General features: G+C 46.8%; 49 protein-coding genes and 2 pseudogenes. 32 read left to right on the top strand and 19 right to left on the bottom strand.

All coding sequences use genetic code 11. The features are described 5' to 3' along the window. The first annotated feature begins 506 nt into the window (after positions 1-506). On the top strand, positions 507-965 hold the full coding sequence (gene spoVAC, locus BM265_RS07380; protein WP_081358389.1) for a stage V sporulation protein AC: 459 nt from the start codon (positions 507-509) through the stop codon (positions 963-965). A gap of 110 nt (positions 966-1,075) precedes the next feature. Here the strand turns inward: spoVAC and BM265_RS07375 are convergent, their stop codons facing one another. The 5 genes from BM265_RS07375 to BM265_RS07355 all read right to left on the bottom strand — a co-directional run bounded on the left by BM265_RS07375 (position 1,076) and on the right by BM265_RS07355 (position 7,322). Further along, complete coding sequence (locus BM265_RS07375) at positions 1,076-1,756, bottom strand: JAB domain-containing protein (protein ID WP_074960946.1); 681 nt, start codon at positions 1,754-1,756, stop codon at positions 1,076-1,078. Positions 1,757-1,801: 45 nt separating this feature from the next. After that, positions 1,802-2,308 (bottom strand): kinase, encoded by a 507-nt coding sequence (locus tag BM265_RS07370; RefSeq protein WP_177219554.1) that lies wholly within the window; start codon positions 2,306-2,308, stop codon positions 1,802-1,804. Between the two features lie 73 nt (positions 2,309-2,381). After that, complete coding sequence (locus BM265_RS07365; RefSeq protein WP_074960944.1) at positions 2,382-3,581, bottom strand: trans-sulfuration enzyme family protein; 1,200 nt, start codon at positions 3,579-3,581, stop codon at positions 2,382-2,384. Positions 3,582-3,700: 119 nt separating this feature from the next. Then, positions 3,701-4,645 carry a LysR family transcriptional regulator gene (locus BM265_RS07360; RefSeq protein ID WP_074960943.1) on the bottom strand — a complete coding sequence of 315 codons (945 nt, stop codon included), beginning with the start codon at positions 4,643-4,645 and terminating at the stop codon, positions 3,701-3,703. Between the two features lie 16 nt (positions 4,646-4,661). After that, on the bottom strand, positions 4,662-7,322 hold the full coding sequence (locus tag BM265_RS07355) for a YfhO family protein (protein ID WP_074960942.1): 2,661 nt from the start codon (positions 7,320-7,322) through the stop codon (positions 4,662-4,664). A 242-nt stretch (positions 7,323-7,564) separates the two neighbouring features. Between BM265_RS07355 and BM265_RS07350 the strand changes: the two genes are divergently transcribed. From BM265_RS07350 to BM265_RS20985, 3 genes and pseudogenes are all read left to right on the top strand, one after another. Continuing rightward, the gene (locus BM265_RS07350) at positions 7,565-8,299 is read left to right on the top strand and encodes a peptidylprolyl isomerase (RefSeq protein WP_074960941.1); all 735 of its coding nucleotides are present in this window, start codon (positions 7,565-7,567) and stop codon (positions 8,297-8,299) included. A 379-nt stretch (positions 8,300-8,678) separates the two neighbouring features. Beyond that, positions 8,679-9,086 (top strand): annotated as a pseudogene (locus BM265_RS20990) (peptidylprolyl isomerase); the annotation flags it as partial. Positions 9,087-9,203: 117 nt separating this feature from the next. Beyond that, entirely contained in the window at positions 9,204-9,704 is a 501-nt protein-coding gene (locus BM265_RS20985; RefSeq protein ID WP_431767987.1) for a peptidylprolyl isomerase, read from the top strand. A gap of 92 nt (positions 9,705-9,796) precedes the next feature. Here the strand turns inward: BM265_RS20985 and BM265_RS07340 are convergent, their stop codons facing one another. After that, complete coding sequence (locus BM265_RS07340) at positions 9,797-11,746, bottom strand: dockerin type I repeat-containing protein (protein WP_074960938.1); 1,950 nt, start codon at positions 11,744-11,746, stop codon at positions 9,797-9,799. 378 nt (positions 11,747-12,124) lie between these two features. On the opposite strand from BM265_RS07340, the gene typA reads away from it, so the two are divergent. Continuing rightward, the gene (gene typA / locus BM265_RS07335) at positions 12,125-13,939 is read left to right on the top strand and encodes a translational GTPase TypA (protein ID WP_074829718.1); all 1,815 of its coding nucleotides are present in this window, start codon (positions 12,125-12,127) and stop codon (positions 13,937-13,939) included. 328 nt (positions 13,940-14,267) lie between these two features. Here the strand turns inward: typA and BM265_RS07330 are convergent, their stop codons facing one another. From BM265_RS07330 to dtd, 5 genes are read right to left on the bottom strand one after another with little or no spacing between them, the layout of a single operon-like run. Continuing rightward, entirely contained in the window at positions 14,268-14,957 is a 690-nt protein-coding gene (locus BM265_RS07330; protein ID WP_074960936.1) for a histidine phosphatase family protein, read from the bottom strand. A 2-nt stretch (positions 14,958-14,959) separates the two neighbouring features. Continuing rightward, positions 14,960-15,730 carry a CPBP family intramembrane glutamic endopeptidase gene (locus tag BM265_RS07325; RefSeq protein ID WP_074960934.1) on the bottom strand — a complete coding sequence of 257 codons (771 nt, stop codon included), beginning with the start codon at positions 15,728-15,730 and terminating at the stop codon, positions 14,960-14,962. Further along, entirely contained in the window at positions 15,718-16,191 is a 474-nt protein-coding gene (locus BM265_RS07320; RefSeq protein WP_074960930.1) for a GNAT family N-acetyltransferase, read from the bottom strand. The genes BM265_RS07325 and BM265_RS07320 overlap by 13 nt, the downstream gene beginning before the upstream one ends. Before the next feature lie 5 nt (positions 16,192-16,196). Then, entirely contained in the window at positions 16,197-16,535 is a 339-nt protein-coding gene (locus tag BM265_RS07315; RefSeq protein WP_074960928.1) for a hypothetical protein, read from the bottom strand. A 3-nt stretch (positions 16,536-16,538) separates the two neighbouring features. Then, positions 16,539-17,003, bottom strand: coding sequence for a D-aminoacyl-tRNA deacylase (gene dtd, locus BM265_RS07310; protein WP_074960926.1), 465 nt, complete (start codon positions 17,001-17,003; stop codon positions 16,539-16,541). A gap of 385 nt (positions 17,004-17,388) precedes the next feature. Between dtd and BM265_RS07305 the strand changes: the two genes are divergently transcribed. Together BM265_RS07305 and thrB are read left to right on the top strand one after the other, a co-directional pair. Then, positions 17,389-18,009 (top strand): TIGR04100 family radical SAM protein, encoded by a 621-nt coding sequence (locus BM265_RS07305; protein WP_074960922.1) that lies wholly within the window; start codon positions 17,389-17,391, stop codon positions 18,007-18,009. Positions 18,010-18,034: 25 nt separating this feature from the next. Beyond that, entirely contained in the window at positions 18,035-18,928 is an 894-nt protein-coding gene (gene thrB, locus BM265_RS07300; protein ID WP_074960919.1) for a homoserine kinase, read from the top strand. A gap of 154 nt (positions 18,929-19,082) precedes the next feature. Here thrB and BM265_RS07295 read toward each other — a convergent pair whose 3' ends face one another. The 3 genes from BM265_RS07295 to pta form a co-directional block, all read right to left on the bottom strand. Next, entirely contained in the window at positions 19,083-19,616 is a 534-nt protein-coding gene (locus BM265_RS07295; protein ID WP_074960917.1) for a nucleoside/nucleotide kinase family protein, read from the bottom strand. Between the two features lie 131 nt (positions 19,617-19,747). Next, a complete protein-coding gene (locus tag BM265_RS07290) occupies positions 19,748-20,692 on the bottom strand; it encodes a phosphotransferase family protein (RefSeq protein WP_074960915.1) in 945 nt (314 codons plus the stop codon). Positions 20,693-21,191: 499 nt separating this feature from the next. After that, on the bottom strand, positions 21,192-22,208 hold the full coding sequence (gene pta, locus BM265_RS07280) for a phosphate acetyltransferase (RefSeq protein ID WP_074829748.1): 1,017 nt from the start codon (positions 22,206-22,208) through the stop codon (positions 21,192-21,194). Positions 22,209-22,526: 318 nt separating this feature from the next. On the opposite strand from pta, the gene BM265_RS07275 reads away from it, so the two are divergent. The 6 genes from BM265_RS07275 to BM265_RS07250 are packed head-to-tail and all read left to right on the top strand — an operon-like array spanning position 22,527 to position 28,608. Then, positions 22,527-23,000 carry a PH domain-containing protein gene (locus BM265_RS07275; protein ID WP_074960912.1) on the top strand — a complete coding sequence of 158 codons (474 nt, stop codon included), beginning with the start codon at positions 22,527-22,529 and terminating at the stop codon, positions 22,998-23,000. Continuing rightward, positions 22,997-24,496 (top strand): PH domain-containing protein, encoded by a 1,500-nt coding sequence (locus tag BM265_RS07270; protein ID WP_074960911.1) that lies wholly within the window; start codon positions 22,997-22,999, stop codon positions 24,494-24,496. The genes BM265_RS07275 and BM265_RS07270 overlap by 4 nt, the downstream gene beginning before the upstream one ends. Before the next feature lie 14 nt (positions 24,497-24,510). After that, positions 24,511-25,326: a hypothetical protein gene (locus BM265_RS20590; protein WP_242940797.1), complete on the top strand. Its 816-nt coding sequence runs from the start codon at positions 24,511-24,513 to the stop codon at positions 25,324-25,326. Positions 25,327-25,335: 9 nt separating this feature from the next. After that, complete coding sequence (locus BM265_RS07260; protein WP_074960909.1) at positions 25,336-25,728, top strand: hypothetical protein; 393 nt, start codon at positions 25,336-25,338, stop codon at positions 25,726-25,728. 29 nt (positions 25,729-25,757) lie between these two features. Continuing rightward, positions 25,758-28,181, top strand: a complete 2,424-nt coding sequence (locus BM265_RS07255; RefSeq protein ID WP_074960907.1) for a chemotaxis protein CheA — start codon at positions 25,758-25,760, stop codon at positions 28,179-28,181. Next, positions 28,174-28,608, top strand: coding sequence for a chemotaxis protein CheW (locus tag BM265_RS07250; RefSeq protein WP_074960905.1), 435 nt, complete (start codon positions 28,174-28,176; stop codon positions 28,606-28,608). Before BM265_RS07255 ends, BM265_RS07250 begins: the two co-directional genes overlap by 8 nt. Positions 28,609-28,656: 48 nt before the next feature. On the opposite strand, the gene BM265_RS07245 is transcribed toward BM265_RS07250, so the two are convergent. Beyond that, positions 28,657-29,523: a D-alanyl-D-alanine carboxypeptidase family protein gene (locus BM265_RS07245; protein WP_074960903.1), complete on the bottom strand. Its 867-nt coding sequence runs from the start codon at positions 29,521-29,523 to the stop codon at positions 28,657-28,659. Positions 29,524-29,900: 377 nt separating this feature from the next. On the opposite strand from BM265_RS07245, the gene BM265_RS07240 reads away from it, so the two are divergent. From BM265_RS07240 to BM265_RS07230, 3 genes and pseudogenes are all read left to right on the top strand, one after another. Continuing rightward, a complete protein-coding gene (locus tag BM265_RS07240) occupies positions 29,901-31,013 on the top strand; it encodes a bifunctional chorismate mutase/prephenate dehydratase (protein ID WP_074960902.1) in 1,113 nt (370 codons plus the stop codon). A 3-nt stretch (positions 31,014-31,016) separates the two neighbouring features. Beyond that, positions 31,017-31,490 (top strand): 2-C-methyl-D-erythritol 2,4-cyclodiphosphate synthase, encoded by a 474-nt coding sequence (gene ispF / locus BM265_RS07235; RefSeq protein WP_074960900.1) that lies wholly within the window; start codon positions 31,017-31,019, stop codon positions 31,488-31,490. Further along, positions 31,487-31,909: pseudogene (locus BM265_RS07230) on the top strand (GNAT family N-acetyltransferase); the annotation flags it as partial. The gene ispF and the pseudogene BM265_RS07230, both read left to right, overlap by 4 nt. 145 nt (positions 31,910-32,054) lie before the next feature. Here BM265_RS07230 and BM265_RS07225 read toward each other — a convergent pair. From BM265_RS07225 to BM265_RS07215, 3 genes are read right to left on the bottom strand one after another with little or no spacing between them, the layout of a single operon-like run. Continuing rightward, the gene (locus tag BM265_RS07225) at positions 32,055-33,197 is read right to left on the bottom strand and encodes an ABC transporter permease (protein ID WP_074960896.1); all 1,143 of its coding nucleotides are present in this window, start codon (positions 33,195-33,197) and stop codon (positions 32,055-32,057) included. Beyond that, entirely contained in the window at positions 33,184-34,314 is a 1,131-nt protein-coding gene (locus BM265_RS07220; RefSeq protein ID WP_074960894.1) for an ABC transporter permease, read from the bottom strand. Before BM265_RS07220 ends, BM265_RS07225 begins: the two co-directional genes overlap by 14 nt. A 3-nt stretch (positions 34,315-34,317) precedes the next feature. Further along, positions 34,318-35,268, bottom strand: coding sequence for an ABC transporter ATP-binding protein (locus BM265_RS07215; protein WP_074960893.1), 951 nt, complete (start codon positions 35,266-35,268; stop codon positions 34,318-34,320). Between the two features lie 596 nt (positions 35,269-35,864). Between BM265_RS07215 and BM265_RS07210 the strand changes: the two genes are divergently transcribed. The 16 genes from BM265_RS07210 (at position 35,865) to BM265_RS07130 (ending at position 57,321) form a co-directional block, all read left to right on the top strand. Continuing rightward, positions 35,865-36,464, top strand: a complete 600-nt coding sequence (locus BM265_RS07210) for a hypothetical protein (protein WP_074960891.1) — start codon at positions 35,865-35,867, stop codon at positions 36,462-36,464. Between the two features lie 42 nt (positions 36,465-36,506). Then, a complete protein-coding gene (locus tag BM265_RS07205; protein ID WP_074960889.1) occupies positions 36,507-37,847 on the top strand; it encodes a hypothetical protein in 1,341 nt (446 codons plus the stop codon). A 22-nt stretch (positions 37,848-37,869) separates the two neighbouring features. Next, positions 37,870-39,450: a tetratricopeptide repeat protein gene (locus BM265_RS07200; RefSeq protein WP_074960887.1), complete on the top strand. Its 1,581-nt coding sequence runs from the start codon at positions 37,870-37,872 to the stop codon at positions 39,448-39,450. Positions 39,451-39,465: 15 nt separating this feature from the next. Continuing rightward, on the top strand, positions 39,466-39,780 hold the full coding sequence (locus BM265_RS07195; RefSeq protein ID WP_074960885.1) for a hypothetical protein: 315 nt from the start codon (positions 39,466-39,468) through the stop codon (positions 39,778-39,780). A gap of 48 nt (positions 39,781-39,828) precedes the next feature. Continuing rightward, a complete protein-coding gene (locus BM265_RS07190) occupies positions 39,829-40,149 on the top strand; it encodes a hypothetical protein (protein WP_074960883.1) in 321 nt (106 codons plus the stop codon). 57 nt (positions 40,150-40,206) lie between these two features. After that, entirely contained in the window at positions 40,207-40,509 is a 303-nt protein-coding gene (locus BM265_RS07185; protein WP_074960882.1) for a WXG100 family type VII secretion target, read from the top strand. A 29-nt stretch (positions 40,510-40,538) separates the two neighbouring features. Then, positions 40,539-41,435, top strand: coding sequence for a hypothetical protein (locus tag BM265_RS07180; protein WP_074960879.1), 897 nt, complete (start codon positions 40,539-40,541; stop codon positions 41,433-41,435). A gap of 85 nt (positions 41,436-41,520) precedes the next feature. Then, positions 41,521-44,646, top strand: coding sequence for an FtsK/SpoIIIE domain-containing protein (locus BM265_RS07175; protein WP_074960877.1), 3,126 nt, complete (start codon positions 41,521-41,523; stop codon positions 44,644-44,646). A 2-nt stretch (positions 44,647-44,648) separates the two neighbouring features. Continuing rightward, positions 44,649-46,214, top strand: a complete 1,566-nt coding sequence (locus tag BM265_RS07170; protein WP_074960876.1) for an FtsK/SpoIIIE domain-containing protein — start codon at positions 44,649-44,651, stop codon at positions 46,212-46,214. Positions 46,215-46,232: 18 nt separating this feature from the next. Further along, a complete protein-coding gene (locus BM265_RS07165; RefSeq protein ID WP_074960875.1) occupies positions 46,233-46,541 on the top strand; it encodes a WXG100 family type VII secretion target in 309 nt (102 codons plus the stop codon). A 20-nt stretch (positions 46,542-46,561) separates the two neighbouring features. Then, a complete protein-coding gene (locus BM265_RS07160; protein WP_074960874.1) occupies positions 46,562-47,299 on the top strand; it encodes a PP2C family protein-serine/threonine phosphatase in 738 nt (245 codons plus the stop codon). Between the two features lie 5 nt (positions 47,300-47,304). Further along, a complete protein-coding gene (locus BM265_RS07155; RefSeq protein ID WP_074960873.1) occupies positions 47,305-48,024 on the top strand; it encodes a PP2C family protein-serine/threonine phosphatase in 720 nt (239 codons plus the stop codon). Positions 48,025-48,038: 14 nt separating this feature from the next. Then, a complete protein-coding gene (locus BM265_RS19690; protein ID WP_143098689.1) occupies positions 48,039-49,112 on the top strand; it encodes an FHA domain-containing protein in 1,074 nt (357 codons plus the stop codon). Between the two features lie 21 nt (positions 49,113-49,133). Continuing rightward, the gene (locus tag BM265_RS07140; protein ID WP_074960867.1) at positions 49,134-51,119 is read left to right on the top strand and encodes a serine/threonine-protein kinase; all 1,986 of its coding nucleotides are present in this window, start codon (positions 49,134-49,136) and stop codon (positions 51,117-51,119) included. Between the two features lie 53 nt (positions 51,120-51,172). Further along, a complete protein-coding gene (locus tag BM265_RS07135) occupies positions 51,173-53,830 on the top strand; it encodes a PASTA domain-containing protein (RefSeq protein WP_074960865.1) in 2,658 nt (885 codons plus the stop codon). A gap of 47 nt (positions 53,831-53,877) precedes the next feature. Beyond that, positions 53,878-57,321, top strand: a complete 3,444-nt coding sequence (locus BM265_RS07130) for a Stk1 family PASTA domain-containing Ser/Thr kinase (protein WP_074960863.1) — start codon at positions 53,878-53,880, stop codon at positions 57,319-57,321. A 163-nt stretch (positions 57,322-57,484) separates the two neighbouring features. On the opposite strand, the gene BM265_RS07125 is transcribed toward BM265_RS07130, so the two are convergent. Beyond that, a partial coding sequence (locus tag BM265_RS07125) for a transposase (protein WP_177219553.1) occupies positions 57,485-57,671 on the bottom strand: 187 nt, incomplete at its 5' end.

Here is a 57,671-nt window from a genome sequence, read left to right as displayed (position 1 = left end):
CTAATGGAAATATATGGCATTAAGTTGCATTTTCTTAATAATTGCAAAAAATCAAGTACAAATTCTGCGGGCGCCGACATGGACTGTCGATAATGAAGACATTTTTTGTATATAAATTGATGCGCGGGCTTTTTCGCAAATCCGCTGAGCGAAAATTTTCGTGTGAACTTTTCGGCGATCATGATTCAAATATTGCGATTTCGGGTGTGTCAGATTGTGAAGTGGGTGGTATTCTATTTTTTAAACCATTTAACTCACGTTGTACAATACCACAATAAAAACGTTTTATAAAGAGGTGAATTAGCAACAACGCTTAAAATCCTCTGGATAAAATTTCCAGGTAGTAAAAATTCATTAATAACTGGGCGAAAAATTGTATAAATAAAAGCTGCCCGGCAACAATAATCAGGGCAGCAATATATTGTTTTTATATATTCATATTCAAGCGAAAATTACGGAGGACTATTTGCGCGGATTTTCGTTAATTGTTTTCGGGAGGTCATTTCATGCAGGATTTTACAGACAAAACGGGCATCACGAAGGAGCGTTACAAGGAAATGTGCGCCGCCGCAGAGCGTGGCAGCAAGTGGTACAAAAATGTGCCGAAAGCCTTTATTATAGGCGGCTTGATATGCGTCGCGGGGCAGTTGCTGTCGGCGGGATACGGTGCTTTGGGTCTGGAAGAAAAGGCAGGCGCAACGGCAGTTTCCATCACGCTGATATTAATTTCGGCTTTGCTGACGGGTCTGGGGCTTTACGAAAAGATCGCAAAACACGCGGGGGCGGGAACTCTTGTGCCGATAACGGGGTTTGCGAACTCGGTATGCGCTCCTGCTCTGGAGTTCCGCACTGAGGGCTATATCACTGGTGTAGGCGCGAAAATATTCATTATTTGCGGACCTGTGATACTTTACGGGACTTTGGCTAGTATTGCTTATGGGATCGTTTATTATCTTTTTAGGTGAGTGGGTGCTGATGTAGTTCGGGGTGTTGGGATAGCCGTTGGTTTTGTTTTGAACGATGGTTTGCGAGTTTTCGCCCTTTTTTTCTTGGCGTTCCCCGATTGTTTACCTACTCATTCAAACGCTCTGAACCCTCCCATCGACCGCATAGAGATCATTCCATCTGCAACAACTATAACATGGTCAAGAAGATAAACCTCATCTTCCAGCAGATTGCGGATCTTTCGGGTGAGGAGGATATCTTCCTCGGTAGGTCCAGCGGAGCCGTCAGGGCGGTTATGGGCTAGCAGGAGCATTTCTGCGCTGTTTTGTTTCAGGAACTTTTTCAGCTCTTCAATATCAAAGGTGACCCGATCTGTTATGCCGACAGAGAGGACGGTGCAGGCGGTTATTTTTCCCGATTTATTGATGCTGAAAGCGCACAGTCTTCCTGTGGTATCGCCTTTGAAGAAATTTGTGAGGTACCTGCTGAGAGAGTCAAAATCGTCTGCACGGACAGAAACAAGGCTCTCTTTTTCGGCGCGGCGGAAGGCCTGTCCCAGAAAGACAAGGTGTTCGGCGCATTTTATGCCCACACCTTTTACTTGGCAGAGGGAATCTATATCGGCGGTGAGGACAGTGTGCAGGTTGCCGAATTCGTTCAGCAGTTCATGTGCGGTCTCGCGGGTATCGGCGCGGGGAATGACATTGAACAGCAGCATTTCCAGAACTTCCTGCTCGGTGAAATTGCTGAGGTCGGTGTCATTTCTGAATCTTTGCCGCATACGTTCGCGGTACCCTGAGTTTTCAACCATAGCGATTCTCCTTTGTTGATAATTTCGGGTAGTTTCGGTGTATCATTATGATCGCTGTTCGTATCCGATATCCTGCAGTATCATGTTTACGATATCATCCGCGGACATATCCTCTGTGATGGTCTTTTCGGGGAGATATGGCAGATAGTCCTTATCGTTCCACCATTCCCGCATTTCTTTTTCGCCGAAATCTCCGCACTTATCCCGTGTGGCGTGGCGGCGGATGGTCTCCTCAAAGGGGATATCGAAATAGTAGGCGTACAGGTCATCTTTGTAAAGTTCTTTTGCTCGTTTGAAAAGGGGGCTGTACCAATCGGATTTTGTTATGCCTTCGATGATAGTGGTATCGAAATGCCCGAAACCGTACTCTAAAAGGGATATCATCAGGGAAATGGCGGGGCTATCCTCACCGTCTCGGGCATAGAGCATTTCGCGGCGGACGAAGTCCTGTGGTATCAGCATGGTATTTCTGCCGATGATATGCTGTAGCTTTTCTGCAACTGTGGTCTTTCCGCTGCCTGAATTTCCTCTTAGGATTATGAGCTTGGGCATGATATTCCTCCTTTAAAAACAGCGGCATTTCTTTAAAGGAAATGCCGCGTTGGATATTGTGTTATTGTTTGTATCAGTCTACAGTCTCAAGACCCTCAGCTTTGAATGCCTGTCTGAGGTCATTGATGAGATCGTTCTTGTCCTCGATACCGATAGCTACGCGGTAGAATCCGCCGTGGAACTCTTCGGGGTAGAGGTACATTCTCTCGTCGTCTTCACCGAGGAATACTATCAGGCTGCCTGTATTACCAAGGGATACAGCTGATGTGAATACATTCAGGTGAGTAACAACTCTGTTATAGAGGTCGTGCTCGCCCTTGAGACCGAAGCTGAGTACGCCGCCGAAGCCGTGCTTCATCTGCTTAACTGCCAGCTCGTGGTTCTTGAAGCTCTTCAGACCGGGATAAGCTACGAAGCTTACGCAGGGCTGTTTTTCAAGCCATTCTGCTACTGCCAGAGCGTTGTCGTTATGCACCTGCATTCTCAGGGGGAATGTAGCTGCGCCTCTCTGAATCAGCCATGCATTGAAGGGGCTGATGCATCCGCCGATGTTTACCTGAGCCTGATAGCGGATAGCTTCGCAGGTCTCGTGGTCGGTGATGATAGCGCCGCCCATGGAATCGCCGTGGCCGTTGATATACTTTGTAAGGCTCTCAACTACGAAATCAACGCCGTATTCCAGAGGTCTTGTATTGTAAGGCGAGGAGAATGTATTATCCACGGATACCTGGATATTGTTCTCGTGTGCCAGCTTAACGATAGCTTCGATATCGCAGATGCAGCAGGTAGGATTGCCGGGGGTCTCGAAGTGGATAAGCTTGGTGTTGGGCTTGATAGCAGCCTTTATCTTTTCTATATCGGTGCAGTCAACTATGCTGGTCTCGATGCCCCACTTTTCGCACCAGAGTTCGTTGAAGATACGGTAGGTAGCGATATAAGTAACGGTGGAGAATATTACGTGGTCACCCTTTTTGAGCTTTGTGAAGAACAGAGCGGAAAGTGCAGCAACACCGCTTGCGAGAACTACGCAGTCCTCACCGCCGTGGAGATTTGCGACTTTCTTTTCCAGCATACCCTGATTAACGCCGCCGTTTCTGGTATAGATATTAGCTTCGGAGGCTGACCAGTTCATTGTAGAGGGGTCATAGGGCAGCAGGAAGCTGTTTGCCATATAGATAGAGGGCTCGATAGCACCGCTTGCAGGGTCGGGCTCAGCGCCGACATGGATAGCGCGGGTGGTAAAACTCATTTCTTCAAGATTCTTGTCACTCATCATTTTACTTCCTTTCAGAATAATTGGCATTTATGCGCCTGATTCGCTTTATCATAATAAAATACTAAACACTATTATATCATATTGAATTTTGAATTTTGTAAATTATATGTGAATTTTTACTGCGGCGATTTTGCATCTTCGTCTATAAGGGTGAAACCGCAGCTGTCGATGACCTTTCTCAGGGTATCCACATACAGCCTTGCAGCGGCAGAAAGTCCGGTACGGCTGTTCTCTATCCAGCCCACCAGCATATCTTCATCGGTGGCAAGGGGAACGGCGGTGATCGTGCCGCTGTTGATATCACTGCCCAGCACGCCACTTGATATGGTATAGCCGTTAAGTCCGCCCAAGAGGTTGAACAGCGTTGCGCGGTCGCTTACGTGTATCTGCTTTTTGAAAGTTCGGGTACTGCATATCTCTTCGGAGAAATAGAAAGAATTCAGCTGACCCTGTTCAAAGCATACGAAGGGGTAATCTTCAAGCTGTTCATAGGTGACCTGCTTTTCCTTGGCAAGGGGATGTGCCTTGCTGATGAAAACATGGGGATCTGCACGGAACAGGGGGTGGAAGACCAGATTGTTCTCTTTCAGCAGTTTGAGTATCACCTTGCGGTTGAAGTCGTTTATATAAAGTATGCCTACCTCGCTGTTTAAGTCACGGACATCGTCGATGATCTCACCTGTGCGGGTCTCGCGGAGGGTATACTCATAGGATTCGTGGTCAAGCTCTGCGAGCATTATCACGAAAGCTTCAACAGCAAAGGCATAGTGCTGGGTGGATATGGAGCATATCCTTTTTATCTTTTTGCCCCCTGAATAGTGGGCTTCAAGGAGTTCAGCCTGCTCGACTACCTGTCTTGCATAGCTGAGAAACTCTGTGCCCTCGGAGGATAGGGTCATGCCGCGGGGAGTGCGGTGGAATATCTCGATGCCAAGCTCTTTTTCGAGCTCCTTAACGGCGTTTGAAAGGCTGGGCTGTGAGATATACAGCTGTTTTGCGGCTTCGCTGAGAGAGCCGCAGCTCACGATGGTTATTACATATTTCAGCTGCTGTAAGGTCATTGACTTTACGCCTCCTTTATTTTTCCTCGGCAGTGAGGTGAACTAACACGGGTACTATATATACTGCCATAAATACAGCCAGACTAGCCACCATGACAGTCCACATCAGCGCTTTTGAAGCCTTTTCGGGGACTTTCAGCTTTTTGCTGATAACGAAGTGCCACAGTATGCAGAGGACTGCGCCTGCTATGCTCATTATCAGTCCCGGGATGAAGCACTTGGGTATAGCGGTGACGGTGATATTATTCTCGCCGTCGGTGAGTTCAACTGCGGTGAGGTCACCAAGCACCCTTATGCATGGGGTGGACTTTCCGTTGATGCGTACTCTGAGTCCGTCGGTATAGGGAACATTTATCAGGCAGTATTCTCCCGAATTTGCGTTTATGCTGCCTGTGAGCTTTCCGCCCTTGCGGGTGAAGCCAACTGTCTTTGCGGCTTCTGCGGCGGAATAAAGTTTATCGGTATCGATGGCTGTAACACCAAGGGAGCGCAGGTCGGTATCCTTTTTGACTATTGCTGTGATGGTGACAGTCTCGTTTTCAAATTCACCGAGTTTCAGCAAGCCGTTGAATTCGCCGCTGGGATAGCCTGTCTTTATCATGCTGCCGTTCACCATGATATCGAAGCTGCCGTCGATTTCACTGCCGAGGGCTACCTTGGGACGGTCGAAAGCATCGAAGTAGATGGATTGTCTGCCGCTGATATCAAGGGTAAGATCGAGGGTATCGCCGTTTGTGACGGTATATCCGCTGCCGTTTTCGGTGTCATCAAAGGTATAGGCTTTTACTACGTCCTCGGCAAGTACGTTGTCGCAGATGAACTGCTGTATCTCGCTGCGGGACATATCGGGAAGTTCGCCCTCGATGGCAGAGATATCGTCAAGTATAACTCCCGAAGGGAGAAACGCGCTGTTTTCGGTTATGGAGTATTTGTCATTGGAATAAACCGCGTTTTCGGCTTCACCGCGGACTATCTTATACTTGATGCTCATGAGCATATCGGTGAGCTCGGTGCCACCGTAGCTGCCGACATCCATCCAGTTTGAGGACACGCCCATACGCTTCATCATGAACATATAATCCTGACTGTTAAGGGAAGTATAGTGGCTTATTGAACCGTAGCCGAGGGTGCCCATGAGGTTGACGTAAAACAGCTTGCTGTCGGTCTTTACACGGAACAGTTCGTCGTCATCTATCCTGTCGGCAAGGTCATAGACCTTGTTCTGATTTTCAGCGCGGTCGGGGTCGTTGAGTACGGAATTGGTGAGGTATATCCTTGTGTTTGCAAAGGATTCGCAGAGGATAAGTGCAGTACAGATTATGGAAAGTGTTCTTGTGCTGAGGAGACCCCTGCGGTACAGCAGGAGCATCAGGACTGACATAGCCGATATCAGCAGGAATATTGCAACGCATATCTGAAGGGAGTTTCTGTCACCCCAGAGGGAAGTTGTGTATCTGCCTGCGGTCTCGCGGTTTTTCTCAATGAAATCGGTGATTAGATCAATGAAAAGGTATGTGACCACCAGCGCGGGGATGATTATCGCGGCATGGTCGGTGAGCTTGTTTTCAATGGAAATGGTATCCCTTTCTTCAAGGTACATGGCAGTGCATACCGTCAGCATGAATACGGTGATGAAGCCGAAACGTGAGGGGAATGACATATAGCTGCCTGTGTGCCACATGAGGTTGATAGGCTCAACTATTATCGGTATAAGTGTGAGAAGTGACAAGGTGAGATAATTGCTGAGCTTACGGCTGCGGGGCTTGCCGTCGCAGGTGAAGAAAAGCACTGCCGTCAGCACGAATGCCGAGCATAGAACTGTGGGCAGTACGGTCTCGTATGCGGTGAGAAAGCCTTTGCTTTTTATGGAGCTGAAAAATTCATCCTTTACTCTGCCGCTCTGAGTGTACTGTAAAAGGCTGGGCAGCCATACAACGGCAGTCAGCAAAGCTGCCATAACGGAGCCCACTGCGAATCTTACTGCGGTCTCACCGCCTGATTTTTCGCGGCGGATATTGCAGAGGGCAAGTCCGATAAAGAGCATGATGAATATTACTACCATATAGCCGATATAGTAGTTTACCACCATCATTGCGGCGAGTACGAGGGTATAGGGAAGGACCCGCTTTTTCTCGCATAGCATCTCCAGAGTCAGCAGCATCAGCGGGAAAAGGTACATCATATCCAGCCATATAACGTTCTGATAGTAAAGCAGTCCGTAGCCGCAGAGACCGTAAAGCGTACCAAGAGCGGCTATCCATACGGGATAGAGCTTTTTGCGGGTCTTATAAAGGTAAAGCGAAGCTGTGCCACCGCATACCATCAGTTTCAGCATGATGAGGATATTTGCAAAGTACAGCATATCCGTCTTTTTTATGAAGACAACAAGGAACGAGAATGGGCTTGCCAGGAAAAAGAATACCACCGCCCACATATTCATGCCCGAGGCGTTGTTGAAGTTCAGGAATACGCCGTCCTTGCCTGCAAGTATATCTTTGAAATCGATAAGCAGTGGGACTACCTGCTGTATCATATCGCCCCATGCTACCGTGCCTTTGCCGAAAGGAAATGCGCCGTCCAGTTTATAGGCATATAATATAACTGCCATGATAAGCAGCGGTGCCGATAATACCGTCAGCAGCGCCGCGGGAAGTTCTTGCTTTTTTGTCTTTTCCATATTGACCCCTTATTAGCAATGGATTTGTATTGAAATTTCTGAGCACTTTTTGGCTTTAGCACTTTGCGCAGATACTATATATTATAATGCGGATGGTTTGAAAAGTCAACCGCAGTAAGTCAGAATGATGAAATTTCGGTGAAATATACAGGTTTTGGTTGTTTATTGGGGAGATAGGTGCTATAATTTAAAATGGTAATAATACACGGACTGTTCTTTGGGACGGTCTGAAATGAAAGGGAATGAAAAGTATGAAAAGAAACAGGATAACAAAGGCGCTGAAAGTCATGGCACTGACGGTGGTCCTGACACTGACCTGCGGGGTGTTTGCTTCGTGCGGTAACACACATGAAAACGAGGGTAGTCCGAAGACTTCCGATGACAGGAGTACTGCGGTGCAGGAAAGCGAGGATACTATCACCTCTGCCGATGAGGATATATCGGTGGGCAGTTTTGTGATAACACTGCGTGAGGATAAAGCGCCCATCACCTGCAAGAATTTTAAGAAGCTGGTAAACAGCGGGTTCTATGATGGCTTGACTTTCCATCGAGTAGTGGCAGACTTCATGGCGCAGGGCGGCGACCCCGAGGGCAATGGCACAGGGGGCTCGGGTGAGCGTATCAAGGGCGAATTCAGCAATAACGGCGTTGAGAATGACCTTAAACACGTAAGAGGTACGGTATCAATGGCTAGGTCACAGGACATGGACAGTGCTTCAAGCCAGTTCTTTATCTGCTACAAAGACTGTAATGATCTTGACGGAAATTATGCGGCTTTCGGCGAGGTATCTGAGGGCATGGAAGTTGTTGACAGATTCCTCAACTGCGAAAGGACACTGAACGAAATCAACGAGCTTGCTTCTCCCGTATACCCAATAACCATCACAAAGGCGGAGATGATATCTGCTGATGCTGAGGGTCATGAAAGAGCGATGTTTACTGTTGAATTTAAAGAGGGCGGGAATAATAAGGCGTAGCTTGGCAGCGGTCTCCGAAAAGTCAGCCGCAGTAAGTCAGAATGATGAAATTTCGGTGAAATATACAGCTTTCGGTTGATTTTTGAGAAGATAGGTGCTATAATTGAGAAGCGACAATAATATAGTGGCCGCTCACAGCGGCGGTAATCAATGAAAGGATTTGAAAAACTTGAAAAGAAACAGAATAACCAAAGCGCTGAAAGTTATGGCGCTGACAGTGGCTATGACACTGTCCTGCGGTGCGTTCGCTTCATGCGGAAACGTACACGAAAAGGAAGATAACTCAAAGGCTTCCGATGACCAGAATAACGCGGCACAGAACAATGGCGGAGATGCTGTTACTTCCGGTGACGAGGATCTCTCGGGCAACTGCTTCGTTATCACACTGCGTGAGGACAAGGCGCCCATCACCTGCGAGAATTTTGAAAAGCTGGTAAGCAGCGGATTCTATGACGGTGTGACATTCCACAGAGTTGTGGCAAACTTCATGGCACAGGGCGGCGACCCTGAGGGTACAGGCGCAGGCGGCTCGGGCGAGAACATCAAGGGCGAGTTCACCAACAACGGCGTTGATAATGACCTCAAGCACTTAAGAGGCACAGTATCCATGGCAAGATCACAGGAGAATGACAGTGCTTCCAGCCAGTTCTTCATCTGCTACAGAGACTGCGATTTCCTTGACGGCAACTATGCAGCATTCGGTGAGGTATCATACGGCATGGAAACTGTTGACAAGTTCCTCAACTGCGACAGAACAATGAACGCTAATAATGAGCTTGCATCTCCCGTAAATCCCATAACCATCACATCGGCTAAGATGATATCTGATGATGATCTCGGTCATAAAAGAGCAAAGTTCACCGTTGACTTCACAGAGAGAGAGTTCAAGGAAGGCACATTCACCATGACTCTCCACGCTGATAAGGCTCCTATCACTTGCGAGAACTTCAAAAAGCTGGTAAGCGAGGGCTTCTATGACGGTCTGACATTCCACCGCGTTGTTGATGACTTTATGGCACAGGGCGGCGACCCCGAGGGCACAGGAATGGGCGGTTCTTCAGAGACCATCAAGGGCGAGTTCAGCGAGAACGGCGTTGATAACGATCTGAAGCACGTTCGCGGCACAGTATCCATGGCAAGATCAAACGATCCTGACAGCGCTTCCAGCCAGTTCTTCATCTGCTATACAGATTGCAGCTACCTGGACGGCAGCTATGCGGCATTCGGTGAAGTTACCGAGGGTATGGAGGTTGTTGACGGTTTCACAACTGTATCCCGCGGCTACACCGACGGCGGCTATGCAGAGCTTTCTGTTCCCGGCACACCTATCACCATCGTAAAGGCTGAGATGATAGATGCTGATGAGAACGGCAATGACAGAGTACAGTTCACTGTAAAATACTAAGCAACACAGGCACTTCCGTTATTCGGGAGTGCCTTCTTCAATACCAAAAACCGGCAGACTGATCGTCCGCCGGTTTTTGAATTATGATATCATTATTTCTGTACTATGAGCTTTTTGCCCTTTACGTGAGCCGCTATTTTGGTGATATCGGTAACGGATATCTTGCCGTCGCGGTTAACGTCTGCGCGTGCCATCTGTTGGGAATTAAGGAGCTTTTTGCCTTTTACATGAGCAGCTGTCAGCGTGATATCGGTAACGTTTATGCTGCCGTCGCCGTTTACATCGCCCAGCATACCGTCGGGTTCAGCTGCCTTTTTCAGGTACTTGAGAGTGACATCGTTTGCGGGCATCTTGAAGCTTGTTTCCATGTCAAATTCGTTGCCGAATGTAACACCTGAGAGCATACCGTCCCATCTGTCAAAAGTATCTATGTTGCCCAGATAGCATACATATAGTTCATCGCCCTCAACTGCACTGAGTGAGTATGATTCTGCTGTCATATTATACAAGTAGATATTATCATCTATCGCGATATTGTATATGGGCTTGTCGGTGAGTTTGACAGAGAACTGGTTGCTGACTATGTATGCGCTTTCTTCGTCCATATAGTATGAATATATCTCGTAGCAGTGAACGCCTGCGCCGTCAAGCTCGGCGGAGGTAGCATCGGGCTTGAGTGTCTTATAGAAAGTGCCGTCTGCGTAAAGTTCCTGTTTTACGGGCTTGAAGTTGGTCTTCCATTCTATCTTCATCATTTCGCCTGTGGGGATATATCCGCCGACGGGCTGTGAGGTGAACTCAGGTGATGTGCTGGTGAATTTGGCACTGTCGATATAATCTTCTGAACCTGCGCCGTAGTAGCATCTTATCCTGTAAACGTCCGAATTAAAAGAAGCAAACCAGTCATCGGCGTCAATGGTGTTCCGCCTGGGGTCGGAAAGAGAGCTGTACAGGCTACCTTCCCATATGATCGCGGTCTCGAGAGGAGAAAAGTCAACTGCCCACGAGAGCTTGGTGATTCCGTCTTTTGTGATATCCATATCATTAGGCTGTTTGATGAAGTGGTGCTCGCTGCTTGCTTTGACTACGTGGAAAGGCTCGGAATCCACCACTACGTAAGGTTCATCCTTCTCGATCAGGATATAAGCCCTCATGAACAGCTCCTTGCCGATATATTCTTCCGATATGGGAGCCAGGATCTTCCAGTCAAATTCTGTATCTTCCGGAGAGGTATATATTACCTCATCGCCGCAGTATACCTCGAACTTATCGCAGCCGAAGTCCAGCTCGCCGCATACTGTAGTCTCGTGTTCGCCCTCGGGAATGACGGTGTTGAGGATATAGCTGTCAAACTCTGGGACAAACGGTTTTAAAACAGAAACATATGATGTTATGTAGTCGGTCGCATATGTGCCGTAGTAGATATGCACCTCTAACGACTGTTCTTCTTCGTTCTCTGTCAGGGGTACTGTTACTTTGTTGCCTTCTACAACGGCATCCCGTATGTATGCACCGCCGGAGAAATATACTTCTGCGAATTTGGGTTCAAAGTTCGTTTCAAATACAGCTGTGCCCTTGTGATCTGTATTAGAAAGAGTGACCTGAAGGGGATTATATGTGACGATGTAGGCGTTGACGGTGAATATATCCGTCTCGATATAGCCTGTTTCAGAGTAGAACACCCTTATTTTCAGTTCCTTGTCTGCCATGTTTGGGTAGACCGCAAAATTAACTATCCGTGGGTCTTCTCCGCTTTCGTATATCCTGCTGTACGTATTGCCGTCTGTGCTTATGAGCTCTGCTTTTACAAAATCAAATGATACAGCTGCGGTGGCAAGCCCACTCTCTGTTTCTTTGAGGTCTATATCTCCCGGCTGAGCGAAGAAATAGTACTGATCGTTTGTGCCGGTCGTTGCGGGGGCGTTTTCGGCAGGTGATGCGCCTGCAGTGAATACTGTTGATGGCAGCATGGTAAATGTCATGGCTGCTGACATTACAACGCTCAGGATACGTTTTTGGGTGGTTTTTGGTGTGGTTTGCATATTGACCTTACCTCCTTTGGATGTATATGATTTATAATAAGTATGTACAGACAGCAAATCGATCATGATCCTTTGCGGAACAGTCTTGGCACTGTCGTAACTTGAATTAATTATATCACATATTGTTCAAAAAGTCAATGAAAAATAATAATCCAACAATGCTTGACAAACTTATTATGATATGCTATAATATATTGTCTGAAAGTGACCTTGCGCTGAGCGCAGGGTTATTTTGCTGTTTGGGGCATTTCGTTAAATTGCACTTTACAGTGCCCTCAGAAAGGTCCCAAATTATTGAAGTTTGGGCTCAATTAAAAAAATGGGAATAAATAAGTAACAGGTAGGAAAAAACTTCTGCAGAAAATGGGAGGAAGAAAAATGGTAAGAGAAGATCTGCGTAATGTGGCTATAATCGCCCACGTTGACCACGGCAAGACCACACTGGTAGACCAGATGCTCAAACAGAGCGGTACGTTCAGAGAGAATCAGGCTGTTGAAGAGAGAGTCATGGACTCCAATGATATCGAGCGTGAGAGAGGAATCACTATCCTTGCGAAGAATACTTCTATAAAGTACAATGACGTTAAGATAAACGTCATCGATACTCCCGGCCACGCTGATTTCGGCGGTGAGGTTGAGCGTGTACTGAAGATGGTAAACGGCGTTCTTCTGCTGGTAGATGCTGCTGAAGGCCCTATGCCTCAGACCCGTTTCGTTCTGCAGAAGGCTCTGGAGCTCGGTCACAAGATCATAATCGTTGTAAACAAGATCGACCGTCCCGACGCTCGTCTTAAAGAGGTAGTTGAGGAAGTTCTCGAACTCCTTCTCGACCTTGACGCTACCGATGAGCAGCTGGACAGCCCTGTACTTTTCTGCTCGGGCAGAGACGGTACTGCTTCACTGACCATGGACGGCGGTACCGATATGATACCTCTGTTTGACATGATACTCAGCTATGTACCTGCTCCCGAGGTCGAGGAAGAGGGCGGTATGCAGTATCTGGTATCCGCTATCGACTACAACGAGTATGTTGGCCGTATCGCTATCGGTAGAATTGAGCGCGGTGTTATGAAGGTAAATCAGGACGTTTCCATCGGTGACTTCCACAACACCAAGCAGGAATACCGCGGCAAGATAGTTACCATGTATCAGATCGAGGGACTTAACAGAGTTCCCTGCACCGAGGCTAAGGCAGGCGATATCGTCTGCATCAGCGGTATCGAGAATATCACCATCGGTGATACCATCTGCGAATTCGGCAAGTTTGAGCCTCTGCCTTTCGTAAAGATAAGCGAGCCTACCGTTGAGATGACATTCTCCGTTAACAACTCGCCTTTCGCTGGTAAAGAGGGCAAGTTCGTTACTACCCGTCACATCAGAGACAGGCTTTTCAAGGAACTGCTGAAGGACGTATCCCTGAGAGTATCCGAGACCGACAATGCTGATACCTACCGTGTTGCGGGCAGAGGTGAGATGCATCTTTCGATACTCATCGAGAATATGCGCCGTGAGGGTTACGAGCTGGGTGTTTCCACTCCCCGTGTACTTTACCGTGAGATAGACGGCAAGCTCAATGAACCTATCGAGAGAGTTGTTATAGACGTTCCCGAGGACTGCGTTGGTTCTGTAATGGAGAAGCTGGGCAGCCGTAAGGGCGAGCTTCAGGCTATGAATCCTATCGGCAGCAGAATGAGACTTGAATTCCTTATCCCCGCAAGAGGACTTTTCGGCTACAAGAGCGAGTTCCTTACCGATACAAAGGGCGAGGGCATCATGAGCTCCGTATTTGAGGGTTACGAGCCTTACAAGGGCGATATCCCCAAGAGAGCACAGGGTTCTCTGGTTGCATTTGAGACAGGCGAGGCAGTTACCTACGGTCTGTACAATGCACAGGAGAGAGGCGAACTGTTCATCACAGCCGGCACTCAGGTATACGAGGGCATGGTAGTCGGTGCATCACCAAAGTCTGATGACCTGGTAGTAAATGTCTGCAAGAGAAAGCATCTGACCAACACCCGTGCAAGCGGTTCTGACGATGCACTGCGTCTTATCCCGCCCAGAAATATGTCGCTGGAAGATGCACTGGAATTCCTGGCTGATGACGAACTGCTGGAGGTAACACCCAAGAGCATACGTATCAGAAAGAGAACTCTGAGCAATCAGCAGAGAGCTAAAGACAGAGCGAAGATGTAATTTTTTAATTCAAAATTGTCGGCATGGGCGCGGGTTTTACAATTCCTCGGAGAATGCCAAGTAAAAGAGCTGAAATAGAACAGCGAAAAATCGACCATGTCAAATAAGGCGCGGCACGCGGTCGTCGCAGTCACAGCTAACAAAAAATCGAGCGTGGACAAAACAACTGTCCACGCTCTTTCTATATGCGTAAAAATATTGCCGCTCCCGTCATGGGCGACCCTGTCTACCATAGTGCTTAACATAATAGAAACATATACTGCTCGCATTATCTCCTCGGCATTAAGATACCCAAAACAGCCACCGTATACGGTGGCTGCCAGTCGTATCACTTCGCACTCAACTGACCTCTCTCGTGCTCTTTCAGATGATGCGTGTCATTGAATGTGCATATCCTGAAATTCGCCTTGCTGCCGTATCTGTCATCGGTGCAAAGCTCCGTCACCGCAGTGAAATCCGCATTGAAGCCCTGCCATACTATCATCGGCGATATATTCAGCAGATGCGCCGTGACCGCACACATCGCCCCGAAATGGCAGAACATCGCTATGGTGTCATCGCACTTCTGCTTTACTTCGTAATGCCTGCCGTTACGGATAAGTCCGTACTTCGCCAGCACTGCATCGACTCCTGCGTTTACGCCCTGTATACGCTCGCCCATGCCTGCCGCTTTCATGGCGGGGTGCTCGTACCAGCCGTCTTTTTTGTAAAATTCGGGTATCTCAGTCCAGTAGTCGGGGGGCACATCCCAGACCATTTCCTTTTTGCCGCTGTCGGGATTATCCCACATCAGGTCGAACTCGTGAAGCCATTCGCAGACCTCTGCCTGCTTGTCGGGATATTTTTCCAGTGTCGCCGCACAGGTCTCACGCGCCCTGCCCATAGGTGAAACATAAAAGTCACGTATATCCTCATCCGCAAGCCTTTCCGCCAGCAGCTTCGCCTGCGCGATACCTGTTTCTGTAAGGCAGTCCTTAGCATAATCGGGCTCACCGTGCCTGAGTATAAGTATCCTCATATTTACCTCCGTTTGATATGTTTTCCACTTTTTTCTTTTCTGAACAGAACTATCAGCGATAACACGAACATCACCGCATACGCCGCAGGTCTCAACGACAGCATTGTTGAAAATATCTCTGTTTCTTTCCATTCAGTATAGCTTCCCAGATTGATGATGATGTCATAAACAAAATGAAGTATCATCGGCAGTAGTATATTGCCTGTCTGCAAATAAACCACCGCAAATGCAAAGCCTATTATGCCTGTTTCTATGAATCTGGTAATGTCCCAGTTCGTCAGTATATGTATCAGTCCGAATATGACAGATGAAAATGTCGCAAACCCAAGTTTTACCGCCGTTCCGCCCTTGGTGTACCTGTATCCCTCGCACATCAGTTCGCGGTTCAGTACCTCTTCAAAAAAGCCTGTGGTCAGCTGCTGTAATATCACCCGCGATATCAGCGGACCCGCAGTAAGTCCCGTCACAGTCTTTGCGCCCACGCAGAAAGATACTGCGGTATATACAAAAAACAGCAGAAATCCCGCAGCTGCTGCAAATGCCGCTTTTGGGTGATGGAACCTGAAAACTTCCTTTGCGTCTTTGCCGTAAAGCTTTTTCAGCAGATAAAGTACCGCCAGCCCGAACACCAGTCTTAAAGCACTGCTGAATATGTACCACGATGTACCTTTGAGAAAGTTCAGTGCAACTATCAGCGATATCGATACAAAAACGATCTCCACCATTAACCCTGATGCTATACCGCAAAGGCGTTTATCTTTCAGCACTCCCATAACATTATATACTCCTCATCATTTTCTTCTACTATCTTAAACCCGACTTTTTTGTAAAGCTTAACAGCGTAATTTGCTTTTTGTACCGCCAGCGAAGCTCTTGCAAAGCCAGCATTTTTCAGGACTTTCAGCATCTCAGTCATAAGTGCCGTGCCTATGCCCAGACCGCGGTATTCTTTATACAGCGATATCGCAAATGATGGTGTATCATCGTCGATATGACCATAATCATCCATTATCCGTGTCCATACCGCCCCGACTATCCTGCCTTCACATTCAGCACAAAGGGCGTAGTCGCCTTTGCGTGTGCCGAAGTCCTCGGTATACACCTGCAATTCGAGCTTTTTGATGATATCCCTCGGCGGAAGCTCCATACCTTCTGGGATGAATATGGCTTCATAGAGAAAATCGTCCAGTACACCATATTCGCTCTCTTTCAGCGGTCTTACCGTATATTCCATACACTTCACCCTATACTTGTGATATTTCGTTCTTTCAGCTCCTGCTCATAGTCGCAGGCTGCCACCGCAGGCATACCGTTTTCACGCAGCAGGCGCAGTATACTGTCCGTCAGCGGGATATGCTCTCTGTAAAATTCTGTCTCCGCCATGACCTCATAATAAAGAAAGCCCTCAGAGGGCAGGCTCATTTTCTTACTGTCGGCTTCCTCATTCATTTTCAGCATTATTTCAAAGTCCTTGAAATAACAGTCCCGACGCTTTTTTTCGGCTTTGCCGAAGTGCTTTTCAAGCAGCTGCGCCACAGTTTCGGAGGATGGCGCATGGATATACAGCTTGCAGTACATACCTTAGTCCCTTAGTATCTCTCCGTCCACACACTCTATCATCACCGTGAAAGGTCCGTCATTTTCAAGGCTGACTTTCATATCTGCGCCGAAAATGCCTTTTTCCACCTTGCCGTTTATGCGCTCATTACAGCATTTGCAGAAATACTCGTACAGTTCATTCGACCTGTCGGGGGCACCAGCATTTACGAAAGAGGGGCGGTTTCCTTTGTGACAGTCAGCATACAGCGTAAACTGGCTGACGCAGAGTATATCACCGCCCACGTCGTTCAGTGCGAGATTGGTCTTGTCATTCTCGTCCGCAAATATCCTGAGCTTGCAGACCTTGTCCGCCAGCTTTTCGCAATCCTTTTCATCGTCCCCGTGACCTGCGCCCATCAGTATCAGGAAACCCTTGCCTATCTCACCGACGACCTTGCCGTCAACTGCCACCCGCGCATAATTCACGCGCTGAATAATTACCTTCATATTTTCACCTCAATGATATTTTGACCGCCTGCCGTATCTGAAGTGCGGTCATTTTTTTTGAATGTCAACACACCCTAGTTTAACATATTTTTAAAGAAATTGCAATACTCCCACACCTCTCAAAACGCTCAGAAATACGCGTGATCATGTTATTGCTTATCATAAGTTCGGGTAGGCGGTTATTTGCTTGTAGTCGGTAGTTTGCGAGTTTTCGCCCCTCAAACTCCCCGTAAGCCTGCTGGCGCGAAGCATATGCCGACGCAGTCGCATAAACCGCGCGCTTTGTTTCCTTGGCAGTTTACCTCTGGGGTGTGTTATGTCAGGTCTTTACTTTTATATCAGAATGTGCTATACTTAGATCATGAAATATTTCGGAGGGATAGTAATGAAAAAAACGGCTATGACCATATCCTACGAGCTATGGGGTAAGCTTTATCTGAATATCACAAACAAATGTCCTTGTGCCTGCACTTTCTGCCTGAGACAGAATGATGACGGCGCTTATGGCTCCGACCCGCTGTGGCTGGAACATCAGCCAAGCTATGATGAGGTCATCGAAAACCTTAAAACACGCGACCTTTCTTCTTACAAGGAGATAATATTCTGCGGTTACGGTGAGCCTACAAGCGAGCTGGATATCCTGCTGAAAACCGCTGAGTATATTCGCTCGGTATGCGATACGCCTATCAGGCTCAACACAAACGGTCTGGCGAACCTGATACACGGAAGAAAGACCGAGCAGGATTTCAAGGGACTTATTGATACTGTTTCCATCAGCCTTAACGCTTCGGACAGCGAGGCTTATATGGCGATAACCCGCCCGAAGTGGACTGACAAGGACTGCTTTGCGGAGATGCTCTCATTCGCTGAGACAATGAAAAAGTATGTGCCCAATGTTATACTCACTGTGGTCGATGTTATCGGTGAAGAGGAGATAGCTAAATCCCAGGCTGTTGCTGACAGCATAGGCGTGACGCTGAGAGTTCGTCCGCTGGAAACAAAATGATTCCCTTTGGAAATGAGGAAGTAAAATGATAAACATTAAGATACCCGCAACCTCGGCTAACCTTGGTGCGGGCTTTGATGCGCTGGGACTTGCGCTTAATTACTACAACTATGTTGAGATGGAGGAGAGCGATATTATCGATATCGCTTCATCTGATGATATCGCGGTTCCCTGTGATGAGAGAAATCTGATATATCTTTCCGCCAAGGACTTGTATGCCGTATGCGGTAAGAAGCTGGAGGGTCTGAAACTTCGTCAGACCAACAATATCCCCATGGCGAGGGGACTTGGTTCATCCTCAGCCTGCATAATCGCGGGACTTGTGGGGGCTAACAAGATGCTTGGCGACCCGCTGACAAAGGACGACCTTGTTGACCTTGCGGCGCAGATAGAGGGTCATCCCGACAACACGGCACCTGCACTGCTGGGCGGTATAGTTACGGCGGTGTTCGATGGCAGGAAAGTCCACTGGGTAAAGCAGGAGGTATACACAAAGCTGAAATTTGTGGCTATGATACCTGATTTTGAGCTGAAGACCGAGGAAGCCCGTGCTTGTCTGCCAAAGGAAGTTTCTCACAAGGATGCGGTATACAATCTTTCCAGAGCGGCGCTGTTTTCGGCTTCACTGCTGACAGGCAAGTTTGAGAATCTGAGGACGGCTGTGCATGACAAGCTTCATCAGCCTTACAGAATGGAGCTTATCCCCGGCTGCAGGGAAGTATTTGATATCGCCTACACTCACGGTGCGTATGCAAGCTACATAAGCGGCGCGGGTCCTACCGTGATGTCGATAGTTGATGTTGATAATCAGTACTTTGCGGGCAAGATGAAGTTCTCGCTGGACAATGCGGGACTTGGCGGCTGGCAGGTAAAGGAACTTGCCATCGATAACGACGGCACTGTTCTGATAGATTCATGATACGAAAATATGCGGTCGCATCCCATCGTATGCGACCGCATTATTTTGTATATTTGTTATTACGAAACTAAACAGCCATAAAGAAGTCTGATGACATCTTTAAAAAGATACCCATATAAAAGTATGTTTATTCGTTACTAAGCCGGATCAGTATCTAGCATTTTAAAATGATCTCCATTGCTTCATTGATGATCGTTTCAAGTTCTTTTGCACCGTCGATCACATAGTCAGAGTCAGGCAAAATTTCTGTCAGCATATCAACATAACAAGGTCTTGCAAATTTCAGATAGGTATGCATTTCATTGCGAATATCATCCGCAGAAGCATCTTTCATATCTCTGAGCACTCTTCGTGCCATTGCGATATCTAACGGCGTATCAATAAATATACAGCAATCTAGATAGTCTTTCATCATTTTATTCTGATATGCAAAGGGATAATCCAGCAACAGATAATCGTATTCTCCGCTGTTGATGATCTTTTCAACATCTGCTTTTAATGGTGATAAGTCCCATACATTATAAAATTCTTCACCTTTCGATACCCATTGAGTAAGATCATCGGGTTCTCCGTCGAACGTATAATCATCAAAGTGAAGTGATGCTGTTCTTGGAAGTCTGGCTTTTAATGCGTTTACAACAGTTGTTTTTCCGCCTGCTGTGACGGCTCCGATCGCTATTATTTTCATGTCTGTTCTCCTAAATCAGAATTTGCCCTCGGGCGGGCGGCTCGTATCCGCCTATTATTGGTAAGTGGAGCATTAAAGTTTTGTGTGACGGCGGGTCTGTAAGTAGTGAAATCAGAATTTATCACTATATTTCAATGACTGTGTTCCTCAAATTCTTTCCAAAGCAAGTCATAGATACTGTTAAGTCTGTCAATAATTTGTTCGTTTACCTCTATATACTTATCCGTAAACTGCATTCCGCGCTCGCCCATAAAATCAACACAGTACATAAGTGAATAAAACAAAAATGCTTTTTTCTGAATACTGCTCAAATTCATTTCTTTCAGAATGTATTTTACATAATCTGTATCATATCCCATGTTCAGGAGAGCAATGTTTGTTAGTGCAACATAAGTAAGCCTATCTCCGATGCCTATCCAATCTATATCAACTATCCCGGATATATGCCCGTCATGTATCAATAGATTTTTAGTGCTTACATCATCTAAATATGCTATTGGCTCTATTCTGTCAAAATACTTATCTAAAGCTATTGCTGATTTGCGAAGTCTATCTACTTTTTCAATATCAAAATATTCGTTTGCCGCAATACGCTCTTCAGCTCGGTCAAGCATATAATTAATTTCGGAGTGCCATGTCCATTCGGAAGGAATATCTTCTAATTCCAATGCTGCGACACGCTCCTGAATGCACACAATTTCACTTGCAATAGTCCTCTTATCCTTATCACTAAGAAGTGAATATACAAGTCCGATATCCTTTCCTTCAAAATATGTAAGGATAATATATTCGGTATCTTCAAATACGCCTTTGGCAACGATTTTAGGGATAGGAATTTCTATAAATGCCAATTTCTCCAACCAATATACTGTATCATTGTAAGCGTTCTTTTCGGGACTGCACCGAATGACATACGTTGTATCAGTTAATTGAACAATAAAGACATAGTTGCCTTGTCCTACCGAACATCGTTCAATTGATTGCGGAATTTCAGAAAAACACTTTTTGCATAATTTGGATATAATGTTATCGTCCAATCTAAGCACCTGCCTATAAACTCCGATTTTTATTTTCATGTCTGTTCTCCTAAATCAGAATTTAGAATGGAGAATCCCATCTTTTAAGATATAAAAGAATCGAAATAACGGCAGCAAGCAACAAAACCAAAAGAAAGATTCGAGTCAGTATCATCATTGCTTTTATATATTTGGGTACTGGCTTTTCCAAAGAGTATAGCTTTCTACCGATTATTGGTATGAGCATCAATACAAAAGTTATCGCTCCTAAGATGTGAAGTGGTTTACTAAAGCTAAGGACTCCGCACACCAAAGCATTGAAAAAACAAAGTGAAATATCTACATCTCGCCAATAAGATATTTGATTATGTCTTTTCATAATCTACACCTCTAAATTCCGGTTTATGTTAGTAACAATTATATCACAGCATCTCAGCACTGTCAATAAAAACGCCATAGTACTTCTGACCTGACATCGGAAATACTATGGCGAAAAACATCTAAATCAGCGCCGCTCTTTATGGCAGTGGCTGTTTTTGGTAATTATACTGCTTTACTATCAAGCCATGCCTGCGGTGATGATAGCCATCTTGTAAACTTCATCAGCGTTGCAGCCTCTGGAGAGGTCGTTGATAGGAGCGTTCAGACCCTGGAGTATAGGACCGTAAGCCTCATAGCCGCCAAGTCTCTGAGCGATCTTGTAGCCGATGTTGCCTGCCTCGATGAGGGGGAAGATGAATGTGTTAGCCTGACCTGCGACCTTGCTGTCGGGGCACTTTGTCTTAGCAACTTCTGCGGATACAGCAGCGTCGAACTGGAACTCGCCGTCGATAACCAGCTCGGGGTCGATGTTCTTAGCCTCGATAACTGCATCGTGGCTCAGCTGAACAGTGCCGCCCTTGCCTGAACCGTAGGTGGAGAAGCTCAGTACAGCTACCTTGGGGTCGATGCCGAAGTATGCAGCTGTTCTTGCAGTCTCAACTGCTACCTCACCCAGCTGTCTTGCAGCGGAGAGAACTACGTTGCCTTCCTTGTCGAGTCTGTCGGTGTAGCCCAGGTTGATAGCGCAGTCGCCCATAGCGATCTTCTCTTCCTTGCCGTCCTTCTCTCTGAAAAGGATGAAGGAGGAGCTTACCAGGTTGCTGCCCTTCTTGGTCTTGATGATCTGGAGAGCAGGTCTTACTGTATCAGCGGTAGAATAAGTAGCGCCGCCCAGCAGAGCGTCAGCCTTGCCAGCCTTTACCAGCATTGTGCCGAAGTAGTTGGACTTCTTCAGTGCTGCTCTTACTTCTTCCTCAGTCATCTTGCCCTTTCTCAGCTCAACCATCTGAGCAACGAGAGCGTCCATCTCGGGATAAGTCTCGGGATCGAGGATCTCAGCAGCATCGATATTGAAGCCGCCTGCCTTAGCAGCGGACTTTACATCGTCAACGTTGCCGCAGAGGATAACGCCCATCAGACCCTCTTTCAGAAGTCTGTCAGCAGCGTTGAGTATACGGGCATCGCTGCCCTCGGTGAATACGATAGTTTTCTTTTCAGCCTTGAGATTAGCTATCAGCTTATCAAACATTCCCATAATTTTAAACCTCCATGAGAAAATCAAAATTTACCTTATGATTATAACACACTTTCCGCAATATTTCAACCCCTTTGGTAATTCATAATTCACAAATCATAATTGTTTGGCAGGTGAGGTGGTGTTGTGTTCTGTATCGGACTGAAATAATTATATTTATGTCGAAAATTATGATTTATAAATTATAATTTGTGAATTATTTTTGATTTTGTACTTGTAAAGCAGGGGGAAATGTGTTATACTTAATATGTATAACTGTCGGCACAGGCGGGAAAAGCCATAAAAGTATACATTTACCATAACTTAGGAGCAGAGGATATGAAGATCTACAAGCTTTCAAAAAGACCGCTGGCGCTTATATATGCGCTGCTGGGTGCTATACTTTTTTTCATCAGGTTCGCGCTGAACCTGGTGCTTGACCTTATGGAGAAGTACGCGCATATTCACAGCAAATTTGCGGATTACTATGTATTGCTGCCTTTGTGGGTCATTGCGGCGCTTTTCGCCGTGCTTGTGCTACCATTTTATTTCCATAAGGCGGGCTACACCGTATCGGACAAGGAGATAACCGCAAAAAGCGGGCTTTTTATAACATCAAAGCAGTTCATGCTGACTTCGGCGGTGAAATCTGTTACCTGCATACTGCTTCCTCTGGGCAGGCTGACGGGTATGAATTTCATAATACTCAACGCGCTGGGTTCGCGGCTGGTGATACCCTTTCTCAACAGGCGCGACGCTGAGGAGATAGCGAATCTGGTCAACAATTCTATCAGGAGCAGGATCGACGCATGATAAACGAATACAAGGGCATACGCGGTTTTTTCAGGCGGCGGCAGCACCCTGTAAAGATCATAATGTATATCGCGAAGTATCTCTGGCTGCTGCTGATACCTCTGGCGAAATACCTTATCGCAACGCAGTTCGATTTTCAGAGCTGGGTAAAGACCAACTGGGTGGATATACTTACACTCTCGGTGATATTCGGATACGGCATACTGCGGTGGGTGTTCATATACTTCGAGATAGAAGAAGACAGTATAATCGCCCATACGGGATATTTCGGCATTGAAAAGACACAGGTGTATTTCAGCGAGATGTCTTCAATGTCACTGTGTCAGGGGTATATTTTCAGGCTTTTGGGAGCGTGTACGGTTTATATCGATACTGACGCAAAAAGCATACAGAATACGGATATACGGCTGGATATCAGTCAGAAACAGGCATTCAGGATATACGAGCTTGCCACGCAGCGATGCCGCAACAAGCCTAAGTATATTTTCAACACTCAGAAGAGAAGTCTGTTGATATTTTCGCTGCTTTTTTCTTCCACACTTTCGGGTATGCTGCTTACGCTGACTTTCATATATCAGGCATACAGGATAGTCGGGCGTGAGATAGAGGAAGAATTTCTGGCAAAGGTGAATACTCAGCTGGAAAAAATGACACTGCATATACCCAAGTATCTGATAGTTGCGGCGCTGGTGGTAGCGGGCAGCTGGTTTGTATCATTTGTATCGAACCTTATGCGGCACTGGGGATTCAGCTGTACGCGGTGTGCGGATATGCTGCTTATAAGCAGCGGCAAGGGCACTAAGCGGCGGCATATCATAATGCGTGAGAGGATAAATTATATCGATTATCAGCAGTCCATGTTCATGAAGCTTTTCGGCATATGTTCGGTGCAGTTGCACTGCACGGGTTACGGCAAGCGCAGACTGGAACTTTCGGCGCTGGTGCCTATAACCACGACTATCTCGGCTGAAACTTCCGTAAGACTGCTTATGCCGAATATGCCCTCGGTGGGATACGATGTGCGCACAGGCTGGGGAGATATCAGAAGATTTGTGACTTTGCCGCTTTTGATATGTCTTCTGCCGGGAGCGATATATGAATTCCTTTGCAGGCTGATACCGCGCTTTGAGATGGTAGTAAAAACTATCCCCGACTGGAAGAGCGCTTTGACAAATCTGGCGGTGATATCCGTTGTGCCGCTGGTGTGGCTGGTGATAGTCAAGGTCAACGCGGCATTTCATACGGCGGTGGGCTTTGACGGCGGACACTGTATGCTCTCATATTGCAGATTCTATCGTTTTCACAGGGCTTCTGTCAGGATAGACAGGATAAGCAAGATAGTGATAAGGAGAAATCCTTTTCAGCGGATGAACGGCACTTGTCACCTTTACGTATATACTTCGGCAGAGGGTTCAAGCCGCCATGTGGTAAAGGGGATGAATTACGAAAAGCTGACCCGTGCCATGCAGAAAGCGGGTCTTATGGAAAATATATAGTACGAGGATACAGTATGGCAGAGGCTAGAGTGATAATAACAAAGATAACCGATGACGGCACATACCCCATGTGTGCGGAAGCAGAGCTCACCGACCGCTTTGGGAAGGTGCACGTTTTTAAAGATAAACTGCCTATATTCGCTTATGATGATACGGACGATACCTGCCCGCGTGAGGGTGTGGTCAGGTGCTTTATCAAGGAAGAAAATGACAGCTATTATGTTATCGATACAAGATATCCCGATGATGTTGAGAGCGAAGACGGAGAAACATGGTTCGAGGTTAAAAAGGAAGATGTCACTCCACAGCTTGAAAAAAGCAGTGGCATGACCCTCATAAGAGATGAATCTTTTGAAAAGGTCTATAAGGGCTATGATGAAAGTGTTATAGAGTATTTTATCATGAAGAGTGATGAGCCTTATGAGGGCGAAAAATCCCACAGGAATGCGGCGCTGTTCGCTATGGAGATGTTTAATAATCTAAGTGTGGCAGACGATGGATATGCATTAAGCTATGCTCCGGATATGATGAAGTGTGAAGCTGTCAGCACGGAAGATTTTTTCGGTGACCCTGATTTCCCGCAGAAGAACAGATACTACCGCGCCTTTATCGACCCGCCCTACGGTTCGCACTATAATTCCGAGGATTTCAGGCGAATAAACTCCATGCTGTTCCCGAAAGGGATACAGGACACCGAGATTTACAGCTGGAGCCATGACTGGTCGGAATATTTTGATGACGGGAACGAATGGTGGGGCTGTTTGTATCATACCATATATGACAGAGCAGTGGGCAGATTTGTGGTCATAGCCGCATCTGCCACGGACTAGGAGGGGACTATGGAAGAATATACTGTTAAGCTGAAAAAACTTGATGATGATACCTACTGTGATATCGTTGTAACAGAGGACGATAACGGTGAGGTCATAAAGTTCAGGTTGGAAAAAGACAGTAAAGTCTTCGTTGGTGAGGACGAGGATTATCTTACGGCTTTCAGAAAGCTGAGGGACGCTCTTCTCTCGGCGGGGTACGGTATGTGCTGTGCAGGTGCGCTGGTGAATGCTTTGCAGTCAGGTATGATGGCGGGAAGCGACAGGGTGTATCTTGTGAAGCTTGGTGAAAAGCCATCGATGAAAAACGCAGTTGGGATATTCGACCCTGCGGGAGCGGATATATTCCCCGACAGCAAAGCGCAGGAGATATACGCAGAGAGATTTTTTGATTCGATATAAAACACTGAAAAAACGGGCGGTGATAGTATATGCCAAAATTTGATGAGAGCATGGAAAGCATGGTCGATACCTTTTTATTTGAAACGGGCGAACTGCTTGAAAACCTTGACGAGATACTCATGCGTGCCGAGCAGGCGGAAGAGATATCCATGATAGAGGAGAGCGATATAGCAGAGATATTCCGCACCATGCATACTATAAAGGGTTCGGCGGCGATGATGGGTTTGCAGAATATGTCCACCCTTGCCCATGCGATGGAGGATATGTTCTTCATTATACGCGAGAAGACCTATGTCCGCACGGACAAGGCGGCACTGTTCGATCTGCTTTACAAAAGCAGTGATGCCCTTAAAGCCGAGCTTGAAAATCTTACAGATGAGGATATACCGCTTACCGATTTTTCTGAGATGATAGGGCATATACACAACCTTGCGGCGTATTTCAAGGGCGAGGGCGGTACCGCTGAGGAACAGAGTTCTGATATTCCTGCCGATATCTTTGATGAGAACGAACCCTCGGATATGTTTACATACAAGCTCACCTATGATGAAGCTTGTCAGATGCCGTCAGCAAGGGCTATAGTGCTGATACGCAAGCTGGGAGCTTTTGCCGAGGTGTGCAGGACATTCCCTGCGGATATGGACGACGATAACGCCGATGGTCAGATAAAGAACGCGGGGCTTTACATAAAGCTTGTGACCGATGACCGCAATGCTGTTGAAAAGGTGCTTTCTTCGGCGCTGAATGTTGAAAACTTCGAGCTGTTCACCAGAGACAAACTGAAAGCAAGAGCGGGCGGTGCAGAAAGCAAAAGTGCTCCTGAGGTGCATATCCCCGAGGGGGTATTTCTGCCTGATGAGGGCGAAGAACTTCTGACATACAGGGTGACATACAGCGAAAGCTGTGCAATGCCATCTGCAAGGGCGATAGTACTGCTGAGGAAGCTGGGTACTGTATCAGAGGTCTGCCGAACTGTTCCGCCTGATATGGACGGCGATGATGCTGATGATGCCATCAAGAAGAACGGACTTTACATAAAGCTCATCACCGATGATACTGCCGCGGTTGAAAAGATGCTGCAAAGCGGTATCAATGTCGAAAGCGCTGACAAGGTCGATAAGAACGACTTAGCGAAAGAAGCACCCAAAGCAGAGAGCACATCCACAGCGGAAGTTCCCGCCGAAGATCAGGAAGAGCCAAAAGCGCCTGCCGATCAGTCACAGAAGCCTGCAGTCAAGGCTCAGAAAAAAGAGCAGAGTATGCTCACTGTCAAGCTGGAAAAGCTTGATAAGCTCCTTGATCTTGTTTCGGAAATAGTTATCGCTGAAAGTGCTGTTACTTCCTCTCCCGACCTGAGAGACCTTGATACCAACCTTGAACGCTTCAACAAGTCCTCCCGCGAGCTGAAAAAGCTAACGGACGAACTTCAGGACGTTGTAATGTCCCTGAGAATGGTGCCTGTATCCACGGCTTTCCAGAAGATGAACAGGGTAGTCCGCGATATGAACAACACCCTGAAAAAGAATGCCAATCTGGTTTTCAGGGGCGAGGATACCGAGGTGGATAAATCCATAATCGATATGCTGGGTGACCCGCTGATGCACATAGTCAGGAACGCTGTTGACCACGGTATTGAAACTCCCGAGGAACGTGCGGCGACAGGCAAGAAAAATCCGCCTACCGTTACGCTGAGTGCGGGGTATGAATCCAATGAGGTAGTGATATCCTGCAAGGATAACGGTGCGGGCATGGATGCTGCAAAGATAATGGCAAAGGCAAAAAAGAACGGTCTGCTGACAAAGCCCGAGAGCGAATACACCGAAAGGGAGATATTCAATTTTGTTGTTGCCGCGGGTTTTTCCACCAACGAAACTGTCACACAGTACAGCGGACGCGGCGTTGGCATGGACGTTGTCAAGCAGAACATCGAAAAGGTTGGCGGAAAGCTGACAGTCAACTCAAAGCTTGGCAAGGGCAGTACCTTTACCATAAGGATACCCCTGTCCCTTTCTATCGTCGATGTGCTGAGTGTTGAGATAGGCAGCAGCAGTATATCCATACCTGCATTATCGGTAAGAGAAGCATTCTCCTGCAAGGCGGAAAGTGTCATCACCGACCCTGACGGCAACGAGTTCGTGTATCTCAGGGACAAGTGTCTGCCGCTGATAAGGCTGGGCGAAAAGCTTCAGCTGGAAACTGACATCACCGACCCCACAAAGGGCATATGCATATACTGCCGCGAGGGTGCTTTTGAAGCGGTACTGCTGGCGGACAGGATAGTATGTGATCAGCAGGTGGTGGTAAAGCCTTTCTCGCCGCTGCTTGACGGACTTCACCTGAAAGAAGCGGGTCTTGCGGGCTGTTCCATACTTGGTGACGGCAGCATGACCATAATACTCGATATGTTCTCGCTGCTGGGCGGTGAAACAGGGGAGGAGGCTGCAAATGGCTGATATTTACGAACTTCTTGATAACGGCGGTCAGCTGCTGACCTTTACCGCAGGTGGGGAGCATTACGGCTTTTACATACTCAGCGTGGCGGATATCATCGAGATGCCCGAATTCACCCTGATACCCACCGCTCCGCCCTATGTGCTGGGGCTGATGAACCACCGCGGAAAAGCTGTGCCTGTTATGGATCTCAGGCTTCGCATGGGACTTCCAAAGGGGGAGTACGATGACAGAAGCTGTGTTATAGTTATCGAGGTCAACACCATGCAGTGCGGTCTGGTGGTGGACAGGGTCAGCGATGTTGAGAACATCACTGCCGAAATGATAGCACGTTCACCTGTGGATAACGGATTGGTGAAGGGATTCGTTATCCGCGAAGACAAGCCTAAGATATCCATACTCGACCCAGGGGCTGTTGCAAGGACATAAAAAATACGGACGGAAAGCATTCTGCATTCCGTCCGTTTATTATATGTATCAGTGATAGTAGGAGTCTATACCCAGATATTCTTCAAGGCAGAGCCCAGAATCGGTTATCTTTCTTGCCAGGTCTTTGCCGACGTATCTTACGTGCCAGGATTCGTACATAAAGCCGGTCTTGTCCTCCTTGCCGTAGGGGTAGCGCAGTATGAATCCGTAGTCTGCACAGTGTGCGGCTATCCACTGGGCTTCGCGTGAACCGTTGAAAGAGGTGCTTGCATTGTTGATATCGATGGCAAGTCCTGTCTGGTGCTCGGAGTGTCCCGGTCTTGCGGAGTAGGTATCAGCTGCCCACTGACCGTCTCTGTTCACGTAGCTCCAGTAAAGCTGGCTCTGATAGGAGTAGCTTCTGAATCCCGAGCATATATTTAGGGATATGCCGTCGTTCCATGCGGCAGCCTGCATATTGTTGAACGCTTTCTGGGTCTCGGCTGTAAGACCGTTGCCGTAATTCTCGGGGAGAGCGTAGCTCTTGTTTACTACAAGTATGCCATTGACGTATGTAACTCCGTTCTTGACCTCGATAACAGGACCTGAGGGCTCAGGCTCAGGTTCGGGGTCCTTCTTGAATTCGGAACCGTCGAGATTACGCTTGCCCTTTACAAATGCTGCGATCCTTGTGATATCCGTGGTGTTTACGGAGCCATCGCCGTTGACATCTGCCGCTGCCATTTCTTCGGCGGAAAGCAATCTCTTGCCCTTTACAAATGCCGCTGTGAGGGTTATGTCGGTGATGTTGACCCTGCCGTCACCGTTGACATCGCCGTTGCCCGCTTCTGCCGCAAATGCGCACATAGTGCCTGTGATGACCGCAGCTGTAACAGCCGCAGCCGCCGAAATGATGAGTTTTGTTCCTTTTTTCATTTTCTATGCCTCCATTGTAAGATTTTTCCCCTTGCGGGGTGTTATACAAGTTTGTCCTTCTTTTGTGATTTATAGATCCTGTGGGATGTGCATTTGAAATCGCAATAACTGAAAAGCAGGTCGCCGCCGCATTTTGGCATATGCAGGTCAGCACGGTATCTGCTCCTTTAAAGCTTTATACCGCGAAAACACTGTGTCTGCGCTTGTTTGGATATATTATACACCATATCGATATCTATGTCAATAATTGCTTTTTCGGGATTTTTCTAGGATAATTATTTGCGTGAGGGATACCTAAATTGGGGCAAAACTATTGCAAAATTCTTTGAAATGTGGTAAAATAAGGGTTGAATAATAATGTGTTGCAGGTGATAAATATGGATCTGAACGATATCAGAGCAGAGATAAATGACGTAGATAAGCAGCTTCAGGAGCTTTTTACAAAGCGTATGGAGCTTTGCGGCAAGGTAGCCGATTATAAGATAGAGAACGGTCTCCCCGTTTTTCAAAAGGACAGGGAGAAGCAGGTAATCGCCCAGGTGACTGAGGGTGCTCCCGATGAACTCAAGGGTGCCACAAGGGTGTATTTCCAGACGATGATGGATATATCAAAATGTCTGCAATACCGTAAAATGTTCGATAATACGGGCTTTATCCCTTTCAAGAGGCTTGACCTTTCTGGCAGGCACAGGGTGGCTGTACCGGGAACTTTCGGTTCATACAACCACATAGCGTGCAGTGAGCTTTTCGAGGACGCTGACACCATGTTCTTTGACAGCTTTGAGGAGATATTCAAGGCAGTTTCGGCGGGTGCGGCTGAATTCGGCATACTGCCTATAATCAATTCGACTGCGGGTTCTGTGGTGCAGACCTACGAGCTCATGCGCCAGTACGATTTCAAGATATGCGCACAGACAAAGCTGAAGATTTCCCACTGCCTTGCGGCTAGAAAAGGCGTAAGGCTCGAGGATATACACGATGTATATTCACATGAACAGGCGCTCAGACAGTGTTCCGACCTGATAAACAGGGGAGCATACAAGGCGCACAGCTTCTCGAATACGTCCCTTGCGGCTTGCTATGTAAAGGAAAGCACGGAGCCTTGTGCGGCGATATGCTCCGAAAAATGCGCTGAGGAACTGGGTCTTGAGATACTCCGTACCGGCGTGCAGAATGCGGCGGAGAATTACACCAAGTTCATACTCATATCCCACGAGACTTTCAAGTCGGATAATGCCGATACCATATCGGTATGCCTGGCACTGCCACACCAGTCCTCATCCCTTTACAGACTGCTGACAAAGTTCTCGGTGGCGGGTCTGAACATGACAATGATAGAGAGTATGCCCATAGCCAACACGGAATTCGATGTTATGTTCTATCTGGATTTCAAGGGCGATATCGGCAAAAAAGAAGTAACAACGCTCCTCAGCGAGCTTTCACATGAACTGAATTATTTCAAATTCTTAGGCAACTATAAGGAGGTATAAGATATGCGTATCGGTCACGGCTATGATGTACACAGGCTTGTCGAGGGAAGAAAGCTTATCCTCGGCGGTATAGAGATACCCTATAAATTGGGTCTTGACGGTCATTCTGACGCTGACGTTCTCGTCCACGCGCTGATGGATGCTCTTCTCGGGGCGATGGCACTTGGCGATATAGGTCAGCATTTTCCTGATACCGATCCTGAGTATAAGGGCGCTGACAGCCTTAAACTGCTGGACAGGGTAATGGAATATGTTGATGACAGCAACTATGTTTTCTCAAATGCCGATATGACCATATGCTGTCAGTCTCCAAAGCTTGCGCCATACATTATGGATATGCGCGAAAAGATAGCTGACACAGTCGGCTGTGATATCTCACAGATATCCATAAAAGCCACTACAGAGGAACATCTGGGCTTTACAGGCAAGGGGGAGGGCATTTCAGCTACGGCAGTCGTACTGCTTGAAGACGTATGATGCGCTTCAGACCTTACAAGTCCTGCGATGCTGAAAAGATAGTCGGCTGGCTGAAGGACGAATACGGTTTCAGACAGTGGTCGGCGGACAGGTTCGGGAAATTCCCGCTGACAGCTGATGAACTCAATGCCCACTATGCAGGACAGGCGTATAACGACGGCTTTTTTGAGTTCACGGCCTGTGACGAAAAAGGTATCTGCGGACACATGATAATCCGCTTTACCGACGAGGAAAAGAAAATTGCCCGCTTCGGTTTTGTCATCGTTGACAGCGAAAGGCGCGGCGAGGGTCTCGGCAGAAAAATGCTGGAGCTTGCCAAGGAATACACCCGAGATTTTCTTGAGGCTGAGAAGATAACCCTCGGCGTTTTTGAAAACAATCCCGCGGCGCTGAACTGCTATCTCGCGGCAGGGTTCAGGGTCGTCGGCACAGATGTGGGCTTTTACAGCTATCATGGCGAGGACTGGAAATGCACTGAAATGGAGTGTATTTTGTAAACTATAGGGATCAAAAACAGGCAGATACTTCATCGCACGAAGTATCTGCCTTTCTTATATCCGTCACTCAAAACTCAGCACTGCGAAGCTTAGTCTTGTAAAGCAGTGTGGCGATTATACCCAGCGCCACAGCGAATCCTGCTTCGATAAGCAGATACTGCATAGCCTTTGATGCGTTGAATACATCCGCTCCTGTCAGCATATTGCTTACCTTTACATACCAGTAAGCGGGGAGAAACCTGCCTATGGAAAGCACAGTGTCGCCCAGCAGTGACTGGGGTATGAATACTCCGCAGAGGAAGCACATGGTCAGGCTGACGATGTTGCATACCAGATTTACAGAATCATGCGAGCGAATAAGCATGGATACCAGCACAGCTATAAAAGCTGCGATCACTGCGAATATTGCACTGTTAAGCACATTCAGCCAGATGATGCCCTTGTATACACCGCCGATACATATCATGCCCAGAGCGGTGAACAACAGCCATATCACCAGCACGTACACCACGCTGCCTGCAAGTATCTGCAGTACGCAGGAGGTCGGTCTTACATTTGAACAGTTGGTGCGGAAGCGTACTTCCTTGCTGTTTATGGATATCATCACAGGGGAAAGCACCGCTATCATCAGCGAAAGCAGGATATAGGGCAGGTATCTGAAAAATCCGCTGCCTGTCATAAAGCCGTTGGCGTTGCCCGCGTCAGAACTTACCATAGTGACCTCGGTGTTTATGTCCATAGCTTCCTCGGCGCTTTTTATAGCTTCCGAGATGTCCTCGCCCGATGCCATGCAAGCCCTTACACAGCTCACATATTCGTCCAGCCAGCTGCCCATGTATGCCACGCTGTAACTGTCATATACGTGTTTGCTGACGAACATACCATCAGTGCCGCCCTCTGCCAGCTTTTCGGCGTAGCCCTTGTTTATCGTGAGAGCGTAATCCACCGTGGCGAAATACAGCGCATCTTTCAGCGGCATGGTCGGGGTGACGATGCTGTGCTTTTTGCCGATGTATTCCATAAGCGCCTTGCTTTCGGGAGTGTTGTCGTTGTCGGTGATTACTATGTTCAGCTTGCTTTCCGTGAACTTTTCCTCGCCCTTGTCAATGAATGTTAAGCCCAGGTATAGCCCCATGAAAGCCACCACAAAGGTCAGCGCCAGCGGCAGCTTCTTTTTCAGTATCAGCATAAAGAGTTTAAATACTTGCATATTTTCTCCTCCTTGTGAATACAAAGCCTATCAGTGTGAATGCCACTGCCATGACCAGCATCTGCACCATCTTGCCCGAATATCTGCTCAGGTCTGAATCGATGTTGAGATAGTACAGGCAGTCGCATATCACCGCCGCAGGATTGAAAGTGTTGAGCATTGGTGCTTTTTCCATTATAACAGGCTTGATATCAGCTATCATGAGTCCGCTGAGGAAGTTGCCGCCCAGTGATACTATCATAGCCACTGTATTCTTTTTCTCGTAGCTTCCCCTGACGAGAGAAGCTATCATAAAGCCCATGGAAGAGCCCATTATACTGCCGAGTATCCCTGCCGCATATACCAGAGCCACATTGTCTCCGAAATCAACTTTCAGCACAAAGGTGAGGAATGTCACGGATATCAGCATACATACCGCGCTGACAGCCCAGCAACCAAGCATCACAGCCAGTGTGCTTATAAGCTTCGGGGTAGGGGAGCAGCATTTTCTTGCACCAAGTGCAGACTGATCAGCTTCGTTGCGGGTCACTACCGAAAGTCCCGTAACAGAACTGCACGCAGCTACCATAGCCAGCAGATTATAAAAGTATGTGAGGTATCTGTCATTACTGCCCTTGGTTACAGGCTCTTCTTTCAGCACATCAAGGTCGGCTGACATAGCTTCTATCATGGCAGGGAGCTTTGCAGGATCTTTTTTAGCCGCATCTTTCATAAGCTTTTCCTGAGTGAGATAGCGGTCGGTGAAGGATTTCAGCACTGTTTCTTCGATATCGCTTCCTGATACTGTCAGGCTGATGGTGTCCGCACTGGTTATTATGCCCTCAACTTCGCCGTCGTTCAGCAGTTTTTCAGCTTTCTCTTTATCTGTAAAGGTGACATTCAGCAAAGCATCATCACCCTCTGATACCTGCTTTACAACATCGTGGAATATGCTGTTATCACTTTCTTCCACCACAGCTGTGGGTATCGCCTTGAATTTGAACTGCTTGTCGGAAAGATCGCTCATGGTCAGCTTGAACAGTGTGCCCAGCAGCATCGGAAATATCATCAGCCAGAATATCATTCGTTTTTCCCTCAGCGCCGAGAGGATAAAGTATTTTAATTCGTTGAAGAACATATTCTATTCCTCCTTGTCTCTCAGTGCCTTGCCTGTGATCTCAAGGAAAACATCGTTGAGGGTGGGCTGTTCGGTGGTAACTCTGCCGATGTGCATATCGTGGTTCTGGAGAACTTCCAGCACTCTTATCAGGTTGTGTTTGCCACCCGAGCATGATACCGTCAGTGTCTCATCTGTGAAATCTGTGCTGTACACATGGGGCAGAGCGCTTATCTCGGAAAGCACCGCATCGGGCAGTTCGTGCAAAGTCACCTTGATGGTCTCGGTGTTCTTTATCATCGCCGTGAGTTCTTCCTTGGTGCCCTCAGCTATCTTTTTGCCCTTGTCCATAATGGCGATGCGGGTGCATATCTGCTCGACTTCCTCCATGTAGTGTGAGGTATATATAATGGTAGCGCCGTTTCTGTTCAGTTCTTCGATACCCTCCAGTATCTTGTTTCTGCTTTGGGGGTCTACCGCCACTGTGGGCTCGTCAAGGATTATGAGCTTAGGCTTGTGGGCGATACCGCAGGCTATGTTTAGTCTTCTCAGCAGGCCGCCCGAAAGCTTTTTAGGGCGGAACTTTCTGAAATCTTCAAGCCCCACGAATTTAATTGCGTCCTCAACGTACTGCCCCCTTTGCGTCTTGTCGGTGATGTAAAGCCCGCAGAAGTAGTCGATGTTCTCCTGCACTGTCAGCTCATCGTACACCGCCACGTTCTGCATTATAACACCTATATCTCTTTTGATGTCGTAAGCAGTTGGGCTCATATCCTTGCCGAATATCTTTATCGTGCCCTTGTCGTAGGAAAGCAGAGACAGCAGACAGTTGATGGTCGTGGTCTTTCCCGAACCGTTAGGTCCCAGAAGCCCGAATACCTCACCCTGCTTTATCTCCAGCGCCAGATGATCCAGCGCAATGAGTTCACCGTATCTTTTTACCAGACTGTCTATTTTTATTAACGTATCAGCCATATCATTAACCTCCGTATAACTTTGTTGTATTCTTTCATTGTCTGTATTATATCACAGCGCGGCAGAGGTTTGTAGTGCCGGGCATCACTTTTTTATGTGACAAATGTCATTTTGTGATCTGACTATCCCTTTATCACACCACTTAAAATGTCGGATCAACAGTGATATATTATGCTGATGTTATCTATTCCTTTGCTCGCTGTTAAGTCAGGTGTGTTAGAGGGATAACCATATTTTGTGATAATGAAGCATGGATACAATGTTATATAAAAGTATGATATTTTATCAACTAAGTATTAAATCTAAAATATATAGTTCACAAATGTAAAATATCAGAATTTAAATATTCTATTTTTAAACCCGAATTGTAAAAGAAGTGAATAATATATTACGGTTTTAAGGCGTTTGATTATTCAAATTGCCTATTTTCGCGCTAGATATGCATAAAATGAGGTTTAAAAATTGACAAAAAGAACCAATAATGCTATAATATGTGTGGAAAAATGGTTACCAACATTTTTGATTCATTGATTAATTGTAAATATTTAAGAAAGGAGAAGCTTTGAAAAGATTTATTTTCATTGCGGTGTAAGATTATGTCATGGATCAACCCATCACAGGAAGAAGCCAGTGATTCCTACTACAACGCGCGATCTAGGTATGTAGATGCTGCTAACCAGTACAACAGCAACAGCCGTGCGCTCGATTCCTGCCGCAGCGAGATGTCAGGCGTACAGAACCAGTTTTCTTCGTGCAGAAGCGATAAGATCAATTTTGAGAAAAGGATCGAGGAACTGGGCACTATAATAGGCTGTCTTGAAGGCAGCGGCGGCTGGTTCGCTGCAAATGTTCCCGACTCGGTAAGTTCGGCTAACAGTTCTGCACAAAAAGCAGGTGAAGGCTTTTCGCAGTGTATAAAATGCGACAGTATAGCCGCACCTGATCTGGGAGAAGTATTCAAATGCAAGACTGTTGAAGAGGACGCTGATTCATCTTCGGCTCTGCAAAGCTATAAAAGCGAGAAGAGCCGTCTTGAACAGGCTGTTGCGGAACTCAACGCAAGGCTGCAGCAGCTTGAAGAAAGAGCAAATGAACTGGTAAGAAACATGAACAGCATGACTGCTCAGCAGCACGCGCTGAAGAAGGCTATGAACTCTTGTTCATACGACATGGCACATTACAAAAAATATATGTAGAACAACAAATGATATCATTACTTGAAAGCAGGGTGATAAAGTATGCGGATAGAGCTTAATGCCGGCGGACTGGGCGGCAGGATCACAGTCGGGGCATTTGAAGACGATTTCCAAACTATGGTCAATAAATCCCGAGATGTTATCTCTTCGTTTAAGGCAGTCAGGAAAAAGACGACCGGCATGAGTGGAGGAGTTGGCAATCTTCAGGGTGCTTTGGACAGTATTGACCGACGCATAAAGACAGAAGAACAGAAAGTAGAAAAGATGGAAAGCGTCGGCAAGAAATTCGGTGAATTCCTCGCCAATGCTACTGCAACAGATAAAAGGGTCGCTGAACTGGTAAACGTTAATAAAGAGAACTTTTACTCAGTAAATCCCTGGGCAAGACCCAAGGTCGAAAAAAAGAAATCTTTCTGGAAAAGAGCCGGGGAGTGGTTGGGCGACACAGCCTTTGGAAAGGCAGTCAAGAAGCACTGGAAGAGCATCGTAAAGATCACTGTCGGCGTAGTGGTCATTGCTGGTCTGGCGGCTTTGGTAGCTTTTACAGGCGGTGCGGCGGCTCCGCTGCTTGGGCTGGCGCTTAAAGGTGCGATCGTAACGGCATTTGCGTCGGCAGCTGTCGGCGGAGGTGCAGCGGCATATAAGTACTATAAGGAGAACGGTACGATGGACGGCGCCAGTGGCGTGATATTTGACGCTGCTGCCAACGGTTTCATGGAAGGCGCGATAACAGGCGCATTCACCGGTGCGGCAGGCGCTGTCGGAGGTTTGGCTGTAAACAGCGGCGTATCAGTAGGTAAGGCTGTGGCATTGCATATGGCTGCCGGAGGTCTTGCAGCCGGTACAGGCAATGTTATCGGCAAGTCGATATCCATCGGACTGGATAAGGGCACGCTCAAGGGTTCGGGCAGAACACTTTTGGGTGAATTTGCTTTCGGATTTGCAAGCGGTGCAATAACATCGGGTATCTCCTTGGGTGTTGACAGACTGAAATTCAACGCTTATACAAAGATACAGACTAAACTGGATGCCGGTAATGCAAATGCAATTGAAAAGCTGTTCGCTACCAGCAAGCTCACATATAAGAACTTTGAGTCTACGCTCAGGGCAGGAAACTGGACTGCTACAGGCGGCAATGGCTGGGCGGCATACAAGGGCACACTCAAAGCGCTGGACTGCGATCTGGCAAAGAAGGCATTACTCAAAGATTCGATCGAAAAGACCCTTGAAAAGTCTTACGGAAAACTGACGATACTTATCAATAAGGATTCTCCCTATGAGATGCCTAAGGTATCGAACTTTGCTGATGTAACAGCAGACAATGTTATAACATACTTACATGATAAATACGATGAGAGTGGCCAGCAAGTGGCTGTTCCATAGATCAATGCAGAGGTGAACAACAATGGACATTCAGGAATTCAATGACGCTATCGCCAATGCCGAACTGGCAATGGGAAACGAAAATTTAGACCAGGCTCTGAAATGGTATAACAAGGCTTTAGAGATACAGCCCGATGATGTTTATTCACTTTCAAGAGCAGGTGCTGTATATGTCGTTAAAAACGATTTTGACAAAGCCTTTGAATGTTTTAAAAAGGCTATAGAAGTCGATCCCGATAATGGCGATAATATCTTCAATATGGGCAACGGCTACTTCTTCAAGGGCGATCTTTCAAGAGCTATGGAGATGTACAGCGAAGCGGAGATGAAGACTTGCAGCGACGATGTCAAAGCAAGGATATATTATCAGCTGGCTCTGTGCTGCTCAATGAAGGAAGATTATAAGGCTGCACTGGTTAACTATGAAAAGTATCAGGATGCAGATACAACGGGCGTGGCTATGACCGACCCCGATGTTATAACCGAGAAGATCAAGATATATATAGCACTGGCTGATATCGACAACGCCACAAAGTGTGCGCTGCAGTGGATAAACGCAGCTCCGTCTCTGCTGGACGGCTATATGGTATATACCAATCTTCTGCTTGCTAATGATGAGTTTGATAAAGCCGAAGAGGCTCTGAACAATGCAGAAAAGTATGCTGAATATGATGATAACGGCAAGTTCAATATCGATATGACCCGTGCCCATCTGTATGTTGCAAAGTCTGATACCGATAAGGATCCCAACGGCGACTGCGACCAGAAAGCTTACGACCTGGTGGGACAGCTCATCGTCAGCCCCTATGGTACTGATAAGCAGAAAAATGAACTGGTCATCGTACTTGCTGAACTTTGCCTAAAGATGGGCAAGATTGACGAAGCAATCGATACAGCGAATATGCTGCTGAACAAGGCTGAAGCTGTGGCTGAGACCGCTGCTCCTGCTGCGGCTGCTATGACCGCAGAAGAGATCGAAGCTCAGATGGAGCAGGATACTGCACAGATGGGTCTCGCTATGGAAGAGGGCAGGATAGATGAATCTATGGGTGATTCCGCCGAGATCAATTACGATGAGAATGGTCAGCCCATAAGGAACTATCCCGACGGAGTATTCGGTGAAGGCGCTGTCGAAACTGTGGCAGGTCTTGATAAGGAAAGCGGTTCACCAGCTGTGATCGAAAGGGAGCAGGTAGACAAGGCTAGATTTGTCACACTTTCCGCTTATGCTATCAAAGAGGACTATGAAAAGGTAATGGAAGTAGCTAAGGAGCTCAAGCACAGCGATAATACTTACTACGCTTTCTTTGGAAACTACTCTGAGGCATTTTCAGTGAAGAAGCTTGCTGAGAACGGCAGCGAAAAGTACACCACTGAGCGTGCTCAGAAAATGTATGATGAGATCATCGCGTTCTTCAGAAAAGAAATGCTGAACAGAAATGAGAACTCGGCATATGCAGTTATTTTCCGTGCAAGGATGTATGCAGAATCAGGCAAGTATGCCAAGGCTGAGGAAATGGCTGAACTGATGAACGATGAAGATAAGGCAGCAGTGATGGCATACATCGATCAGTGCCGAAAAGAACAGAACGGAGGAAAGTGATTCGGAGGGATCTAAGTGGGTGAATTAACAAAAACACTTGTCCTTGATGAAGAGGCTTTTGACAAGGGAGTTGAGGAATTTGCCGAACTCTCAACGAAGATCTCCAAATTGAGGAAGGATATCGAAGATATGCTTACAACGATCGAAAGTGGATTTGACACTCCTGCAGGACACAAGTTCATTGATTCCTGCAAGAATAATCTGCTTGAACCTTTAGATAAGCAGGAGGCTGTCGTTAAACATATCTCTGATACACTAAAGCAGTGCCGTCAGGAGTATTCATCAGTATTTAGTGAATACAATGAACTGGTACAGCTGATCAACAATTGACAACATTACCTGTCAGAACAGGTTTTTAATTGAAAGGAGCTAATTATTATGGCATCAGTACTTACAGCAGCGATCGTTGCAGACGCAAAAAGCAGCGTAGACAATTACGTTGCAACAGCAAATACTCTTTATGAGGAGCTTTCATCGATCATCACTAATCTGACATCGAACAGCTTTATCGGTGATGCAGCCGATGGTTATAAGGAGTTCTTCAACAGCAAGGCTACTCCTGCACTCACAGATAATCTTACAGACCCCACAGCTTCTCTGACAGCTGCTATCAACAGTCTGCTGGATATGATCAAGGAGCAGATGCTGGATACAGTCGATCCTCAGCTGGGCGACATAAACAGAAACCCCCAGGGTTAATTTGATTTGAGTAAAAAACAACATAACGATTTATTGTGAATAAAGGAGTAATCAAAAATGGCTGATATAGTATTTAGATATGACGAGATCAGAAACGCAGCGTCCCAGATCGCCGATATTGCGCAGAGATATAAGGCAGCATCGGATAAGTTACAGGATGACTTCATCGCTGCTACAAACGCATGGGAGGGTACTTCCAAGGATAAGATGACAGGCTTCATCACAGGTCCTGTTAATGAGTATATCGGCAAGACAGTTCCCGATCTCGTAAACGCTCTCAGCGAGCTGCTTAGCGCTAACGCCGATCAGATGGAAAAGGTGGATCAGGAACTCGCCGAAAATATCCCTACATCAATGTAAACAAATAACTATCTGGGCTGTGAGGTATTATGAAAAAAGAAGATGCACTTGTTACCGATATCGAGAGGAACAAGGAATTATTTGAATATGAAATGACAGAGGTACTCATAAAGCTCAAGGGTGAATTTGCTACCGTCAAGGGCGAAGATGTCAAAGGCGATAATATCGGAATGACTGTCGAGAAGCCAAATATCGAGCTTAAAGAACCAAAGATCTCGGTTGATGATATCCATGTTGATATCGCAGAAATACCGAAGGTTGCGGAAGTAAAGCCGATAAAGGTTACTTTGCTTGACAAGCTGCTTTCCGAAACATCGAAGATCACTGCACCGGGTGAGATAAGGATAGCTAAAAAAGATCCCGCATCCCCGAAACAGCTGCTCAAAGATCTCAATGAACGCTTCGATATACCGGAAATATCCATCACATGTTTTTCCGGCTTAAAGAAAGACATCGACAGATCAGCGATCACCTCAAAAGTCGAGATACCGAGTGTCAATATCGGCAGTGTGAAAACAGGCTCTGCGGATAATAATGTCAGCGTAACAGTCGCAAATGACTTTAATATCCCCGGGAAAATATCTGCTGCTGCAAAAGACAAGCCCGTTCTTTCAGAGGCTGTCTCTGTCGGAAATATCACAGTGCCCGAGATAAAGACTGCTCCTGCGCTTGCCGGAATGGCGGTAAAGAATATGGATGCAGTCAGGGTCAAGGGAACAGATATACCTGCTGTCAAGGCAGGATTCGATCCTGACATCAAGATCGGTGTCAGTGTCAGCGTTGCTGTGCCCGATTTAGAGATGCCTAAACCGGATATTGAGGATTTTAAATCAGAAAAGGCAAAAATGCCTGCTTTTCCCGATGTGCCCGAGAAGCCCGACTTCTCAGGTTATATCGAAGATATTCTCAATTCTTTCAAGGCTTAGTATATTTATGTGCTTGTAGTGGCAGGGCCTTTGGGTTTTGCCATTACAAGTTGTTTATGGAGATTTTTTTGAAGGGTCATTATTTATGGAAAGTAACAAGCTGCTTATCGGTCTGCAATTCCTGGGTGCAGGGGGAGAGGACATTTTCATCGAACTGATAGTCCTCAGAGATATGACGCTCAGCCAGTTGTTCGACGGTATAAAATACGGTCTGGCAAAAAAAGCCAAGCAATCACCTTACTGTGAGTGCAAGCAGATATTCGATATCTGCAACAGCCCTGACGGCAGTGGTGTTTACAGAAGGATATGTCTGACATCGCATAACAACGGTTCTCTTTCGGGAGGCGCACACAGCGGCCGTTTTGTTATCTCTGAAGGCGATCTTTCAAAAACTCTGGCAGAGATCGGATTTATATCGTCCACCCGTGTGGTATTCGACCCGCAGGAGGAATATGATACGTTCCAGATAATCGACAGCAGTGTGGATATAATCCCCGCTTTCAACCCGAAGGAACGTAACAACTCTCATATGTCCTTCCCCGATTACAATATCAGCACAAGGCAGCTGCATAAATTCAATAATGAACCCGTGGAGCTTATCCCACCGCCAGAACCGCCTGCCAGAAACGATCAGAATTTGTTCTTCACACTTCTGCCGACCCTGCTTATGGTCAGCATGATGATACTGGTCAGGACCATGATGGCAAGAAACTCGGGCTCAGGTATGTCAATGATCATCATGAGCGCTTCCATGAGTGCGATAACACTTGTGATGGCACTGATAAACTGGATAAGACAAAACAATAAATACAAAAAAGACGTAGCCGCATGGAAAAAAGGCTACGAGGAGTACGCCGACAAGACCATTGAGGAGATACTTAACAGACAGGGCGCTGACGCTGAAAAGCTCAACGAGATATATCCTGATATCAACGATATTTTCGAGCAGCCCGACCCATATAAAAGCGTGTACGGCGTAAGCGGAAATATTTTCAGCAGATGCAGTACCGATAAGGATTTTCTCATGGTAAGGCTCGGAGTTTCGGACAGTGTAGACAATCTGTTCGAGATAAGGGGCAGCAAGAAAGATGTCCTTTTCTCGGCTGCAAGCTTTAGGCTGAAGCTGGATAAAGTCGAGCTGATGCTGGCAGATGAAAAGCTGGCTGCAGCGAGTGACGATACTTCCCATTATCTTACTAACCTGCCGAAGTATATATCAGATAAGTACCACTATATGCGCAATGCACCGCTCCTGCTTCCGATAAAGAACTGCGGAGCACTGGGTATCATCGCAATAAACTCGGGATTTTCCGACAGGATAATAAACAGGATAATCTTCGATCTCAGCTTCTATCATTCCCCCTCAGACCTGCAGTTCGTGATACTGTTCAAGCCCACAAGGGACAGGAGCACAATCGAAAGATGCATAAGCCAGTATAAATTCCTGCCGCATTTCAGAGAACTCTTCAATGAACGACCCGGAGCGCAGTTCGTGTTTGATCCCGAAAATGCAAATATGGTTTTCAGTAAAATGCTGAAGATCATGGGTGAACGTGCAGAAGCTCCAGATGATATACAGAAGCTCCCCCATATAGTATTTATCGTACACGAGGAGTACGACCTCAAAGAACACGCCTTTGCACAGTATCTCCCGACACTGCCGCCTGACGGCAAACCCTTTGAGAATAAGCTGGGCATAACCTTTATATTCCCGAAGGTATATAAAGAGCATCTGCCGAAATACTGTGACAACGTGATAACCGTCCGCAGCGACCATGAGGCGCATATAGCACCCCATGACGATGAAGAAGCGGCAAAGCTTTTCACATTCCGCATGAGTGCAGACTGGAACATACATACCTACAACGCATCAAAGATACTTTCTGCGCTTTGCTATTCAAAGATATCCGAAAACGGAAAGGTGCCCTCAAGTGTCAGCCTGTTTGAACTTTACGGAATGACTAAGAACAATATCGATATAGAGAGCAGCTGGATGGGTAGCTACAAACAGAGAGGCTGCAATATAGTTGAATCTATATCCGTGCCGATAGGCAAGACAGAGAACGGCTTTACCTGTCTTGATCTCCATGAGGATTTTGACGGCCCCCATATGCTGGTCGCAGGTACTACGGGCTCAGGTAAATCCGAGACGATAATCACCTATCTGCTAGGTCTTTGCATAAGATTCCGACCCGATGAGGTCAACCTCATGCTGGTAGATATGAAGGGCGGCGGCTTCGTAAAAAGAATAGGCGATCTTCCCCATGTGGTAGGTTCGGTAACGGACGTTGACGGCGATGAGAATGGAACAGGTGCGGAATATATGCTCAAACGTTTCCTTGATTCGCTGACTTCCGAGATACGCCGCAGGAAGATACTTTTCAATTCGATGTACGTTGATAATATCAATCAGTACATCGCAGTGTGCAACGATATCGAATCTCATATCAATTCGATAAACAACCGCCTGAGGGGCGAAAACAAACCCGAACTCACCGAGGACGAAAAGAACAAGCTGCGCGAGCAGGCTAAGAAACAGTCGCTCTCACATTTGTTCCTCGTAGTTGATGAGTTTACCGAGCTTAAAAGATTCACCACAGAAAACAACGATATCGACTTCATCGGTGAGATAACCACTATTGCGAGAGTCGGACGAAGCCTCGGATTCCATATCATACTGATATCCCAGAATATCGAGGGTGCTATCACAGATGATATCCGCGTCAACTCAAAATCAAGGCTTTGCCTTAAAGTTGCGACAAGACAGGCATCAAAGGAAATGATAGGCAACGACCTTGCGGCAAGCCCCACGATGCCGGGTCACGGCAGAGCTTATCTTCTGGTGGGTACAGGCTCGAAGTTTGAATACTTCCAGTCGGGATATGCAGGAGCGGTGGCTGAGGAAAACATGGAGATACCAGTTGAGATAATCGAGGCAAGCAAGAACAGCGAATATACCGTGTTCTACCGCTCTGCCAAGGATAATCTTGAAACTATCGAGCGCAAGAAGCAGCTGGAGCTCCAGGGTAAACTCGAAACTCAGCTGAATGCGATAACAGGTGCAATAAAGAAGTATTACAGGATGAACAGCAGTAATATGAACACACCTCATATCATTTTCCAGCGTCCGCTCTCGGATAAGCTTGTATTCGAGGATAATAAGGTATACGAATACAAGGACGGAAAATATGACGTTATCAGGGAGGTCTGACCGTGACTGAAAAACTTGCTATGGGGATATATGACGACCTGGATCAGCAGATCCAGCCCATACTCTATATAGACCCTGTTTTATCGAATATCATAGTCTTCGGCGGTCATATGAGCGGTAAGACCACTTTCCTGAAAACACTTCTGGTAAGGCTGCACGAAAACGGTCCCGAAGCACCAAAAAGAGATATATACGTGCTGGATTTCGGCGGAAATCTCGGAGAATACAGAGATCTGGGAAGAGTAGCAGCCTGCTTTGACAGTTCAAGCGAGGAAAATGTCCGCAGGGTGTTCAAGACTATCGAATCCAGACTTGAAGAAAACAGCAAAAATCTGTTTTCAAAACAGTTTGCTGAGATATATGGCAGGGACGAGAATTCACCCCCGCACATAATGCTTTTTATCGACAATGTCACATCTTTCCTTGCTGATGACAGATATGAAGCTTATCACGATCTGCTGCTGAGATTCTGCAGAGACGGTCTTTCAAAGGGACTGACCGTAGTGTTCACCGCAAACGATGTATCAGGCGGACTTGGAAGATATATGGGAAGCTTCAACCGTAAATTCGCACTTCCGGGTTCGGCTGATAAGTATATCGACATATTCGGTATGAAAGTCAACGAACCCATGGGCAACGCAGGACGCGGCGTTACTATCATCGATGGCAAGCCGAGAGAGTGTCAGATATTCCTGCCATTTATGGATGAGGAAAAAGGTCTTGCGGCGCTGAATGAAAGATGCAGGACTCTCGGCATAGAGACCGAAAAACTTGTGGCATTCAGGGGTGCGCTGACAGAGGAAAACTTCTTTGAATATCTGTCAACGCGGTATGATATCAGTGATGACCCCAACAAGGACGAATATGTGGTAGGGCTTGATTATTACGAGCATCTGCCCGTATCGGTCGATTTCAACGAGATACATTCCATTGCCATATATGGCAAGAAAAAATTCGGCAAAACAAATCTTCTTAAGCTGCTGCTCGATTCGGTCAGGAAGAGCCATTCGGATCACAGGTTCGTGTATTTCGATGACGGCAGAAAACAGCTGGAAGAACTATATAACAACGACAAGGGCAGCAACAAGTTCTATGTTACCAACATAGAACAGCTCTATGACCTGCTTGACAGCGAAGGCTACGCTGCAAAGATGGGAGCAGGCGGCATAAATAAAAACTTTACAGAAAAAGACACGCCGCCTACCATATTCATCCTGCAGAACAAGATGCTCTTCCAGGCGGCAGGCGCCCAGCTACTGAAACAGGTTTTCCCGAAAATGATAGCCAGGGCTGAGGAAAAAAATTACTGGTTTATCTTCTCCGATGTGAGAAAGATAAGCAACAACGACAGAGATGCAGAGTCTTCTCTGAACACAGGCATAGCCGTTGCTTTTCTGTTGGACAGCATAGCTGATTTTGTTACCGACCGCGGCAACAGATCGGTATTCGGCGAGATGGATCCCAAGGAACTCAAAAGCGAATACGCAAGATGTGAACTGGGCGACGGATACTTCTATGATATAGAAAGCGACGATCTTAAAAAACTTAAATTTTTAAAAGCAGAGTAATGAACAGGAGGATCAATTATGGCAGACGGCACATACGTAGTTATCGATACAACTAAGATAGACAAGGGCATAGGCATGAAGGACAGCCTCATCAAGCAGTACGACGATATAAACACTACCTACGATGATATAGTCAGCAAACTGGATCAGAACTGGAAGGGTCACGGTGCTGAGGCATTTATGAAGGATGCTAATACTGTAAAGCAGAATATCAAAGGTATATATGATATACTCAAGACCATGTGTGATACTCTTACAGAATGCAAGCTTGTTCTGGAAGAATGCGATAACGGTCTCGGAGAATTTAACAGAGATCCTCAGAAATAACTGACCGCGGGGTATGGATAATGGAGCTTGAATACAGCTTTTTTACAAATGAAGGTGACAGACCTGTAAACGAAGACAGTATCGGCTTTACCGAAAAGGACGGCAGATACTGCTTCGTACTGTGCGATGGCCTGGGCGGACACGGCAAGGGCGAACTTGCCTCAAGGTATGTTGTCGAGTATGCAAAATGCTTTTTTGATGAAAGCACTGATAACGACAGCTATATGGAGACTGTTCTGGACAACGCACAGGAGGGTCTGCTGGCTGAACAGATAGAGCTTGACGCCACCTTTCAGATGAAGACCACTGCTGTAGTACTTACCGCCGTGGGTGAAAGATGCAGGTATATGCATATAGGTGATTCACGCCTGTATCGTTTCAGAAAAAACAAGGTGATGAAAAGGACGATGGATCACAGCGTCCCACAGATGCTGGCGATGTCGGGTGATATCAAGGAAAAGCAGATACGCTCCCACCCGGACAGGAACCGACTGCTGAGAGTCATGGGCTCTAAATGGACTTCGGGCGGGGCAAAGTATGAGCTTTCCGAAACTGAAGACCTTAAAGCGGGCGATGCTTTTCTGCTGTGTTCTGACGGCTTCTGGGAACCCATTACCGAAAAGGAGATGTGTAAGCTCCTGAAAAAAAGCAGTTCTGCTGAGGACTGGCTGAGGAAAATGGCAGAAACAGTGCGCGAAAACGGAAAGGATACCAATATGGATAACTTTTCGGCAATAGCAGTCTGTGTCAAAGGGTGAACATTATGCAGTGTGAGATACGTTCTATAATAGGAACAAGAAAAGAACAGCAGGATCATGCAGGATGTGTTCGGGACGAAAAGGGTATGCTTGCAGTTGTATGCGATGGCATAGGCAGCCGTGCGGACGGCGGGGCTTCGGCTAAGACCGCCGTGGATATGTATACCGATCTTTTCCTGAAAACTGATTTCGGTTCCTTTGCCGAATTTATCGTAAGCGCAACAGAAGAGATAAATGAGGTGATACGCAGGGATTACGGAAAAGACTGCGGCACCACAGTGGTACTGGCTTTTGTTTCCGGTGATTCTTTGCAGTGGCTGTCCGTTGGTGACAGCAGGCTGTATATCAAGCGCGGCAGAAAATTCAGAAAGATCACCAATGATCACAACTATAAGTATATTCTTGATGTCCGTATGAAAAAAGGACTGATAGATAAAGAGACCTATGATAACGAGATAGAACGCGGAGAACATCTGGCAAGCTTTCTGGGCATGGGCGTTATAGATATAATGGATATCAACGTCACTCCCCTCACGCTTGAAAAAGGAGATATGCTCCTGCTGATGACTGACGGTATATACAAGATACTGTCCGAAGAAACGATGAACGATATCCTTGAAAGCAATGACGACATCAATAGTGTCGCAGATGAACTGATACGCTCGGTTGAACAGAGCGGCAGCACAGATATCGATAATGCAACTTTTGCCGTTATAAAATATTGAACGGAGGAATAGATATGAAACTGGCAAGATGCCCCAAAAATCATTATTATGATTCTGACAAGTACAGCGCCTGCCCCCACTGCCAGGCAGCGGAGGCTCCCAAAGGAACTGTTAATATAGATATCGACAAGAACCGCCCAAAGCCCCAGGACGAACAGAAGCGCATATCTGCGTATTTTGTACCGCCCACGGGAAGACAGCAGTCTCAGCAGGTGGCTCCTGTTGCCCCTGCTCACGAGCCCCCGAGACCTGTGCCTCCTTTGGGTGAAGCACCTGTGCCCGTGCCGCCTCCCGCCCATGAGCCGCCATCGCTGGTAAAACCGCCCGTAGGCGAAGCTCCAGCGCCTGTGCCACCGCATCCCGTTGCACCGCCTGTCAGCGAAGTACCCGCGTCTGTGCCACCGCATCCCGTTGCACCGCCCGTTGGCGAAGCACCTGCGCCTGTGCCGCCGCATCCCGTTGCACCGCCCGTTGGCGAAGCACCTGCGCCTGTGCCACCGCATCCTATCGCACCGCCTGTAGGCGAAGCACCTGCGCCTGTGCCACCGCATCTGGTCGCACCGCCTGTAGGCGAAGCACCTGCGCCTGTGCCACCGCATCCGGTCGCACCGCCTGTCAGCGAAGCACCTGTACAGCCAAAGCCTGTAACTCCCACACAGCTTACACAGCAGATACAGAATTCGGGATTTACAGGTTCTATGGAAGACATACATACCAAGGTGCTTTTCGATGATATCCCCGATGAGCCGATAGTCGGCTGGTTCGTGATAATAAACGGTCCCGACAAAGGCAAGTCATATGAGATAAGGTACGGCAAATCTTCACTGGGAAGATCGGGACTCGATCATGTGGTCGATGTGGATATCCATAACGATACCTCGATATCAAGGGGCGCACAGGCATTTGTTATCTATGACCCCAGAAACAAGAAATTCATGATACAGACCACCAATGGAAAGACCTTCGTATATGTCAACAACGAAATGCTCATGAACTATGCCGAACTTAAGATATACGATGTTGTATCCGTAGGAGAGACAGATTTGATATTCGTACCCTTGTGTTCTGAAAGATTTTCATGGAATTGAACGGAGTAATGATCAAAGCATATGTATAGATGCAATAATTGTTTCGCGGAACTTGAACAGTACTGCGATGAGTGTCCCCGGTGCGGATACCGCTACGGTGATCCCCCGAAGCTGGATTACCAGCTTTTCGCGGGGACGGAACTGAAAAACGGAAGATATATGATAGGTCAGGTGCTTGGCTCAGGCGGTTTTGGCAATATCTATAAGGCATGGGATACCAAACTCGAAAAGATCGTAGCGATAAAGGAATTCTATCTGCTGGGCGTAGTAAACAGACCCCTTGGCGAGAAAGACCTCGTCATCACCGATAAAAGGCGTGCCTGGGAATTTGAGACCCTGCGTGACAGATTTATCCTTGAAGCCCGTATAACCGCACAGTTCAATTCCGAACCCGACATCATAAATGTATATGATTACATAGAAGAAAACAACACGGCGTATATCGTCATGGAGTTCCTCGACGGCATAAATCTCAGCGATTACATGAAGCTGAACGGTCACTTTGATGTCGAAGAAGGTGTAAGGATATGTCTGACGATATGCAACGCTCTTGAAAAGATACATTCCAAAGGCATAATCCACAGGGATATCAGTCCTGATAATATCTTTATGTGCCTTGACGGCATGATAAAGATAATCGACTTCGGCGCCGCAAAGCTGACAAGCAAGGATAATCTAGACCTTGTAAGGATAGTAAAGCCCGGTTTTGCTCCCCCGGAACAGTATTCTAAAGAAACTCCCGAGGGAAAGTGGACAGACGTCTACGCTCTGGGTGCAACACTGTACTATCTGATAACAGGCGTTGTGCCTATCGAATCCACCGACAGAAAGCAGACGGAAAATGATATTGAAAAGCATGAACTGCCTTTCCCACATGAAGTCTCTCCCGAGATACCCGAATATCTCAGCAACGCGATAATGAATGCGATGGAAACGGATACCCAGTTGAGATTCAAGGATATCAAACAGTTCAAAGCAGCTATCAATAAGGATAAGATAGTGCTGGCTCCAAAGGAAGAAAGAAAGCGCCGCAGAAGACGCAAGTACATCGGACTTTCCGCAGCTGCACTCGTGATCGCGGCAGGTACAGCCATAAGCGCATACACCATGCGCCGCAACATTGAAGAGGAAACTCTTCCGCCGTGCAAGCTGACCATGTGGTACTGCAAAAGCGGCGATGACCAGCTGGACGAAGCAGAAGAGAATGCCTATAAAAAGATAATCTCTGATTTCAATTCCAGCTTTGAGGATGTTGAGATAGAGCTCGTGGGATTTATGCCAGATGAATATGCCGAAAAACTCAGCAGTTCCGAACAGCAGCCGAATATCTACGAATACACTGATACACTCTCATCGGCAGCCAGACTTTCTCTTGATAAAGTCTATTCTTCAGATGAGATGAAACAGTGCTCGGTGCTGAATAAAGCCGAGCAGACCTACGGCAATAAATATCAGCTGCCGCTGGGACTTGATGTACCCGTGGTGTATGCAAATACAGGGCTGTGTGATTACGGCAAAGACGGAGTATCCGACCTTTCACAGATAATGGGCAAGGTCAGACCCGAATATGAGCCTGTTGTATTCAGCAGCAAGGATTATGACAGCATATTCGGTGATACCGCTGAATATTACAGCGAAAGCGCCAAGGAAAAATTCCTTGATAAAAATGATAAGATATGCTTTTTCGGCGGGTATACCTCGGATTACTATGATGTCAGAGATAAGCTTCCTGTGCAGTATAAGATACTGTACTGCGATGTAGATGAAGTGCCGTGTGAATACGAAGATATATGGTGCGCAAATGATATCAGTAAGGACGAGAACAGGGCAAGTGAGAAATTGCTCGGGTTCATGCTGACGAATAATGCGCAGGACGCTCTCCATGTGCAGAACAAGAGCCTCAGCCTGCCTGTTAACGATTCGGTACGCGAAGTGTTCGTTGAGGTGCATGATGAGTTTAACGGTACGTTTGTCAATACGGATAAGTATGTGTTTCCCAATGACTGACCCCGCAGCTGAACTCCGTTTCTGATAGAAAAAATAAAACAGAGGTATAAAATATGAAATTCTGTATGGGCTGCATGGAGCAGTACGAAGATGAATATCGGATATGTCCCAGATGTGGCTATATCGAGGGTTCTAAGGCTGAAAATGATATCGGCATAGTGCCCGGCAGTATCCTCGCTGACAGATATATAGTTGGTAGAATGCTCAACTGGGACGATGCTCACATCAGCTATATCGGCTGGGATGCTCTGGCAGAAAAGAAAGTACGGCTACAGGAACTTTTTGTGAGCGGCGTATGTATGCGCAGTGAACATAATGGCAGAGTTGAAGCCATAAACAGCGATAAAGCCGTGATCTTCAGCAAATACAAAAATAAGCTTATCGAGCTTGCAGATAAACTTACAAAGGTGACAGACCTTGAATATATCGAAAGCATAGAATCCTATTTTGAAGCTTCAAACACAGTCTATGTGGTGTCTGATTATTTCGAGACCGAAGAACTGAGCAGGATGATGGGCAGTGAAAAAAGTATCTCGCCCAAAAAACTCAGAAAACGCTTTGTGCCGATACTGAACGAGATAGACAAGCTCCATGAGCTGGGCTATTTTATCGGCATGATACGCGAAAAAAATATAGTTGTGACAAGAACAGGCGGCTTTCTGCTGAAAGAGCATATATGGGCTTGTCTTGAAAGCAGGACAAGGTCAGAGTCGTCTGACGGTTCTCCCAGCGAGTATACTTTCCCTTATGAATTCGTAAAAGACCCAGAGAGCGCACTGAATTCACCAAGCATTGATGTATACTCCATAGCGGCGATAATGTACCGCTTCGCAACAGGCGCTGATATGAGCAAGGCTGATTGTCTTGACCGTGCCGCATCACTTAAAAAGAAGCATAAGGATAATATCAAACCCATAGATAAGCTGATCGATAGTTCCGATACCATAGACCACGTGTTCTCAAATGCGGTCATGAATGCTTTCAATGTCTACCCCGATTACCGCACCCCCGATATGGAGAGGTTTGTTGAGGAGCTTAGCGCTGAAAAGCCCGCGGAACGCCGTCGGCAGTATAAAAAGGTGACACCGCTTTGGGCAAAGATACTTATCCCCGCAGCAGCAGTCGGAGTTGTGACGGCAGGCACACTGTTTGTCATAAACATGAAAATGAAAACAAGTGCTCCAGCGCTTGAAGTGACCGTGCCGGGATTCCAGCGCAAAAACATTGATGAAGCCAGAAAGATGGCTGAAAAATCAAATCTCAAACTGATAGTGAACGGCAAGGAGTATTCAAAAACCGATTCGGAAAATACAGTTATCAGCCAGTCGGTGGATCCCGGTGAGCTGGTATTTGAAAACAGCTTTATCGGTGTGACCCTAAGCGCGGGTGAAGAGAAATATCCCATGCCAATGCTTGAAGGCATGGAGTTTGGAAAGGCTCAGCAGATACTTGATAATATGGGTCTTTTCTATACCACTTACGAAGAGCAGAGCGTGACGGTCGCAAAGGGCTGTATAATCAGCCATACCCCCGAAGCCAACGAAAATGTAACGGCAGGGGAGAAGATACAGATAGTAATATCCTCGGGCTCGGACAGAGAAGGTACTGTGGTAGTTGATGATGTGGTAGGTTCGACTTATGACGATCTTATCGCTCAGGCAGAGCAGGGAGGTCCTCCCGTTGAAGTAACTTCCTATGTACCCAGCGATCTTCCCGCAGGCACGATAATAAGCCAGTCACAGCCCTCGGGAACAGAGCAGGATATCAACGAGCCACTGCAGGTCGAGGTATCTATGGGCAGAGGTTCGGTAGCTGTGCCCGATGTGACATACCTTGAAGAGGATAAAGCTGTTGCGATACTGAATACCATTGGTATCGCAACAGAGATAAGCAACAGGGATGATGATAATGTTTCTGAAGGTCTTGTATCCGAACAGGGTATAGAAGCAGGGGAGATAATCGAGCTGGGAAGCTCAGTGACCCTTGTCATAAGCAACGGTCCCGAAAAAGTCAAAGTCCCAGATACAGTGGGCATGAAGATAAAGGATGCCAAGGAACTCCTTGTCAAGATAGGTCTCGGATATATCATCAGCTATAAGACCGATAAGGAAAGCAAAGAGGATACGGTGATCGAACAGAGCGAAAAGCCCGATACCATGCTGGTACCCGGTGAAAAGATAATCATAACCGCAGCGACTTCCAAGGAAACCATCGCTGTTCCTGACTTTAAAGGCAAGAAAGTCGATGAGGCAAGAAAAGAGATCGAAAAGCTGGGGCTCAAAGCGGTCATATTCGATATACAGGATCCTGTTGCAGGCAAGGACGAAGTCGTATCCCAGTCACCGCCCGCCGATAAGGATGTTAAGCTGCGAAAGGGAGATGTTATCTCGATCGTGGTATGCACCAAGGAGGGCAGCAAGACCAAGATAGATTTCGGCGAGATAGGTGAGATAAAGATCGATGCTCCGTCAACCGTAAAGGCAGGAGATGTATTTGACGTTGTGATAACCCTGGATACGGGAGGAAGAACTGTATTCCTGGACAGCGATTTCAGCGCTAATCTTGAGATCATCGATACCGAGGCTGAGGATCCTGATGAAAATATCCTTGTCAGAAGACTGAAAGTTAAAGCTCTCGAGGGCGGAGCGGCAAAGATCTCGATAAGCGGCGGTTCAAAGGAAGCCGAATTTGATCTTACCGTTCTTGAATGATAAGAAGTAATATCTAAGATAAAAAATAAAAGTAAGGAGCGATTTTCATGAAATACTGCATGGGCTGCATGGAGCAGTATGAGGACGAATATAATATATGTCCGCACTGCGGGTATGCAGAAAACACACCGCCTGTAAATTCACTGCAGATCGTCCCGGGCTCGATACTGGCTGACAGATATATTGTCGGCAGATCCCTGGGCTCGGGCGGTTTTGGAGTAACTTACATAGGCTGGGACGCTCTGCTGGAAACCAAAGTGGCGATAAAGGAATATCTGCCCAGTGAGTTTTCGTCAAGAGCATACGGAAGCACCGAGATAACAGTATTCTCAGGTGCAAAGCAGGAACAGTTTGAAAGCGGAATGAACCGTTTCGTGGACGAAGCGAAAAAGCTGGCGAAGTTCGGCAATTCAAGCGGTATAGTACAGATAATAGACACCTTTGAGGTGAACAATACTGCATATATCATAATGGAACTGCTGGAGGGCGAAACTCTCGCCCAAAGACTTGAGCGTGAAAAAACAATACCGCCCGAGGAAGCACTCAGGATGATAACACCGGTTATCAATTCTCTGGAGGAAGTCCACAAGGCAGGGCTTATCCACAGAGATATCGCCCCTGATAATATCTTCATAACAAGCAAGGGCGATATCAAGCTCATCGACTTCGGCGCAGCAAGATTTGCGACTTCCACCCACAGCCGAAGCCTTACCGTGCTGGTAAAAGAGGGCTATTCTCCCGAAGAGCAATACGAGAGCCGCGGCGAGCAGGGTCCCCACACAGATGTATACGCTCTGGCGGCAACCCTGTACCGCATGATTACAGGCGTAGTCCCGCCTGCGGCACTTGAAAGAAAAGCAAGGGTAAGAAACAGGAAAAAAGACCCGCTGCAGCCGCCAAGCAAATTCGTAAAGGATCTTGATGATAACTACGAAAACGCACTGATGAACGCGCTGAATATCCAGATATCCGACAGAACGGAATCAATGTCAAAATTCCTTGAAGAGCTCACCAGCGAACAGCCGGTAAAAAGGAGATTAGCGCATATCTCGGTGTTTGATAAGCTGAAATGGCCTCTCTGGGCAAAGATCGGTGTGCCCGCAGCCTGCGTTTGTCTGCTGACATTCGGCGTACTGTTCATGACAGGTGTTATACGTTTTGACGCTAATATGAAAAAGGAGATAACGATACCTGAAGGTCAGACAAGAGTGCCATCGGTACTGAATCTCGAATATCCCAGTGCCGAAATGAAGCTAAGTGAATCTAATCTCAATATCAGCGTGACCCGAAAAGAACCAAACCGCGATATTCCCGAGAACCGCGTAATGAAGCAGATGATCTTTGACGGCTCCGTGGTGGCTGAGAATACCGTTGTACAGGTAGTCATAAGCGCTGGCGAAGCAGAGATGATAATGCCTAACGTTCTCGGACTTGAAGCAGATACGGCTAAAAACGAACTCGAGAACCTTGGCTTGAAAGTCACTGTTAATGAGGAATATGACGACAGCATAATGGCAGGTTCTGTCATATCCCAGAGCAAGGACTTCGAGGATAAAGTCTATGAGACTGACGAGATAGTGCTTACAGTTTCAAAGGGCAGAGATCCATTCAAGGGAGAACCCGCAGGAACGAAAGCTCCGAACTTCTTAGGCAGCTATTTTGAGGAAGCCAGGCAGATCGCGAGCGAGAACGATGTGCTTATAATGGTCACAGAGTACCGATACAGCAGAAGCTTTGCAAAGGGTCAGATAATGAGTCAGAACCCCGGACCCGGCGGTGACCTTGATGATTCAAAGTGCGTCAAGCTTGTTATATCCATGGGCTTCGGCAATGTTACTGTGCCGGATGTTACGTTCCAGGACGAGGACAAGGCAAAGACTCAGCTGAGAACTGTCGGACTTATTCCGCAGGTGACCTATGAGTACAGCAACAGCATCGAGGAAGGACTTGTAATATCACAGGATCCCTCGCCTGATACCAGTATCGAAACAGGCTCGAAAGTCAATCTTGTTATCAGTAAGGGCGCAGAAAGCGTCGAGATCCCGAACCTTGTTGGCATGACAAAGTCCGATGCTACCGATACCCTGCGGAATATGGGTATGGTGGTTGTATATGAGTATAAGACCGATAACAGCAAGTCTGAAGACAGCGTACTTTCATCTTCACCCGCTGCGGGCGAAAAGATCAGGCCCGGTTCTGAGATAACACTTACCATATGTACACATGAAAGCACAGTACAGGTACCAGATGTAAAGGGCAAGAGCAGAAGCGACGCCGAAAAGGCTATAAAGTCGGCAGGACTTAAAGTCAATGTCGTTGAGGTCATAGACGATGATAATGTCGGCAAGGTAATTTCCCAGTCGCCTAAGGGCAGATCAAGTACCACAAAGGGCAAGACTGTTACCATCAACGTCGGCAAAAAGTCTGACGACCAGAAATCAAATAATAACGGAAGCAACGGCAGCAACAACGGCGGAAGCAGCAAGACTACAACCAAGTCCGAGACAACGACCCAGAAGCCCGAAACTACTCCCACTAAAAAAACTAACACTGACACTAACTCCGAACCTCAAACTGAAACCAAGACCGAAACCAACACATCTTCACCACAGAAGAAAAAGTATACAGTCAAGGTCATATCCGAAAGCACCGAAATTTTTGAGGTCGAAGAGGGTGCAACCTTCGGAAGCGTTATATCTGATTTCAGCGAAGGTTCCGAAAATTCATCGGGACAGATCTTCAAGGGCTGGTACATAGGCAAAAACGGAAACGGCAGAAAGGTATCTTCTTCAGACGTGATAAAAAGTGATACGACCGTCTTTGCTTACTATGTTGAACCTCAGTATTCCGACTGGACGCCCATAAGCGATGTACCCAGTGGTGCAAAGATATCCGAGCATAAGTACACTTTCTATAAACCTGAGACTACAACGTCCGAAAGTCCTTCCCTCGGCGACGACTGGAAGCAGACAGGAAGCGAATGGAAGGAGAGTGGAAGTGCTACTCGGATATGTGCCGAATTCCCCAGCGGCTTTGATGAAAGTAACGCTTATTATAATGATATCGAACACGGTCTGACAAGTGCCTATGCTGATGAAACGAGCAAACGAGACGTTTCACGCTCATTCAAGTATTACATCTACTGGCACTGGTGTTATCCGTTGGCTGGATCTCATACCGAAAATGACAGGATAGTATCGGATCAATGCAATGAGAAAATATCTGGATGTGGTTATACCACAATATTTGAAGCTTTCGATTCGACTGTTGACGAACCCTATAAGGAATGGGCAAAGGGTTACGAGGTCAGGGGTCATAGCACATATTCATGGTGGTATGTTCCCAAGAGGGTCGAAGTGTACGAAGAAAGAATCACTGACTACAAGAAGATATACACTTATTCGCGAAGTGTATACTACGAATCTGATACTCAGCCAAATCCAAGCACAGTGATCAATCTTACTCATCTTGTAAAATATCGTATCAACTGATAAAAACAAAACAGGAGGCTGTTGCAACCGCAGCACCCTCGAACCATATCCGAACATCAGAGTAAAAAAACATATTAACTGGTGAAATAAGCTGTTTCAGAGCGCACACCCCCAAGCCCTCTTCAAAAAAAGAGGACTCGGGGGTGTTATGTTCTATTTGTTTTTATGCCGTTTTCAGTTCAAAAAGAGAAATTCCAAGTCGGTTTTCTGAGATCTTAGCAAAAAGCTTCTTTATGTTGTATGCAAGTCCCAGCAAAAGGAACTCAGTTCTGATGTTGTTTTTGCCCCTGCACAGGAATCTTCTGAAGCCATGATCCTGTTTCAGCACTCCGAATACGCCTTCAGCCTGT

This window comes from Hominimerdicola alba, assembly GCF_900112155.1.
Taxonomy (GTDB): Bacteria; Bacillota; Clostridia; order Oscillospirales; family Ruminococcaceae; genus Hominimerdicola; species Hominimerdicola alba_D.
The sequence above is the reverse complement of the archived record's forward strand: the minus strand, read 5'-3'. Positions and strand labels throughout refer to the sequence as shown.

Coding starts and splice junctions, on each gene's coding strand:
- BM265_RS07315 (WP_074960928.1), bottom strand. CDS start 16,535: ATGTACTGCAAGCTGTATATCCATGCGCCATCCTCCGAAACTGTGGCG.
- BM265_RS07160 (WP_074960874.1), top strand. CDS start 46,562: ATGGAGCTTGAATACAGCTTTTTTACAAATGAAGGTGACAGACCTGTA.
- BM265_RS07275 (WP_074960912.1), top strand. CDS start 22,527: ATGAAGATCTACAAGCTTTCAAAAAGACCGCTGGCGCTTATATATGCG.
- BM265_RS07135 (WP_074960865.1), top strand. CDS start 51,173: ATGAAATTCTGTATGGGCTGCATGGAGCAGTACGAAGATGAATATCGG.
- BM265_RS07320 (WP_074960930.1), bottom strand. CDS start 16,191: ATGGAATATACGGTAAGACCGCTGAAAGAGAGCGAATATGGTGTACTG.
- BM265_RS07245 (WP_074960903.1), bottom strand. CDS start 29,523: ATGAAAAAAGGAACAAAACTCATCATTTCGGCGGCTGCGGCTGTTACA.
- BM265_RS07255 (WP_074960907.1), top strand. CDS start 25,758: ATGCCAAAATTTGATGAGAGCATGGAAAGCATGGTCGATACCTTTTTA.
- BM265_RS07175 (WP_074960877.1), top strand. CDS start 41,521: ATGGAAAGTAACAAGCTGCTTATCGGTCTGCAATTCCTGGGTGCAGGG.
- BM265_RS07260 (WP_074960909.1), top strand. CDS start 25,336: ATGGAAGAATATACTGTTAAGCTGAAAAAACTTGATGATGATACCTAC.
- BM265_RS07140 (WP_074960867.1), top strand. CDS start 49,134: ATGTATAGATGCAATAATTGTTTCGCGGAACTTGAACAGTACTGCGAT.
- BM265_RS07185 (WP_074960882.1), top strand. CDS start 40,207: ATGGCTGATATAGTATTTAGATATGACGAGATCAGAAACGCAGCGTCC.
- BM265_RS07200 (WP_074960887.1), top strand. CDS start 37,870: ATGGACATTCAGGAATTCAATGACGCTATCGCCAATGCCGAACTGGCA.
- BM265_RS07180 (WP_074960879.1), top strand. CDS start 40,539: ATGAAAAAAGAAGATGCACTTGTTACCGATATCGAGAGGAACAAGGAA.
- BM265_RS07250 (WP_074960905.1), top strand. CDS start 28,174: ATGGCTGATATTTACGAACTTCTTGATAACGGCGGTCAGCTGCTGACC.
- BM265_RS07370 (WP_177219554.1), bottom strand. CDS start 2,308: ATGCCCAAGCTCATAATCCTAAGAGGAAATTCAGGCAGCGGAAAGACC.
- thrB (WP_074960919.1), top strand. CDS start 18,035: ATGATAAACATTAAGATACCCGCAACCTCGGCTAACCTTGGTGCGGGC.
- BM265_RS07325 (WP_074960934.1), bottom strand. CDS start 15,730: ATGGGAGTGCTGAAAGATAAACGCCTTTGCGGTATAGCATCAGGGTTA.
- BM265_RS07290 (WP_074960915.1), bottom strand. CDS start 20,692: ATGAAAATAAAAATCGGAGTTTATAGGCAGGTGCTTAGATTGGACGAT.
- BM265_RS07190 (WP_074960883.1), top strand. CDS start 39,829: ATGGCATCAGTACTTACAGCAGCGATCGTTGCAGACGCAAAAAGCAGC.
- BM265_RS07165 (WP_074960875.1), top strand. CDS start 46,233: ATGGCAGACGGCACATACGTAGTTATCGATACAACTAAGATAGACAAG.
- BM265_RS07215 (WP_074960893.1), bottom strand. CDS start 35,268: ATGGCTGATACGTTAATAAAAATAGACAGTCTGGTAAAAAGATACGGT.
- BM265_RS07350 (WP_074960941.1), top strand. CDS start 7,565: ATGAAAAGTATGAAAAGAAACAGGATAACAAAGGCGCTGAAAGTCATG.
- BM265_RS07240 (WP_074960902.1), top strand. CDS start 29,901: ATGGATCTGAACGATATCAGAGCAGAGATAAATGACGTAGATAAGCAG.
- BM265_RS19690 (WP_143098689.1), top strand. CDS start 48,039: ATGAAACTGGCAAGATGCCCCAAAAATCATTATTATGATTCTGACAAG.
- ispF (WP_074960900.1), top strand. CDS start 31,017: ATGCGTATCGGTCACGGCTATGATGTACACAGGCTTGTCGAGGGAAGA.
- dtd (WP_074960926.1), bottom strand. CDS start 17,003: ATGAAGGTAATTATTCAGCGCGTGAATTATGCGCGGGTGGCAGTTGAC.
- BM265_RS07355 (WP_074960942.1), bottom strand. CDS start 7,322: ATGGAAAAGACAAAAAAGCAAGAACTTCCCGCGGCGCTGCTGACGGTA.
- spoVAC (WP_081358389.1), top strand. CDS start 507: ATGCAGGATTTTACAGACAAAACGGGCATCACGAAGGAGCGTTACAAG.
- BM265_RS07155 (WP_074960873.1), top strand. CDS start 47,305: ATGCAGTGTGAGATACGTTCTATAATAGGAACAAGAAAAGAACAGCAG.
- BM265_RS07295 (WP_074960917.1), bottom strand. CDS start 19,616: ATGAAAATAATAGCGATCGGAGCCGTCACAGCAGGCGGAAAAACAACT.
- BM265_RS07210 (WP_074960891.1), top strand. CDS start 35,865: ATGTCATGGATCAACCCATCACAGGAAGAAGCCAGTGATTCCTACTAC.
- BM265_RS07270 (WP_074960911.1), top strand. CDS start 22,997: ATGATAAACGAATACAAGGGCATACGCGGTTTTTTCAGGCGGCGGCAG.
- BM265_RS07360 (WP_074960943.1), bottom strand. CDS start 4,645: ATGACCTTACAGCAGCTGAAATATGTAATAACCATCGTGAGCTGCGGC.
- typA (WP_074829718.1), top strand. CDS start 12,125: ATGGTAAGAGAAGATCTGCGTAATGTGGCTATAATCGCCCACGTTGAC.
- BM265_RS07130 (WP_074960863.1), top strand. CDS start 53,878: ATGAAATACTGCATGGGCTGCATGGAGCAGTATGAGGACGAATATAAT.
- BM265_RS20985 (WP_431767987.1), top strand. CDS start 9,204: ATGACTCTCCACGCTGATAAGGCTCCTATCACTTGCGAGAACTTCAAA.
- BM265_RS07305 (WP_074960922.1), top strand. CDS start 17,389: ATGAAAAAAACGGCTATGACCATATCCTACGAGCTATGGGGTAAGCTT.
- BM265_RS20590 (WP_242940797.1), top strand. CDS start 24,511: ATGGCAGAGGCTAGAGTGATAATAACAAAGATAACCGATGACGGCACA.
- BM265_RS07220 (WP_074960894.1), bottom strand. CDS start 34,314: ATGTTCTTCAACGAATTAAAATACTTTATCCTCTCGGCGCTGAGGGAA.
- BM265_RS07365 (WP_074960944.1), bottom strand. CDS start 3,581: ATGAGTGACAAGAATCTTGAAGAAATGAGTTTTACCACCCGCGCTATC.
- BM265_RS07225 (WP_074960896.1), bottom strand. CDS start 33,197: ATGCAAGTATTTAAACTCTTTATGCTGATACTGAAAAAGAAGCTGCCG.
- BM265_RS07375 (WP_074960946.1), bottom strand. CDS start 1,756: ATGGTTGAAAACTCAGGGTACCGCGAACGTATGCGGCAAAGATTCAGA.
- BM265_RS07330 (WP_074960936.1), bottom strand. CDS start 14,957: ATGAGGATACTTATACTCAGGCACGGTGAGCCCGATTATGCTAAGGAC.
- BM265_RS07340 (WP_074960938.1), bottom strand. CDS start 11,746: ATGCAAACCACACCAAAAACCACCCAAAAACGTATCCTGAGCGTTGTA.
- pta (WP_074829748.1), bottom strand. CDS start 22,208: ATGGGAATGTTTGATAAGCTGATAGCTAATCTCAAGGCTGAAAAGAAA.
- BM265_RS07205 (WP_074960889.1), top strand. CDS start 36,507: ATGCGGATAGAGCTTAATGCCGGCGGACTGGGCGGCAGGATCACAGTC.